Origin of the sequence: Yokenella regensburgei ATCC 49455 (assembly GCF_000735455.1) — a bacterium.
Taxonomy (GTDB): Bacteria; Pseudomonadota; Gammaproteobacteria; order Enterobacterales; family Enterobacteriaceae; genus Yokenella; species Yokenella regensburgei.
Window position 1 is genome coordinate 113,908 of sequence record NZ_JMPS01000044.1, and the last position, 57,671, is coordinate 171,578.

Annotated in this window: 54 protein-coding genes (2 of these 54 only partly in view); 19 read left to right on the forward strand and 35 right to left on the reverse strand. The window is 55.2% G+C overall.

The genetic code is table 11. The annotated features are described in order from the left end of the window. The 7 genes in view from lptA to npr are tightly spaced (at most 57 nt apart) and all read left to right on the forward strand, a layout consistent with a single transcriptional unit that may run on beyond the window. On the forward strand, nt 1–331 hold the 3' portion of the coding sequence (gene lptA / locus GYRE_RS13900; protein ID WP_006818102.1) for a lipopolysaccharide ABC transporter substrate-binding protein LptA. 227 nt of this gene lie to the left of the window's left edge; only the last 331 of its 558 coding nucleotides appear in the window; its start codon lies off the left edge, out of view; the stop codon is at nt 329–331. 6 nt (nt 332–337) lie between these two features. After that, complete coding sequence (gene lptB / locus GYRE_RS13905; protein WP_006818101.1) at nt 338–1,063, forward strand: LPS export ABC transporter ATP-binding protein; 726 nt, start codon at nt 338–340, stop codon at nt 1,061–1,063. Nucleotides 1,064–1,109: 46 nt separating this feature from the next. After that, a complete protein-coding gene (gene rpoN, locus GYRE_RS13910) occupies nt 1,110–2,543 on the forward strand; it encodes an RNA polymerase factor sigma-54 (RefSeq protein ID WP_038256025.1) in 1,434 nt (477 codons plus the stop codon). A 22-nt stretch (nt 2,544–2,565) separates the two neighbouring features. Further along, nucleotides 2,566–2,853, forward strand: coding sequence for a ribosome hibernation promoting factor (gene hpf / locus GYRE_RS13915; RefSeq protein ID WP_006818098.1), 288 nt, complete (start codon nt 2,566–2,568; stop codon nt 2,851–2,853). A 57-nt stretch (nt 2,854–2,910) separates the two neighbouring features. Then, nucleotides 2,911–3,399, forward strand: a complete 489-nt coding sequence (ptsN, locus tag GYRE_RS13920; protein ID WP_006818097.1) for a PTS IIA-like nitrogen regulatory protein PtsN — start codon at nt 2,911–2,913, stop codon at nt 3,397–3,399. Nucleotides 3,400–3,455: 56 nt separating this feature from the next. Then, nucleotides 3,456–4,310, forward strand: coding sequence for an RNase adapter RapZ (gene rapZ / locus GYRE_RS13925; protein WP_006818096.1), 855 nt, complete (start codon nt 3,456–3,458; stop codon nt 4,308–4,310). Then, nucleotides 4,307–4,579, forward strand: a complete 273-nt coding sequence (gene npr, locus GYRE_RS13930; RefSeq protein ID WP_006818095.1) for a PTS phosphocarrier protein NPr — start codon at nt 4,307–4,309, stop codon at nt 4,577–4,579. Before rapZ ends, npr begins: the two co-directional genes overlap by 4 nt. Nucleotides 4,580–4,639: 60 nt before the next feature. Here npr and mtgA read toward each other — a convergent pair whose 3' ends face one another. The 4 genes from mtgA to mnmL all read right to left on the reverse strand — a co-directional run bounded on the left by mtgA (nt 4,640) and on the right by mnmL (nt 9,582). Next, nucleotides 4,640–5,365, reverse strand: coding sequence for a monofunctional biosynthetic peptidoglycan transglycosylase (gene mtgA / locus GYRE_RS13935; RefSeq protein ID WP_006818094.1), 726 nt, complete (start codon nt 5,363–5,365; stop codon nt 4,640–4,642). Next, nucleotides 5,362–6,015, reverse strand: a complete 654-nt coding sequence (gene elbB / locus GYRE_RS13940; RefSeq protein ID WP_038256027.1) for an isoprenoid biosynthesis glyoxalase ElbB — start codon at nt 6,013–6,015, stop codon at nt 5,362–5,364. Before elbB ends, mtgA begins: the two co-directional genes overlap by 4 nt. Before the next feature lie 235 nt (nt 6,016–6,250). After that, a complete protein-coding gene (arcB, locus tag GYRE_RS13945; protein ID WP_006818092.1) occupies nt 6,251–8,584 on the reverse strand; it encodes an aerobic respiration two-component sensor histidine kinase ArcB in 2,334 nt (777 codons plus the stop codon). 77 nt (nt 8,585–8,661) lie between these two features. Next, nucleotides 8,662–9,582, reverse strand: coding sequence for a tRNA modification radical SAM protein MnmL/YtqA (gene mnmL / locus GYRE_RS13950; protein WP_038256029.1), 921 nt, complete (start codon nt 9,580–9,582; stop codon nt 8,662–8,664). Between the two features lie 683 nt (nt 9,583–10,265). Here mnmL and gltB point away from each other — a divergent pair. Together gltB and GYRE_RS13960 are read left to right on the forward strand one after the other, a co-directional pair. Then, a complete protein-coding gene (gene gltB, locus GYRE_RS13955) occupies nt 10,266–14,726 on the forward strand; it encodes a glutamate synthase large subunit (protein WP_038256031.1) in 4,461 nt (1,486 codons plus the stop codon). Nucleotides 14,727–14,735: 9 nt separating this feature from the next. After that, nucleotides 14,736–16,154, forward strand: coding sequence for a glutamate synthase small subunit (locus GYRE_RS13960; protein ID WP_006818089.1), 1,419 nt, complete (start codon nt 14,736–14,738; stop codon nt 16,152–16,154). Nucleotides 16,155–16,193: 39 nt separating this feature from the next. Here GYRE_RS13960 and GYRE_RS13965 read toward each other — a convergent pair whose 3' ends face one another. Both GYRE_RS13965 and GYRE_RS13970 read right to left on the reverse strand, forming a co-directional pair. After that, nucleotides 16,194–16,820, reverse strand: coding sequence for a DsbA family protein (locus GYRE_RS13965; RefSeq protein ID WP_038256033.1), 627 nt, complete (start codon nt 16,818–16,820; stop codon nt 16,194–16,196). Between the two features lie 109 nt (nt 16,821–16,929). Next, nucleotides 16,930–17,301: a helix-turn-helix domain-containing protein gene (locus GYRE_RS13970; RefSeq protein ID WP_006818087.1), complete on the reverse strand. Its 372-nt coding sequence runs from the start codon at nt 17,299–17,301 to the stop codon at nt 16,930–16,932. Nucleotides 17,302–17,502: 201 nt separating this feature from the next. On the opposite strand from GYRE_RS13970, the gene GYRE_RS13975 reads away from it, so the two are divergent. Beyond that, on the forward strand, nt 17,503–18,387 hold the full coding sequence (locus tag GYRE_RS13975) for a LysR substrate-binding domain-containing protein (protein ID WP_038256035.1): 885 nt from the start codon (nt 17,503–17,505) through the stop codon (nt 18,385–18,387). Between the two features lie 156 nt (nt 18,388–18,543). Here GYRE_RS13975 and nanQ read toward each other — a convergent pair whose 3' ends face one another. The 10 genes from nanQ to zapE all read right to left on the reverse strand — a co-directional run bounded on the left by nanQ (nt 18,544) and on the right by zapE (nt 27,044). Continuing rightward, a complete protein-coding gene (nanQ, locus tag GYRE_RS13980; RefSeq protein ID WP_038256037.1) occupies nt 18,544–19,008 on the reverse strand; it encodes an N-acetylneuraminate anomerase in 465 nt (154 codons plus the stop codon). Beyond that, nucleotides 19,005–19,880: an N-acetylmannosamine kinase gene (gene nanK, locus GYRE_RS13985; RefSeq protein ID WP_038256039.1), complete on the reverse strand. Its 876-nt coding sequence runs from the start codon at nt 19,878–19,880 to the stop codon at nt 19,005–19,007. Before nanK ends, nanQ begins: the two co-directional genes overlap by 4 nt. Next, entirely contained in the window at nt 19,877–21,361 is a 1,485-nt protein-coding gene (locus GYRE_RS13990) for an MFS transporter (protein ID WP_038256040.1), read from the reverse strand. Before GYRE_RS13990 ends, nanK begins: the two co-directional genes overlap by 4 nt. A gap of 63 nt (nt 21,362–21,424) precedes the next feature. Beyond that, on the reverse strand, nt 21,425–22,318 hold the full coding sequence (nanA, locus tag GYRE_RS13995; protein ID WP_038256042.1) for an N-acetylneuraminate lyase: 894 nt from the start codon (nt 22,316–22,318) through the stop codon (nt 21,425–21,427). 132 nt (nt 22,319–22,450) lie between these two features. Continuing rightward, entirely contained in the window at nt 22,451–23,233 is a 783-nt protein-coding gene (gene nanR, locus GYRE_RS14000; RefSeq protein ID WP_038256044.1) for a transcriptional regulator NanR, read from the reverse strand. A 109-nt stretch (nt 23,234–23,342) separates the two neighbouring features. Then, complete coding sequence (sspB, locus tag GYRE_RS14005) at nt 23,343–23,834, reverse strand: ClpXP protease specificity-enhancing factor (RefSeq protein WP_006818080.1); 492 nt, start codon at nt 23,832–23,834, stop codon at nt 23,343–23,345. Nucleotides 23,835–23,838: 4 nt separating this feature from the next. Then, nucleotides 23,839–24,477: a stringent starvation protein SspA gene (sspA, locus tag GYRE_RS14010; RefSeq protein ID WP_006818079.1), complete on the reverse strand. Its 639-nt coding sequence runs from the start codon at nt 24,475–24,477 to the stop codon at nt 23,839–23,841. Between the two features lie 314 nt (nt 24,478–24,791). Next, entirely contained in the window at nt 24,792–25,184 is a 393-nt protein-coding gene (gene rpsI / locus GYRE_RS14015) for a 30S ribosomal protein S9 (RefSeq protein ID WP_000829815.1), read from the reverse strand. 15 nt (nt 25,185–25,199) lie between these two features. Continuing rightward, a complete protein-coding gene (gene rplM / locus GYRE_RS14020) occupies nt 25,200–25,628 on the reverse strand; it encodes a 50S ribosomal protein L13 (protein WP_006818076.1) in 429 nt (142 codons plus the stop codon). A 288-nt stretch (nt 25,629–25,916) separates the two neighbouring features. Next, a complete protein-coding gene (gene zapE, locus GYRE_RS14025) occupies nt 25,917–27,044 on the reverse strand; it encodes a cell division protein ZapE (RefSeq protein WP_038256048.1) in 1,128 nt (375 codons plus the stop codon). Between the two features lie 195 nt (nt 27,045–27,239). On the opposite strand from zapE, the gene zapG reads away from it, so the two are divergent. From zapG to degS, 3 genes are all read left to right on the forward strand, one after another. Then, complete coding sequence (gene zapG / locus GYRE_RS14030; RefSeq protein WP_038256051.1) at nt 27,240–27,638, forward strand: Z-ring associated protein ZapG; 399 nt, start codon at nt 27,240–27,242, stop codon at nt 27,636–27,638. A 171-nt stretch (nt 27,639–27,809) separates the two neighbouring features. Next, a complete protein-coding gene (degQ, locus tag GYRE_RS14035) occupies nt 27,810–29,177 on the forward strand; it encodes a serine endoprotease DegQ (protein ID WP_038256053.1) in 1,368 nt (455 codons plus the stop codon). Between the two features lie 87 nt (nt 29,178–29,264). Then, the gene (gene degS, locus GYRE_RS14040) at nt 29,265–30,335 is read left to right on the forward strand and encodes an outer membrane-stress sensor serine endopeptidase DegS (protein ID WP_006818072.1); all 1,071 of its coding nucleotides are present in this window, start codon (nt 29,265–29,267) and stop codon (nt 30,333–30,335) included. 52 nt (nt 30,336–30,387) lie between these two features. On the opposite strand, the gene mdh is transcribed toward degS, so the two are convergent. Then, on the reverse strand, nt 30,388–31,326 hold the full coding sequence (gene mdh, locus GYRE_RS14045) for a malate dehydrogenase (RefSeq protein WP_006818071.1): 939 nt from the start codon (nt 31,324–31,326) through the stop codon (nt 30,388–30,390). Nucleotides 31,327–31,722: 396 nt separating this feature from the next. Between mdh and argR the strand changes: the two genes are divergently transcribed. The 3 genes from argR (at nt 31,723) to yhcN-B (ending at nt 33,179) form a co-directional block, all read left to right on the forward strand. Beyond that, nucleotides 31,723–32,193 (forward strand): transcriptional regulator ArgR, encoded by a 471-nt coding sequence (gene argR / locus GYRE_RS14050; RefSeq protein WP_006818069.1) that lies wholly within the window; start codon nt 31,723–31,725, stop codon nt 32,191–32,193. A gap of 350 nt (nt 32,194–32,543) precedes the next feature. Then, nucleotides 32,544–32,807, forward strand: coding sequence for a peroxide/acid stress response protein YhcN (gene yhcN / locus GYRE_RS14055; RefSeq protein WP_038256055.1), 264 nt, complete (start codon nt 32,544–32,546; stop codon nt 32,805–32,807). A 105-nt stretch (nt 32,808–32,912) separates the two neighbouring features. Beyond that, complete coding sequence (gene yhcN-B / locus GYRE_RS14060) at nt 32,913–33,179, forward strand: DUF1471 family stress response protein YhcN-B (protein WP_006818067.1); 267 nt, start codon at nt 32,913–32,915, stop codon at nt 33,177–33,179. A gap of 52 nt (nt 33,180–33,231) precedes the next feature. Here yhcN-B and GYRE_RS14065 read toward each other — a convergent pair whose 3' ends face one another. The 5 genes from GYRE_RS14065 to aaeX form a co-directional block, all read right to left on the reverse strand. Then, on the reverse strand, nt 33,232–33,504 hold the full coding sequence (locus GYRE_RS14065) for a barstar family protein (RefSeq protein ID WP_006818066.1): 273 nt from the start codon (nt 33,502–33,504) through the stop codon (nt 33,232–33,234). A gap of 20 nt (nt 33,505–33,524) precedes the next feature. Then, nucleotides 33,525–34,979, reverse strand: a complete 1,455-nt coding sequence (locus GYRE_RS14070; RefSeq protein ID WP_006818065.1) for an NAD-dependent succinate-semialdehyde dehydrogenase — start codon at nt 34,977–34,979, stop codon at nt 33,525–33,527. 85 nt (nt 34,980–35,064) lie between these two features. After that, nucleotides 35,065–37,032 carry a p-hydroxybenzoic acid efflux pump subunit AaeB gene (aaeB, locus tag GYRE_RS14075; protein WP_038256057.1) on the reverse strand — a complete coding sequence of 656 codons (1,968 nt, stop codon included), beginning with the start codon at nt 37,030–37,032 and terminating at the stop codon, nt 35,065–35,067. Between the two features lie 5 nt (nt 37,033–37,037). Continuing rightward, the gene (aaeA, locus tag GYRE_RS14080) at nt 37,038–37,970 is read right to left on the reverse strand and encodes a p-hydroxybenzoic acid efflux pump subunit AaeA (RefSeq protein ID WP_006818063.1); all 933 of its coding nucleotides are present in this window, start codon (nt 37,968–37,970) and stop codon (nt 37,038–37,040) included. A 7-nt stretch (nt 37,971–37,977) separates the two neighbouring features. Further along, complete coding sequence (gene aaeX, locus GYRE_RS14085; protein WP_006818062.1) at nt 37,978–38,181, reverse strand: p-hydroxybenzoic acid efflux pump operon protein AaeX; 204 nt, start codon at nt 38,179–38,181, stop codon at nt 37,978–37,980. 134 nt (nt 38,182–38,315) lie between these two features. Between aaeX and aaeR the strand changes: the two genes are divergently transcribed. Continuing rightward, nucleotides 38,316–39,245: an HTH-type transcriptional activator AaeR gene (gene aaeR, locus GYRE_RS14090; RefSeq protein ID WP_006818061.1), complete on the forward strand. Its 930-nt coding sequence runs from the start codon at nt 38,316–38,318 to the stop codon at nt 39,243–39,245. Nucleotides 39,246–39,252: 7 nt separating this feature from the next. Here aaeR and fucR read toward each other — a convergent pair whose 3' ends face one another. From fucR to fucP, 5 genes are read right to left on the reverse strand one after another with little or no spacing between them, the layout of a single operon-like run. Next, nucleotides 39,253–39,972 carry an L-fucose operon activator gene (gene fucR / locus GYRE_RS14095; protein ID WP_006818060.1) on the reverse strand — a complete coding sequence of 240 codons (720 nt, stop codon included), beginning with the start codon at nt 39,970–39,972 and terminating at the stop codon, nt 39,253–39,255. A gap of 51 nt (nt 39,973–40,023) precedes the next feature. Further along, nucleotides 40,024–40,446, reverse strand: coding sequence for an L-fucose mutarotase (fucU, locus tag GYRE_RS14100; RefSeq protein WP_038256059.1), 423 nt, complete (start codon nt 40,444–40,446; stop codon nt 40,024–40,026). 17 nt (nt 40,447–40,463) lie between these two features. Further along, on the reverse strand, nt 40,464–41,894 hold the full coding sequence (gene fucK / locus GYRE_RS14105; RefSeq protein ID WP_038256060.1) for an L-fuculokinase: 1,431 nt from the start codon (nt 41,892–41,894) through the stop codon (nt 40,464–40,466). A gap of 54 nt (nt 41,895–41,948) precedes the next feature. Continuing rightward, complete coding sequence (gene fucI / locus GYRE_RS14110) at nt 41,949–43,724, reverse strand: L-fucose isomerase (RefSeq protein ID WP_038256061.1); 1,776 nt, start codon at nt 43,722–43,724, stop codon at nt 41,949–41,951. A 10-nt stretch (nt 43,725–43,734) separates the two neighbouring features. Then, a complete protein-coding gene (gene fucP, locus GYRE_RS14115) occupies nt 43,735–45,057 on the reverse strand; it encodes an L-fucose:H+ symporter permease (RefSeq protein WP_006818056.1) in 1,323 nt (440 codons plus the stop codon). A gap of 472 nt (nt 45,058–45,529) precedes the next feature. On the opposite strand from fucP, the gene fucA reads away from it, so the two are divergent. Continuing rightward, on the forward strand, nt 45,530–46,177 hold the full coding sequence (fucA, locus tag GYRE_RS14120) for an L-fuculose-phosphate aldolase (protein ID WP_038256063.1): 648 nt from the start codon (nt 45,530–45,532) through the stop codon (nt 46,175–46,177). A gap of 37 nt (nt 46,178–46,214) precedes the next feature. On the opposite strand, the gene tldD is transcribed toward fucA, so the two are convergent. The 7 genes from tldD to mreB all read right to left on the reverse strand — a co-directional run bounded on the left by tldD (nt 46,215) and on the right by mreB (nt 56,238). Then, complete coding sequence (gene tldD, locus GYRE_RS14125) at nt 46,215–47,660, reverse strand: metalloprotease TldD (RefSeq protein ID WP_006818053.1); 1,446 nt, start codon at nt 47,658–47,660, stop codon at nt 46,215–46,217. A 63-nt stretch (nt 47,661–47,723) separates the two neighbouring features. Then, complete coding sequence (gene yhdP / locus GYRE_RS14130) at nt 47,724–51,521, reverse strand: AsmA2 domain-containing protein YhdP (RefSeq protein WP_038256064.1); 3,798 nt, start codon at nt 51,519–51,521, stop codon at nt 47,724–47,726. Nucleotides 51,522–51,549: 28 nt separating this feature from the next. After that, complete coding sequence (gene rng, locus GYRE_RS14135) at nt 51,550–53,019, reverse strand: ribonuclease G (protein WP_006818051.1); 1,470 nt, start codon at nt 53,017–53,019, stop codon at nt 51,550–51,552. Next, the gene (locus tag GYRE_RS14140; protein WP_038256066.1) at nt 53,009–53,602 is read right to left on the reverse strand and encodes a Maf family protein; all 594 of its coding nucleotides are present in this window, start codon (nt 53,600–53,602) and stop codon (nt 53,009–53,011) included. Before GYRE_RS14140 ends, rng begins: the two co-directional genes overlap by 11 nt. 7 nt (nt 53,603–53,609) lie before the next feature. Then, a complete protein-coding gene (mreD, locus tag GYRE_RS14145) occupies nt 53,610–54,098 on the reverse strand; it encodes a rod shape-determining protein MreD (protein ID WP_006818049.1) in 489 nt (162 codons plus the stop codon). Next, nucleotides 54,098–55,126 carry a rod shape-determining protein MreC gene (gene mreC / locus GYRE_RS14150; protein ID WP_038256068.1) on the reverse strand — a complete coding sequence of 343 codons (1,029 nt, stop codon included), beginning with the start codon at nt 55,124–55,126 and terminating at the stop codon, nt 54,098–54,100. Before mreC ends, mreD begins: the two co-directional genes overlap by 1 nt. A 68-nt stretch (nt 55,127–55,194) precedes the next feature. Next, nucleotides 55,195–56,238, reverse strand: a complete 1,044-nt coding sequence (gene mreB, locus GYRE_RS14155) for a rod shape-determining protein MreB (protein ID WP_006818047.1) — start codon at nt 56,236–56,238, stop codon at nt 55,195–55,197. Here mreB and GYRE_RS24540 point away from each other — a divergent pair. Then, complete coding sequence (locus GYRE_RS24540) at nt 56,207–56,548, forward strand: hypothetical protein (protein ID WP_146748710.1); 342 nt, start codon at nt 56,207–56,209, stop codon at nt 56,546–56,548. The genes mreB and GYRE_RS24540 overlap by 32 nt on opposite strands. On the opposite strand, the gene csrD is transcribed toward GYRE_RS24540, so the two are convergent. Continuing rightward, nucleotides 56,545–57,671, reverse strand: the 3' portion of a protein-coding gene (gene csrD, locus GYRE_RS14160) for an RNase E specificity factor CsrD (RefSeq protein ID WP_006818045.1). 814 nt of this gene lie beyond the right edge of the window; only the last 1,127 of its 1,941 coding nucleotides appear in the window; its start codon lies beyond the right edge, outside the window — the gene reads right to left on this strand; its stop codon occupies nt 56,545–56,547. The genes GYRE_RS24540 and csrD overlap by 4 nt on opposite strands.

Consider the following 57,671-nt stretch of genomic DNA (forward strand, 5'->3'; position numbering starts at 1 on the left):
TCCGGAAGGCGAAAAAGGCAAAGAAGTGATCGACGGTTTTGGTAACCCGGCGACCTTCTACCAAATGCAGGACAGCGGCAAACCGGTGAAAGGTCACGCCTCTAAAATGCATTATGAACTGCAGAACGATTTCGTGGTGCTGACCGGCAATGCGTATCTTGAGCAGCTCGACAGCAACATTACAGGCGACAAGATAACCTACCTGGTCAAAGAGCAGAAAATGCAGGCCTTTAGCGATAAAGGCAAACGCGTGACCACCGTTCTGGTACCGTCACAGCTGCAGAACAAAAACGGCAACAGCCCGGCTCCGGCGCAAAAGAAGAGTAACTAATTCGTTATGGCAACATTAACTGCAAAGAATCTCGCCAAGGCTTATAAAGGCCGCCGCGTGGTGGAAGATGTCAGTCTGACCGTCAACTCCGGCGAGATTGTGGGTCTGCTTGGCCCTAACGGTGCGGGTAAAACCACCACCTTTTATATGGTGGTCGGCATCGTTCCACGCGACGCGGGTAATATTATCATCGATGATGAAGATATCAGCCTGCTGCCGCTGCATGCCCGCGCCCGTCGTGGCATTGGCTACCTGCCGCAGGAAGCGTCCATTTTCCGCCGTCTGAGCGTGTACGATAACCTGATGGCTGTACTGCAGATCCGTGACGATCTCAGCAACGAACAGCGCGTCGATCGCGCCAACGAGCTGATGGAAGAGTTCCACATTGAGCACCTGCGCGACAACCTCGGTCAGGCGCTTTCCGGTGGTGAACGCCGCCGTGTGGAAATCGCCCGCGCCCTGGCTGCCAACCCGAAATTCATCCTGCTTGATGAACCTTTCGCCGGTGTAGACCCGATCTCCGTTATCGACATCAAACGCATTATCGAGCACCTGCGTGACAGCGGTCTCGGTGTCCTGATAACCGACCATAACGTCCGCGAGACGCTGGCCGTCTGTGAGCGAGCTTATATTGTGAGCCAGGGACACCTCATAGCTCACGGAACGCCAAAAGAAATCCTCGAAGATGAGCATGTTAAGCGCGTCTACCTTGGGGAAGACTTCAGACTCTGATAGGGTAGTGTCATTGTTGTAACTCCTGGAGATTAATGACCTGAACATGAAGCAAGGTTTGCAGTTAAGACTCAGCCAACAGCTCGCCATGACGCCGCAGCTGCAACAGGCCATTCGCCTGCTACAACTCTCGACGCTGGAGCTTCAACAAGAGCTTCAGCAAGCGCTGGAGAGCAATCCGTTGCTTGAGCAAACCGATCTTCACGATGAGGTCGACACCACGGAGACACCGGACAAGGAAACCCTTGATACCGTTGACGCCCTCGAACAAAAAGAGATGCCGGAAGAGCTACCGCTCGACGCCAGCTGGGATGAAATCTACACCGCCGGAACGCCGTCTGGCACCGGCGCGGACTACATCGACGACGAACTGCCGGTCTACCAGGGAGAGACCACTCAGTCACTGCAGGATTACCTGATGTGGCAGGTGGAGCTGACCCCGTTCTCGGATACCGACCGCGCCATTGCCACCTCGATTGTCGATGCGGTCGATGACACCGGATACCTCACTATTTCCGTTGAGGATATTCTGGAAAGTATCGGCGACGACGATGTCGGTATCGAAGAGATTGAAGCCGTGCTCAAACGCATTCAGCGCTTCGATCCGGTCGGCGTGGCGGCGAAGGATCTTCGCGACTGCCTGCTTATCCAGCTCTCCCAGTTCAGCAAAGAGACACCGCGTCTGGAAGAGGCGCGGCTCATCATTAGCGATCATCTCGATCTGCTCGCCAATCACGACTTTCGCTCCCTGATGCGTGTTACACGTCTGAAAGAAGAGGTGCTGAAAGAGGCGGTGAACCTGATCCAGTCGCTGGATCCACGCCCCGGGCAGTCAATTCAGACCGGAGAGCCGGAATATGTCATCCCCGACGTGCTGGTACGCAAGATGGGTACCCGCTGGGTCGTAGAGCTCAACTCCGACAGTATCCCGCGCCTGCAGATAAACCAGCAGTACGCTGCCATGGGTAACAACGTGCGCAACGAAACTGACGGTCAGTTTATCCGTAGCAACCTGCAGGAAGCGAAGTGGCTCATCAAGAGCCTGGAAAGTCGTAACGACACGCTCCTGCGCGTCAGCCGCTGCATCGTCGAGCAGCAGCAGGCTTTCTTTGAACAGGGCGAAGAGATGATGAAACCGATGGTACTGGCCGATATCGCCCAGGCCGTCGAGATGCATGAATCGACGATTTCACGCGTGACAACGCAGAAGTATCTGCACAGTCCGCGCGGTATTTTTGAGCTTAAATATTTCTTCTCAAGTCACGTGAATACCGAGGGCGGCGGCGAAGCCTCTTCTACGGCAATTCGCGCACTGGTGAAGAAGTTAATTGCCGCGGAAAATCCCGCGAAACCACTGAGCGACAGCAAGCTAACCTCTATGTTGTCTGAACAGGGCATTATGGTGGCCCGCCGTACCGTCGCGAAGTACCGAGAGTCTCTGTCCATTCCGCCATCAAACCAGCGTAAACAACTGGTCTGATAAAACTGATAAGGAAGACACTATGCAGCTCAACATTACAGGACACAACGTCGAAATCACCGAGGCATTGCGCGAATTTCTTAATTCGAAATTCAGCAAACTCGAACAATATTTCGACAGGATCAATCAGGTCTATATTGTGTTAAAAGTGGAGAAAGTGACCCATGTGTCAGACGCCACCCTGCATGTCAACGGTGGTGAGATTCATGCCAGTGCGGAAGGTCAGGATATGTATGCTGCGATTGACGGTTTGATAGACAAACTGGCGAGACAGCTGAACAAGCATAAAGATAAACTAAAACAACACTAATTGTCCGAGCACTCGCCTGATACAGACCTCTGCATCAGGCGATGCTCAGGTGAAATTATGATGAACAACGATTCGGCTCTTCAACTGAGCAATGTCCTTAACCAGGAATGTACCCGTAGTGGCGTCCACTGCCAGAGTAAAAAGCGCGCGCTGGAAATTATCAGCGAGCTGGCCGCCAAACAGCTAAGTCTGCCCCCGCAGGTGGTGTTCGAAGCCATTCTCACCCGCGAAAAAATGGGCAGTACCGGTATCGGTAATGGCATTGCCATTCCGCACGGTAAACTGGAAGAGGATACGCTGCGCGCCGTTGGCGTCTTTGTGCAGCTGGAAACCCCGATTGCGTTCGATGCCATCGACAACCAGCCGGTGGATCTGCTTTTCGCCCTGCTGGTCCCTGCCGATCAGACGAAAACGCATCTGCATACGCTATCGCTGGTGGCCAAACGTCTGGCGGATAAGACTATTTGCCGGCGCCTGCGGGCTGCACAAAGTGATGAAGAGCTCTACCAAATCATTACGGAAGCCGAAGGCAGTGATGATGCGTAAGAGGCAGATTACAGGATGATGTGTTTACCCTTTTTCGTACTGAGGAGAAACGGTACATGGTACTGATGATCGTCAGCGGTCGTTCAGGCTCGGGGAAATCCGTCGCCCTGCGCGCGCTGGAAGATATGGGTTTCTACTGCGTGGACAACCTGCCGGTAGTGCTGTTACCCGAGCTTGCCAAAACGCTGGCTGACCGCGAGATCTCGGCTGCCGTCAGCATCGACGTGCGCAACATGCCCGAATCCCCGGAGATTTTCGAGCAGGCGATGAACAACCTGCCGGACGCGTTCTCTCCACAGCTGCTTTTCCTCGACGCCGATCGCAATACGCTAATTCGCCGTTATAGTGATACTCGCCGTCTGCACCCGCTCTCCAGTAAAAATCTGTCTCTGGAAAGCGCTATTGATGAAGAAAGCGCCCTGCTGGAGCCGCTGCGCTCACGCGCGGATCTTATTGTCGATACATCAGAGATGTCGGTGCATGAGTTGGCAGAAATGCTGCGTACTCGACTGCTTGGCAAACGCGAGCGTGAGCTGACAATGGTGTTTGAATCCTTCGGCTTCAAGCACGGTATTCCGATTGATGCCGATTACGTGTTCGACGTTCGTTTCCTGCCGAACCCGCACTGGGACCCTAAGCTGCGTCCAATGACCGGCCTGGACAAACCGGTAGCGGCCTTCCTCGACAGGCACACAGAAGTTCACAATTTTATCTACCAGACCCGCAGCTATCTCGAGTTATGGTTACCGATGCTGGAAACCAATAACCGAAGCTACCTGACGGTTGCCATCGGTTGTACCGGCGGTAAGCACCGTTCGGTGTATATCGCCGAGCAGTTGGCCGACTATTTCCGCTCCCGCGGGAAGAACGTTCAGTCACGTCACCGGACGCTGGAAAAACGTAAAACATGACCGTAAAACAGACCGTTGAGATAACCAACAAGCTGGGCATGCACGCTCGCCCAGCCATGAAGTTGTTCGAACTGGTTCAGGAGTATGACGCTGAGGTGCTGCTGCGCAACGATGAAGGCACCGAAGCGGAAGCCAGCAGCGTTATCGCGCTGTTGATGCTGGATTCCGCAAAAGGTCGCCAGATTGAAATAGAAGCCAGCGGCCCGCAGGAAGTCGAAGCGCTGGCGGCGGTCATCGCACTGTTTAACGCCGGTTTTGACGAAGACTAATCGGTGAAAACCAGGTCGGATAAGACGGTTACGTCGCTATCCGGCCTCCCCACCAATTCATTAGTGCAGCTTATTATCCTGCATAAATCCTTCCCCTCCGAGCTGTCGCATCTGACGCAGGATCCACGCCTGGCGGCTGCGGACATACCCTGATGGCGCACTGGCTTTATAGCGCAACGGGGCGGGCAAAACCGCGGCCAGTAGCGCAGCTTCTGACATTGTTAAACGACTGGCGGGCTTATGGAAATAGCGCTGTGAGGCTTCTTCAACCCCGAAGACCCCTTCACCAAATTCGGCGACGTTAAGGTACACCGTCAGGATCCGCTTTTTGCTCCAGACGGTTTCAATCCCCACCGTCAGCCCCGCTTCAAGGCCTTTGCGCAGCCAACTACGACCGTCCCACAAAAAAACGTTCTTCGCTGTCTGCTGCGAAATGGTGGAGGCACCGCGAACGCGCGAGGTGTTACGCTCGTTGTGCGCCAGCGCTTTTTCGATAGCGGCGACGTCAAACCCCCAGTGGTCCGGGAATTTCTGATCCTCAGCGGCAATCACCGCAAGCCCCATCCACGGTGATATCTCATCCATGCCCACCCAGTCTGAGTGGGCAACATAGCCAAAATCACCGCGCATCCAGGCCCCCAGTTGACGCTCAATCATCACTGCGGAGAAGGGCACCGGCAGCACGCTGAACAGTACAATACCGCCGCCCCAGAATACCGCCAGCACCAGCAGAACACGGATAATCAGGCGTTTTGCCCATGCCAGCGGGGAGCGACCTCGACTCATTCAGCCAGAACCAGCACACGGGCGACCAGCTTATCAATACCGGTCGCCGCTTCCGCAATGTTCTGTGCCAGCATGTATGCCGGCGTGGTCACGACTTTATGGTCTTCATCCACAACAATATCATCAACCGGGCACGGTACATGTTCCGCTCCCATCGCTTCGAGTACTTCCGCAGTGTCGATATCGGTACCAATAGTGATACGCAGCGGGAAATCGAAAATCTTCGGCAGCATCGCCGGGGCGATACACATAAAACCAAGCGGTTTACCCGCCGCATGCATTGCCTGTGAAAGCGCCAGAAGGTCAGCATCAACCACACATTCGGCACCCTGTGAGGCAAAATTGCTCAGGTTTTTAGCCGCACCAAAGCCACCGGGAACCACCAGCGCATCCAGCTCGCTGGCACTGGCGCTCGCCAGGGGGCGGATCGCGCCACGAGAAATACGTGCGGCTTCAATAAGCACATTACGCGTTTCCGCCATTGGCGCACCGGCGAGGTGATTGACCACGTCAGACTGGCTTTTATCCGGCGCAAAACAGACCGCTTCAGCGCCAGCACGGGAAATTGCCAATAGCGTCAGGACTGCTTCATGAATTTCTGAGCCGTCATAAACGCCACAACCACTCAGCACGACACCTACTTTTTTCATCTCTCGATCCTTAATCAAAACTGGATAAAGCTAATTAAATATTCTGATTTAGTCGCCATGCTTCACACATTTTACTGATTCACGTAACAAAATATTTAAGATTTGCTATCTTAATGGGCGTGCAATCCGAATCCTCAGGTTGCGTCCGAGTATTATCATTCCAACAATCAATCCCGGCGCAGCCACGATTTCCCTGGTGTTGGCGCAGTATTCGCGCACCCCGGCCTGGCCGGGGTCATTTTTTTCCAGCCTGAGCAACCCACGCCTTCAGCGTTTCAACGTCCTGTTGCCATTCGCTTTTCATCTCTTCAACCCATTCACCAACGTTATCCCACCAGGCGGGCAGATCGGGAGACTGGATCTGTTGACCCAGCTGCTGGATGTGACGAAGGCCTACGGAGCCCGCAGCACCTTTGATTTTGTGTCCTTCTTCCACAATGCCTTTCTGGTCCCGGGCGGTGAGATTAGACTCCAGAACCGCGAGATACCCCGGCATCATCTTCTCGAACACGGCAAGGCCGTCGGTAATCAGTTTTGGTCCCACCAGCTCGATATACTGCTGGAGCATATCGGTATCCAGTACGGTCTGCGTTTTGCTGCTGTCGGTCGCTGTCACTACGTCCTCCTCTTCACAGGTATCCCAGAACTTCTTAATAATAGAGGTCAGCGCCGGGACGGACAGCGGCTTACTCAGCACGTCGTCCATTCCGGCATCAAGATATTCTTTTTTGTCTTTCAGTACGTTAGCCGTCAGCGCCACCAGCGGCGGCAGCTCATCGGACTGATAGCGCTGCTTCAGCTCGCGGGAAATATCCAGCCCGGTCATGTCCGGCAACTGAATATCCAGCAGCACCAGGTCATATTCACCCGGGGCAAACATCTCCAGCGCGGCTTTCCCGGTCATCGCCACATCCACGCTGTTGCCAAGTTTCTCAAGCACAGAGCGGGCTACGATGACGTTCAACTCAATATCTTCAACCAGCAGAACATGCAGAGCCGGCAGCGGCATATCGTCATCTTCAAGAGTGCCATCAACTTCTTCCGCCACCGCAGGCGCATGCACGGTTAAGGTAAAGACGGAGCCATGGCCCGGTCGGCTACTGACGGTGATATCCCCCCCCATGTTTTTCGCCAGTCGACGCGAAACGGCAAGACCAATACCGGTCCCTGTCGCCGGTTTGCCACCGTGACTGTCTTTCACCTGATAGTACATGGCGAAGATTTTATCCTGCTCGTTCTGCGGAATACCGATCCCCGAGTCTTCCACCTCGAAGTGCAGCATATCGCCTTCATCGTAGCGCACGCGCACTGCAACGTTCCCTTGCTGAGTAAATTTGACGGCGTTGCTAATTAAATTCCACAGGATCTGGCGCAGGCGCGTACCGTCGGTAATGACCTTATGCGGCAGCGGCTGAGCGGGCTCCATCACAAAGCGCAGACCTTTCTGCTGCGCCTGCAGGCCAGAAAGGTTTTCGAGGTCTGCGAGGAAGCTGGTGAAGTCGACCGGCTGGTTATCGAGCTGAACCTTGCGGCGCTCCATCTTGTCCATGTCGATGATGTCATTAAAGATGTTGCCTAACGTCACCGCCGATACGTGAATGGTTTTCAGGTATTTTTCCTGCTCACTGGTGAGATCGGTATCCAGCAGAATACGGCTTAAGCCGACGATGCCGTTCAGCGGTGTGCGCAGTTCATGGCTGATGGTCGAAATGAAGGTCGTCTTGTCACGGCTGGCGCGCTCAAGCGCATCCTGATAGCGCTTACGCTCGGTAATATCGCGGCCAAATCCCATCAGACCATGGCGTTTCCCCACCCGGTCGTAATACGGCACTTTACGAATTTCGAAGCAGGCTTTGCGTCCATCCGGATAGTCCAGCCACTGCTCATAGGTCAGCGACACGTTATGGCGAAACACCTTCTCGTCGGTTTCCATCACCTTCGCCGCTGCCTCTTCGCTGTATACGTCCTGCGGCTTCAGGTTAACCAGCTGTTTTTCACTCTTCCCGGTTAACAGCTCCATCGCCCGGTTACAGCCGGAGAACTCTTTATCTTCATTACGGTAGAAAACCAGGTCGGGAGACGCATCGAGGAAAGAACGCAGGAAAGAGGATTGCTGTTCGAGCTGAATCTGCGCTTCTTCACGCTCTTTCATTTCAATTTTCAGACGTTCAAGGGTCGCCTGACGCTCAGCTTCCGCTTTCTCACGATCGCTGATTTCCTGGTTCAACTGCGCAATGTTGTCTTTTAGCTGAACGTTGAGCTTCAGGTCGCGCTCGCGCATCTCTTCAAGTTTTTCAACAAGCCGGGACAGGCGCTGACGCGACTCTTCAAGCTGCTCTACCACCACCGAGAGGAAATACACCGCCCAGGGCGTGATTAACAACCCAAAGAAGATTGAACGGATAACGTCAATGCTCTCAACCTGGCCGTGCAGCACCATGGTCACGGCCATCTGCACCACAATCGCCAGCACCACCAGCGCGAGTGCAAGCAGCATGGAAAAACGCACCAACCCGAGCTTCATCATCAGGTCGACGTAATACTGCGCAAGTAAACGGATTTGCTTCATAGGGGATCCCTTCGCCACATCTTCGCTCAATAATACCCAATTCTGAGCGAGGCGTTGAAGGAAGTGTAAAAAATGCGTTATGGGATCCAGCAAGAACCGACGGCAGATCCCTGAACACCATGAGCATTGAGGTATTTGTCGAGCTCTACCATCCCGGTCCAGCGGTTTTCACACCACAGTGGAGCGAGCAGCGTTGGCCGCCGCGCGCTGGCGGAAATACGATGATAGACCACCTCTGCCGGGGTGTGACGAATCATCTCTCCGGCGGTCACCGTGTATTCATCAAGCGCAATGCCGTCAAGCCTGCCCGCTGCCCACGCCTTCGCCATGATACTGCCGGTGACGATGTGTAACGGGTGCAGCTTAATACCGTCAACCCCGGTATCAACAACCCGTTCAAGAGTTTGCAGACACTCGGTTTGTCCTTCACCCGGCAGACCAACAATCAGATGTGAGCACACCTTCAGCCCCCGTGCCCGCGCCAGTCGGGTGGTATTCTGATAACAGGCAAAATCATGGCCGCGGTTAATGCGATGCAGAGTTTTATCATGTGCCGACTGCAGGCCCAGCTCCAGCCAGACTTCATAGCCCTGCTCGTGGTAATCGCTCAGCAAATCAAGCACGGCTTCAGGAACGCAGTCCGGACGCGTACCAACGCAGAGGCCAACGATACTCGCCTGGGCCACGGCCTGTTGATACATCGAGCGCAGCACCTGCACTTCCGCAAAGGTGCTGGTGTAGGCCTGGAAATAGGCCAGATAACATTTAGCCCGGTTCACCCTCAGAGCCTGATGCGCCAGCTGTTCGGCAATAGAGCTGTGCTGCTGCGCTTCATCAGCAAAGGAGGCGACATTACAGAAGGTACAGCCGCCACGGCCGATGGTGCCATCGCGATTCGGGCAACTGAACCCACCGTGCAGCGTGAGTTTATGAACCTTTTCGCCATAACGGCGCGTAAGATCCCCACCAAACATATTGACTAATTTCTGTAACTGCATAATCTGGTAAACCGGCCTCAACAAAGGGGCCAAGCCTGCCATTTTTACGCTCTGTTGGCGATGACCTGGATCAATCGCCACGGTCGCCTTTTATTTATTGCATATTCAAGCACAATTACTGCAACTTCATTCAGCCTAAAGGCGATGACTTTTACTTATGTCAGAACGCTTTTTTTCACTATTCTTCGGCATGGTAAAAAACAGAGGCATGAAGCGACTTTAGCAGCATTACCAGGATAAAAATCTGTCGGAAATGTCGACTTTAGCACACTAAAGGGCTAATACCGCTTTCATACAGTGAGACAGATCACACTCAATCGCCACTTCCCTGACAGAATCTTTACGATAAAATTACTGATATATCATTACTTATCATTAACATAACTACCTACTAGCACATTTTTCTATCAATAAGTTTGCCATTTGACCTGTGTGCAGATTCCCGATAAGTTGGAAATCCGCTGGAAGCTTTCTGGATGAGCGCTCTGCTCATCATATTTATGCAGTAATTGAGATTCCCTCTGAAGCAAGTCCTCAATACTTGTGCACCGATGCGAAAAGGATACTAGAGGGCGAATGCGAGGCAGGTGTATGAAACACCGAACCCCGTCGCCATGCCCTTGCTGCGCCTGCGCGCAATCGGTTCGGAGGTCGTCCCGTAGAGCCTGGGGAGGTTCACTGATATGTTGTACGATAAATCCCTTGAGAAGGATAACTGTGGTTTCGGCCTGATCGCCCACATAGAAGGCGAACCTAGCCACAAGGTAGTGCGTACCGCTATTCACGCACTGGCCCGTATGCAGCACCGTGGAGCGATCCTCGCCGATGGTAAAACCGGCGACGGTTGCGGCCTGCTGTTACAAAAACCGGACCGTTTCTTCCGCCTGGTGGCTGAAGAACGCGGCTGGCGTTTAGCCAAAAACTACGCCGTCGGGATGATTTTCCTGAACAAAGACGCTGAACTGGCAAGCGCTTCCCGCCGTGTGGTGGAAGAAGAACTGCAGCGTGAAACGCTGTCGATTGTCGGCTGGCGTGACGTGCCGACCAACGAAGGCGTGCTCGGCGAAATCGCCCTCTCCTCCATGCCGCGCATCGAGCAAATCTTTGTTAACGCCCCGGCAGGCTGGCGCCCGCGCGATATGGAGCGTCGTCTGTTCATCGCTCGTCGCCGTATCGAAAAACGTCTGCAGGAAGACAAAGACTTCTACGTCTGTAGCCTGTCTAACCTCGTGAACATCTATAAAGGTCTGTGTATGCCGGCGGATCTGCCGCGCTTCTACCTGGATCTTGCGGATCTGCGTCTGGAGTCGGCCATCTGCCTGTTCCACCAGCGCTTTTCCACAAACACCGTGCCGCGCTGGCCGCTGGCACAGCCGTTCCGCTATCTGGCACACAACGGCGAGATCAATACCATCACCGGTAACCGCCAGTGGGCCCGCGCCCGTACCTATAAATTCCAGACTCCGCTGATCCCGGATCTGCAGGACGCTGCGCCGTTCGTCAACGAAACCGGCTCCGACTCAAGCTCCCTCGACAACATGCTCGAGCTGCTGCTGGCAGGCGGGATGGATATCGTGCGCGCCATGCGTTTACTGGTGCCGCCAGCCTGGCAGAACAACCCGGATATGGACCCGGAGCTGCGCGCCTTCTTCGACTTTAACTCCATGCACATGGAGCCGTGGGACGGCCCGGCGGGTATCGTCATGTCCGACGGTCGCTTTGCTGCCTGTAACCTCGACCGTAACGGCCTGCGCCCGGCGCGCTACGTCATCACCAAAGACAAGCTCATCACCTGTGCCTCAGAAGTCGGCATCTGGGACTACCAACCGGATGAAGTGGTTGAGAAAGGCCGCGTGGGCCCGGGCGAGCTGATGGTTATCGACACCCGCGGGGGCCGGATTCTGCACTCGGCGGAAACCGATAACGATCTGAAGAGCCGTCACCCGTACAAAGAGTGGATGGAGAAAAACGTCCGCCGCCTGGTGCCGTTCGAAGATCTGCCGGATGAAGACGTCGGCCACCGCGAGCTGGACGACGATATGCTCGCGAGCTTCCAGAAACAGTTTAACTACAGCGCGGAAGAGCTGGACTCGGTTATCCGCGTGCTCGGTGAAAACGGTCAGGAGGCTGTAGGCTCGATGGGTGATGATACCCCGTTCGCCGTGCTTTCCAGCCAGCCGCGCATCATTTACGACTACTTCCGTCAGCAGTTTGCGCAGGTGACTAACCCGCCAATCGATCCGCTGCGCGAAGCACACGTGATGTCCCTTGCCACCAGCATTGGCCGCGAGATGAACGTGTTCTGCGAAGCAGAAGGCCAGGCGCACCGTCTGAGCTTTAAATCGCCGATCCTGCTGTTCTCCGACTTCACCCAGCTCACGACCATGAAGGAAGAGCACTACCGCGCCGACCGCCTGGATATCACCTTTGATGTCACCGGGGCGACGCTGGAAGAGACGGTGAAAGCGCTGTGCGACAAAGCCGAACAAATGGTCCGCAACGGCACCGTTCTGCTGGTGCTCTCGGACCGGAATATTGCAAAAAACCGTCTGCCGGTACCGGCGCCGATGGCGGTGGGTGCTATCCAGACCCGTCTGGTAGATAAGAGCCTGCGCTGCGACGCCAACATCATTGTCGAAACCGCAAGCGCCCGTGACCCGCACCACTTCGCGGTGCTGCTGGGCTTTGGTGCGACGGCTATCTACCCGTATCTGGCCTACGAAACGCTGGCAAAACTGGTCGACAGCAAAGCTATCGACAAAGACTACCGCACGGTGATGCTGAACTACCGTAACGGCATCAACAAAGGCCTGTACAAAATCATGTCCAAAATGGGCATCTCGACCATTGCCTCCTACCGTTGCTCGAAGCTATTTGAAGCGGTTGGCCTGCATGCCGACGTTTCTGGTCTTTGCTTCCAGGGCGCGGTGAGCCGTATCGGCGGTGCTGGCTTCGACGATTTCCAGCAGGATCTGCTGAACCTTTCCAAACGCGCGTGGCTTGCCCGCAAGCCGCTGGCTCAGGGCGGGCTGCTGAAGTACGTTCACGGCGGTGAATACCACGCCTACAACCCGGACGTGGTGCGCACCCTGCAGCAGGCGGTGCAGAGCGGTGAATACAGCGATTATCAGGAATATGCGACGCTGGTGAACAACCGCCCCGCCGCCACCCTGCGCGATCTGCTGGCGCTGAACCCGGACGGTACCGCCGTCAGCCTCAATGATGTCGAACCGGCGAGCGAACTGTACAAGCGCTTTGATACCGCCGCGATGTCCATCGGCGCGTTGAGCCCGGAGGCTCACGAGTCGCTGGCGGAAGCAATGAACAGCATCGGCGGTAACTCCAACTCCGGCGAGGGCGGTGAAGATCCGGCTCGCTACGGCACGAATAAAGTGTCACGCATTAAGCAGGTGGCCTCGGGCCGCTTCGGCGTGACTCCGGCGTATCTGGTCAGCGCTGACGTGATTCAGATTAAAGTGGCTCAGGGCGCGAAGCCGGGAGAAGGCGGTCAGTTGCCGGGTGATAAAGTCACCCCATACATCGCAAAACTGCGCTACTCCGTCCCGGGCGTCACGCTGATTTCACCACCGCCGCATCACGATATCTACTCGATTGAAGATCTGGCGCAGCTGATTTTTGACCTCAAACAGGTCAATCCAAAAGCGATGATCTCAGTGAAACTGGTGTCTGAACCGGGCGTGGGCACTATTGCCACCGGTGTGGCAAAAGCCTATGCGGACCTCATCACCATCGCTGGTTACGACGGCGGCACCGGTGCAAGCCCGCTTTCCTCCGTGAAATACGCGGGTTGTCCGTGGGAGCTGGGGCTGGTGGAAACGCAGCAGGCGCTGGTTGCCAACGGTCTGCGCCACAAGATTCGTCTGCAAGTGGACGGCGGTCTGAAAACCGGTCTCGACATCATCAAAGCGGCAATCCTTGGTGCGGAAAGCTTCGGCTTCGGTACCGGCCCGATGGTGGCGCTGGGCTGTAAATACCTGCGTATCTGCCACCTGAACAACTGCGCGACCGGTGTTGCTACCCAGGACGATAAGCTGCGTAAAAATCACTACCATGGTTTGCCGTTCAAAGTGACGAACTACTTCCAGTTCATCGCCCGTGAAGTGCGTGAGCTGATGGCCGAGCTTGGCGTAACGCGCCTGGTTGACCTGATTGGCCGTACCGACCTGCTGAAAGAGCTGGAAGGCTTCACCGCCAAACAGCAAAAACTGGATCTCGGCAAACTGCTGGAGACTGCTGAACCGCACCCGGGGAAAGCGGTGTACTGCACCGAGCACAACCCGCCGTTTGATAACGGGGTGCTTAACGCTCAACTGCTGCAGCAGGCGAAACCGTTCGTTGATGACAAGCAGAGCAAAACATTCTGGTTTGATATCCGTAATACTGACCGCTCCGTTGGCGCATCTCTCTCTGGTTATATCGCCCAGACTCACGGCGACCAGGGCCTGGCGGCAGATCCTATTACCGCTCACTTCAGCGGTACCGCCGGGCAAAGCTTCGGCGTGTGGAACGCCGGCGGCGTTGAGTTGTACCTGACTGGCGATGCCAACGACTACGTCGGCAAAGGCATGGCAGGTGGTCTGCTGGCGGTACGTCCGCCGGTGGGTTCTGCCTTCCGTAGCTGTGATGCAAGCATCATCGGTAACACCTGTCTGTACGGTGCCACCGGGGGTCGCCTGTATGCGGCGGGCCGCGCGGGCGAACGTTTTGGCGTGCGTAACTCTGGTGCCATCACCGTCGTCGAAGGCATTGGCGACAACGGCTGTGAATACATGACAGGCGGTATTGTCTGCGTGCTCGGTAAAACCGGCGTCAACTTTGGCGCGGGCATGACCGGTGGCTTCGCTTACGTACTGGATGAAGACGGTGACTTCCGCAAACGCGTGAACCCGGAGCTGGTGGAAGTGCTGGCGGTAGACACGCTCGCTATCCACGAAGAGCACCTGCGTGGGCTTATTACCGAGCACGTGCAGCATACCGGCTCTTCGCGTGGAGAGGAGATCCTCGCCAACTGGCCAGCGTTCTCAGCGAAGTTTGCCCTGGTTAAACCGAAGTCCAGCGATGTCAAAGCACTGTTGGGTCACCGTAGTCGTAGCGCAGCTGAGCTGCGCGTGCAGGCGCAGTAAGGAATTCAGATGAGCCAGAACGTATATCAATTTATCGACCTGCAGCGCGTTGACCCGCCGAAGAAAGCGCTCAAGATCCGCAAAATTGAGTTTGTGGAGATTTACGAGGTGTTTTCCGAAGGCCAGGCCAAGGCGCAGGCAGACCGCTGTCTTTCGTGCGGCAACCCGTACTGCGAGTGGAAGTGCCCGGTGCATAACTACATCCCGAACTGGCTGAAGCTCGCCAACGAGGGGCGTATTTTTGAAGCCGCCGAGCTGTCGCATCAGACTAACACTCTGCCGGAAGTCTGCGGCCGCGTGTGCCCACAGGACCGCCTGTGCGAAGGTTCCTGTACCCTGAACGATGAGTTTGGTGCCGTCACCATTGGCAACATCGAACGCTATATCAACGATAAAGCGTTCGAAATGGGCTGGCGTCCTGACATGACTGGCGTTCGCCAGACCGACAAGAAAGTGGCGATTATCGGCGCTGGCCCGGCGGGCCTCGCCTGCGCCGACGTGCTGACCCGTAACGGCGTTAAAGCGGTGGTATTCGACCGTCATCCGGAAATCGGCGGCCTGCTGACCTTCGGGATCCCGGCCTTTAAGCTGGAAAAAGAGGTGATGACCCGCCGTCGCGAAATCTTCACCGGAATGGGTATCGAGTTCAAACTCAACGTCGAAGTCGGTCGTGACGTGCAGTTAGACGACCTGCTGAAAGAGTACGACGCGGTATTCCTCGGCGTTGGCACCTATCAGTCTATGCGCGGTGGTCTGGAGAATGAAGACGCAGACGGTGTATTTGACGCCCTGCCGTTCCTCATCGCCAACACCAAGCAGATTATGGGTTACGGTGAAACCACCGACGAGCCGTATGTCAGCATGGAAGGTAAGCGCGTGGTCGTTCTTGGCGGGGGTGATACCGCGATGGACTGCGTACGTACCTCCGTTCGCCAGGGCGCGACTCACGTTACCTGTGCCTATCGTCGTGACGAAGAGAACATGCCGGGTTCAAAACGCGAAGTGAAAAACGCGCGCGAAGAAGGTGTCGAGTTCCAGTTCAACGTGCAGCCTTTAGGCGTTGAGGTGAATGCTAACGGTAAGGTAAGCGGTGTGAAAATGGCGCGTACCGCAATGGGCGAACCGGATGCCAAAGGCCGTCGTCGCGCGGAAATCGTTGCGGGCTCAGAGCACGTCGTCCCTGCTGACGCGGTGGTAATGGCGTTTGGTTTCCGCCCGCACAGCATGAGCTGGCTGGAGAAACATAGCGTTGAGCTGGATCCACAGGGCCGCATCGTGGCACCGGAAGGCAGCGAGAATGCCTTCCAGACCAGCAACCCGAAAATCTTCGCCGGTGGTGACATCGTGCGCGGTTCGGATCTGGTGGTTACCGCGATCGCCGAAGGCCGTAAAGCGGCGGACGGCATCCTGAACTACCTGGAAGTTTAAGCCACAGCGAGTGGGGGGTGACTGCCCCCACTCGTTCACTCATTTTTTCTCAACCAGCGCGCTCACGACTTCCGCAAACGCCGGGGCATAACCCTCTGGTGTATTCACACCAATACCGTTATTGCGCACCTGATACTTACCTTTGACATAAAACGATGGTGTCCCCGTCACGCCGAACTGCTCGGCGGCTCGCTCCTGTTTTTCTGTCAGCGCCTTCACGGCAAAGCTGTTTTTAGCGGCATCATATTCATCAGCTGAAACCCCCGCATGCAGAAAGACCTGGCGAATATCCGCATCGCTGTGAATGGTTTTACTTTGCTGCACCGCCGCGAAGAGCGTCTGCTCCACCCGCGATTCCACCCCCAGCGCTTTAGCCACTGACCAGGCTTCCGTAAGCGATTTACCCATCGCCCCCATCGAGCTGACATGGTATTTCTCGGTTTTGGCACCGTCCGGTAACCGTTTATCAATGGCTTCACCGACTTTATAAGTACCGGAAAACGCCGCACAGGGTGGGCAATAAAAGGAGAAAAACTCAACCACCTCCGGGGCACCCGCCACCGGTTTGGCAAGCGTGGTATATTGCGTGCCTTCACTTAACGGTGCCGCCATGGCGAAAGAGGCACTCAGCGTCAGTACCGCCCCAAGCGCGATATTTTTTAACATACCTTATTTCCCTATAACTTAATAAAAAACCAAAGAATTATGCGCCGGTATTATTCTCCTGTTTGTCTCAGGAAACGCGAAGATATGTAAACCAATGCAAGGAATGCGCTTATACATCCAACTCAATACAGTTTTCACAGGCCATATTTTTACGACAGTTCCCAGGAGTACATCCGGTCACACGCTTAAACTGGCAAGAAAACACCTGCTGCGATGAAAAGCCATATTGCGGGTAAAGCTCAGCGAAGGGAATCGATGAATATTTAATATCATCGATGATATGTCTTATTCTGACCTTACGGAAAAAGTTCGCCACGGTGTCATGGCTGGTTTCCATGAAAATTCGCTGCAGGTAGCCTTTGGAATAACCAGATATTGTAGAGATCTCATCCAGCGTGTGTTGATGGAATAGGTTACTTGAAAGCCTCTCGATCAAATCGATAATGACTGAGCGATGCAATATTTCAGTACTCGTTTTCATGGTCCTCCCGGTGGCACTTTATAAAAAGAGTGCCCAGATGACGCAAGCAATAAAAAGAAGAAGAGCCGATAGCGGAATATAGTATGCAAACTTGTCCTGGTTCATAGCCACCTCAATGTTTGTTCTGAGGCAGAGTTTAGTGCTATCGTTTCGTTTATAAAATCTAATTATTTTAAACGAACCGTTTAGGAGTGCTAATCAGTGAATCTCACCCTGAAGCAACTCATTGTTTTTATGTCGGTGATCCGTCATACCAATCTTAGCGCCGCAGCGGAGGCGCTGCACATGACGAAAGGTGCGCTTTCGCAAAATCTGGCCGCCCTGGAGCAACAGCTGGGCACCCGGCTTTTTGACCGGCGACATGCCCGGCTCTATGTCAACCAGGCCGGGATGAATCTCATCCCCCTCGCCGATGAGCTACTCACCAGAGCAAAATATCTCGAAGAGAAGTTCAGCCACAGCGCAGCGCCACCGGCCATTAAGGTGGGTTGTACTAAATCTATCGGCTCGTTTCTGCTGCCAGCGATGCTGAGCGATTTTAAGCGTGAAGCCGGGTGGTTGCCGGAAGTGATTACGGAGAATATTCACGCGATCCATGGCTTGCTCAACCGCTTTGACATTGATATTGCCTTGCTGGAAGGCCCGGTGGTAGATATCTCTCAGCAAAGCCAGCTCTGGATGCAGGATGAGATGGTTGTGGTTGCCTCACGCTCACATCCACTGGCAGGCGAGAGCGTCGTTTCTTACGCACGGCTGAGTCAGGAAAAGTGGATCCTGAGGGAAACAGAATCTGCCAGCCGCCATTACTTTGATAATCAACTAGCAATGAAGCTCGATAATCCACAAATAGCGATTTCACTCAATAGCTTCGATGCTATTTTGTCCAGCGTGCATCATCAGTTAGGTATCACCTTTATTTCGAGAGCCTGCCTGAATAACCCTTTCTACGGCCCGCACCTGGTTCAGCTAGCCGTCGAAGACTCTTTTTTCCGTAATCTCTATATTGTGTACCAAAAAGAGAAATACCTTTCCCCGCCGATTGTCGAGTGGGTGAACTTTCTTAAATCACAGGTCAGCAAAGATTAAAAAAATCCCGCCCTGCGGATTAAAGGGCGGGATAAAAGGTTCCACTCAATCAAGGTGAATATCAGTGGGAACCACTCGGGGTCATACTATCAAAATAGATTAACTATTAAAGAACTATCATCGAAAGTGGTAATAAAGGTGACTTTCTGTGAAATTTCACCCGGGTTCAGCGAACTCCAGTTTTATCACCACTTTCTTTATTTCCTGTGGTGCAGTCAGACTACACCCTGGCTTATGCGGTTCGCCGGGCATGAATATCACAAATTCCCCAGCAGTCAGCGTCAGGCACTGTTCTTCTGTCATAGTGTGACACAGCTGATAGTCATCGCTCTCATGCCAGTCCCCGCACTCGCGAGCACTGCCGTTTGCGCCGTAGTAGATCTGCTCCTCTCCCGCCAACAGGATCTGGATATCGATATAGCGTCGGTGCAGCTCGGCCTGTTTCTCCTCCGGCCGCTGGGTGACAAACTGCATCACATTCATGAAAAGCCTGTCTCCCTGCAGCTCATAGCGGCCGGGCTCCAGTTTAGCGGGTGCTAGCGACAGCGCCCTGTCGATAGCAGCAATAAGAGACGGTGATAATCCAGCCGCCTGCAAATGTTGAATATTTCCGGTGATCATCGTGTGACTCCTTGTGCCCACAGGGCGGCTCCCAGCAACCCTGCATCATGTCGATAATGCGCCGCACGCAGGGGGGTCTGGAAAGCAGCGGGCTGCTCGGCCAGAAAACCACGAACCTGTGCCAGATAGCCCTCTGCCAGACCAACACTTCCCCCGACAACAGCACATTCGCAGTCGGTCAGCGCCTTAATATCTGCAATCAGCGCCGCCAGCGTACGGGCGGAGTGAGCCACCAGTTCGCAGGCCTGACTATCTCCCCACGCTGCGCGAGAGAAAATCGTTTTGCAGTCGAGGCCCTGCAGGTTGCCGCTAGCGGCAGCGGCAATTCCCCGGCCCGAGGCAATCGCTTCGACGCAGCCGATACGGCCACAGCCACAGCGCGGACCATGCGGATCTGCCTGCGTATGACCAATATGCCCTGCCAGACCGCCCGGGCCGATCAGCAGCTTTCCACCGCTAACTATCCCGCCGCCGACGCCGGTAGAAACCGTGATAAACACCATCTCCTGCACCGGAATCCGCAGCGCATGGAATTCCGCCAGCGCCGCCGCCTGAGCATCGTTCAGTGCGACACAAGGCAACCCGCTTAGCGCGGAAAGCGTCTCGACCAGCGGAAAAGCCGCCAGCCCGCCGAGGTTAGCGGGGTTAATTGCCGTCAGTACGCCTTGATGGATAATCCCCGTCGAGGCAACGGCAATGCGCGCAGCGCCAGGCAGCAACGGTTGGATCAGGGCTTTCAATGCTCCGGCCAGCGCCTGTGGTGTGTGGCTCGCCGGTGTCGGAAGCTCGCGTCGGCTGACTATCTGCAAATTATCATCAACCTGCGCTGCCGCCAGTTTGGTACCACCAATATCGATGGCAAGTGTGGTCATGGGTGCGTCCTCACATTGCTTTTCACTGCGCGAGTCACCGCACCGCTGAATGGTTTTCCGTCGATGGCATCGTGCGTGCGCAACGCTTCTGGCCGCAGCCAACGCTGCACGCGAGAAGGCATATCAAGGCCAATCAACAGAATGACCACGAAGGTCAGCCCGAATGAGAGCGATCCCAACGCAGTTCCCAGATCCAGACGCTGAGCGATAAGTGCGCCGATCACCGGCGCCAGTGCGCCACCCAGAGCACCTACGTTATAGGTAAAACCAAGACCTGCCGCCCGCTGATCGGTATCGAAGTAGCCACCGATAAGCTTCGGCAGGATCCCGGAGATCCCCTGACCAAGCATCTGCTGGAAGAAGAGCAGAAAGCCGAGGATCCAGATGCTGGATCCGCCTATCGCGAACACCGGAATAATCAGGACCTGAGAAGCCAGCAGACTGCAGACATAGGCTTTGCGAGTACCGAGCCAGTCACCGAGGAAACCGCCGACGATGCAGCCCACCGCCGCACCAAAACCACTGAAAAACAGAACCCGTGCCACCGTGGAAGGGTCGTAGCCCAGTTCGGTTTTCAGATAGGTCGGCAACAGTGCCTGAATGGGCCATGAGTAGAGGAAAGCGAACAGCACCACGACCATCAGCATGACGCCTGTAGGCCAGCGTTTACCGCTGCTTTGCACCATAAAGCTGATAAAGATCCCGGCACACAGTAGCCCCAGCAGCGCGACAATCGCCGCGTTACGCATGTCTCCGGCAAAGCACAACCACAGGGATGCACCGGCCACCAGCGTCATGGCTACGTTCAACACCCGGTACTTACCGCGATAGAGCATATCCACCATGGTGCGTACCGGCGCTTTTCCAGCATGACGTTGCTTCCAGTCTTCTGCCTCAGGAATGTTTTTACGTAACCACAGGGCAAAAATGATGGGCAGAATGCCGATGAAAAACAGCGCCCGCCAGCCCCACACCGGGACCACCAGGCTATAAACCTGAGCGGCTACCACCGCTCCCACCGAAAAACCAGAGATAAGAAAACCACTGGCCTTGTTGCGTAAATGCTTTGGCCAACTTTCAATGACGTAGGTTGCGCTCGATCCGTATTCTCCCGCCATTCCCATGCCAATAACCAGGCGGGCAATGAACATAGTCGTGAAACCTGGGGCAAAGCCGCAGGCAAGCGTACCGACAGAAAACAGGACAATGCTGGACACCATAGCCAGGCGGCGGCCGTAGCGATCGCCAAGCGCCCCCAGCATCAATCCACCAAACCAGCGAGAGATAAAGGCCGCCGAGATAAGGCTTGCCGCCTGTACCGTCGTCAGACCAAACTCACCCTGTATTTCAGTCAGAACCAGAGCAATCAGGACAAAATCAAAACCATCGAGCAAATACCCAAGCCAGGCGGCGGAGAACGCCCGCCATTGTGCCTTGTTGAGATGGCGATACCACGGGATGTTTGGGGCAGAAGTACTCATTTTACTCTCCCGACAATTCTATTGTGGTGGAGCCGGACAGCAGCAGTGCCATCCGGCAATAGATTAGCGTTTTTCCGCCATTAGTTGCTCAGCCAGAGCCTTAAGTTCAGGCAGGTATTGCTCATCCACCGGTGAAAACGGTTTACGACATAGCGGAACCGCCACCACATCCATAAAGTGCAGTACCGTTTTCAGGCCACGGAATACGCCGGTTTTGATAAGCAGATCGATGACGCTGTTACACTCGGTTTGCAGCCGCTGCGCCGTCGCGATATCACCTTCCTTCAGCGCTTTTACGATGTTCAGATAGCGCCAGCCCATAATGTTGTATGTGCTGCCGATCCCGCCGTCGGCTCCCGCCAGCAGTCCGGAGGCAAAGATTTCGTCGTAACCGTTGTAAAGCACCAGATCCGGATGCGCGCGACGGATCTGCTCCATTTGATAGAGATCGCCGGAAGTCTGCTTTAGAGCACCAACGCCCGGCAGCGTGACCAGCGTGCTTATCTGCTCAAGGCTCAGCTTCACGCCACTCAACGCCGGAATGTTGTAGACCACCATCGGCAGACCATCCGCCGAGTCGATGATCGCCCGGTAGTGCTCGCAGTGCTCTTCAAAGCTGAAGGGGTAGTAGAACGGCGTGACAGCAGACACCGCATCAAAACCGTACCGACTGGCGGCGTGCGCCAGCTGTTGGCTTTCTGCGGTGCTGACACAGCCCACGTGGGCGATAAGCGCCACCTTCCCTTTCGCCTCTTCCGCCACAATTTCAAGTACCGCTTCGCGCTCAGACAGGCTCTGAACAAAAGCCTCACCGGTGGAACCGCCTACGTACAAACCATCAATGCCCTGCTCAATGTTGAAGCGCACCAGGCGGCGCAGGCTCTCTTTATCGAGACGCTGCTGCTCGTCGAACGGAGTCAGGAGTGCGGGCATAACCCCACGTAAGTTCACAGCCATAGAAACCTCTCTGTCATATTTGAATTATCGGCATACCTTTATACCTGTTATACCAGATCAAATAAGCAGCAGCTCAATAGCAAAATTCTATTGTGCGATCGGCTTCACTAAATACCGATCGTCAGGATCGTGTTACTTGCGGGGTGTTTTTCCCTGACCGAAAGCGTGCCAGGTGGCAGAAACGCTGTTGAGATGGGTTTGCAAAGCGCGATCCGCCTCGTCCGGATCGTGACGACGGATGGCATCGACGATGGCGATATGCTGTTGATAGCTGACGGTATTATGCTGCAACAGCTCTTTCTCTGGCACCTTCGGTCGGGCGGCGATCAGCCAGTCCAGAAGCGCAACGTGGATAGCCATAAAGATCGGGTTGCCGGGAATTTCCGCCAGCACGCGGTGGAAATCAACGTCTGAGCGAATGAACAGGGTGTTGTCATCCAGCGTCTGGCTATTCAGCTCCAGCGCTTTCGTGAGTAGCGCAATCTGTTCATCACTGGCGTTTTCCGCCGCGTAACGCACCAGGCTCGATTCAAAAAACAGGCGTAGCTGTTCAAAATGCGCAATGCCGCCGGGGTGGGCAAGAAAATCTTTCGCCATCCCGGAGAGTTCACCAATGATGGTATCGGCTGATGGCCGGGAGACGCGAGCACGTTCACCGTTGTTAATCTGCACCAGACCTTTGCGTTTCAGGGCAGCCAGCGCTTCTCTGACCGAGGGGCGACCTACGTTGAAGAAAGTCATCAGCTCACGCTCGGAAGGCAGCTGCTCTCCTTCAGCAAACTCGCGCCGACGGATCATTTGCTCCAGCTCTTCTTCCACCATCTCAGACAGTTTTTTGCGCGCCAACGGGCGACGGCGCAGGCTGCGGCCAATGGTGTCGGAAGCGTTGTCGGCTGAAGGATCAAATGCGTTCATAGGCCCATAGCGTTGATAAGTGACGGCTTTCTTTATCTTATCACAGGAATTTTTAACTGGGTAAACGGGAAGCCGATAACAAAACAGGCCCCGCGGGGCCTGTCAGCAATTACTTCACGACCCGCAGCGACGGGCGACCACCGCGCGGTGGCGGCGGAGTGTCGTCAGGATCGTGATCGTGATCCGGCTTATCACCGTCAATCACCGACATTACGGTCTCGTTCTCTTCAGAGACATCGCCGTCGTCGTTAAGGCTGGGTACTTCTTCGTCGTAGGCTGCTTCTGGCTCAAACATAGTGCCAGCGCCGTTCTCACGTGCGTAAATGGCCAGCACTGCCGCCAGCGGAACAGAAACCTGACGCGGAACGCCGCCGAAGCGCGCATTAAAGCGAACGTCGTCATTAGTCAGTTCCAGGTTCCCCACCGCACGCGGCGCGATGTTCAGGACAATCTGACCGTCACGAGCGTACTCCATCGGCACATGAACCCCTGGCAGCGTGACATCCACCACCAGATGCGGCGTCAGCTGGTTATCCAGCAGCCACTCATAAAAGGCTCGCAGCAGATAAGGACGGCGTGGAGACAGTTGTGAGACATCCATTCAGTTAGCCTCGACCAAGACGCATTTCACGCTCGGCTTCAGTTAAGGAAGCGAGGAAAGAGTCACGCTCGAAGACACGAGTCATGTAGGCTTTCAGCTCTTTCGCACCCGCGCCCACGATTTCGATGCCAAGTACCGGCAAACGCCACAGCAGCGGCGCCAGGTAGCAATCCACCAGGCTGAACTCGTCGCTCAGGAAGTAAGGTTTCTGAGTGAAGACCGGCGCAATTGCCTGAAGTTCTTCACGCAGCTGCTTACGTGCAGCATCCGCCTGAGCAGCAGAACCGGTCGTGATGACGTTCATCAGCGTGTACCAGTCTTTCTCGATACGATGCATATAAAGACGGCTTTCACCACGCGCAACCGGATATACCGGCATCAGCGGCGGATGAGGGAAACGCTCGTCCAGATATTCCATAATGATGCGGGATTCCCACAGGGTGAGCTCACGATCCACCAGCGTCGGTACGCTTTGATTCGGGTTGAGGTCAATCAGATCCTGAGGTGGGTTGTCCTTCTCCACGTGTTCTATCTCAAAACTAACACCCTTCTCAGCCAGCACAATGCGGACCTGATGGCTATAGATGTCAGTAGGACCAGAAAACAGCGTCATTACCGAACGTTTGTTGGCAGCGACAGCCATGAAAACCTCCAGGTATATTCAGAATTTTTACTGCTACCGGCCACACGGTGACCAGCCAGATAAAAGGCCCCATTCGCAAGGAATACACTTTTTGTTCCATAAGAAACCAAAAAATGAACAATCCCCGGCATTTGGGCAGAAAATTGGATGATAGTTTACCAGATTTTAACGACGATGTGGTGAGGGGATTCTGGAAATGCTGAAAAAGACCAGGAATTCAGCGCAGCATGGTGAGAAACACGCGTTATGTCCATAAAAAAACCCGCCGAAGCGGGTTTTTTCGCCAATTGTTCTCCTGCAGATGCAGGAAGCAATTAACGCTTGGAGAACTGCGGACGACGACGTGCTTTACGCAGGCCGACTTTCTTACGTTCAACCTGACGAGCATCACGAGTAACGAAGCCAGCTTTACGCAGTTCGCCACGCAGGGACTCGTCGTACTCCATCAGAGCGCGGGTGATACCGTGACGGATCGCACCAGCCTGACCAGAGATACCACCACCTTTAACGGTGATGTACAGATCCAGTTTCTCAACCATGTCGACCAGTTCCAGCGGCTGACGAACTACCATGCGGGCAGTTTCGCGACCGAAGTACTGTTCCAGAGAACGCTGGTTAATAACGATTTTACCGTTGCCCGGTTTGATGAACACACGAGCTGCGGAACTTTTGCGGCGACCAGTGCCGTAGTATTGATTTTCAGCCATTGCCTATAATCCCGATTAGATGTCAAGAACTTGCGGTTGCTGTGCCGCGTGGTTGTGCTCGTTGCCCGCGTAAACTTTCAGTTTACGGTACATAGCACGACCCAGCGGGCCTTTTGGCAGCATGCCTTTAACCGCGATTTCAATCACACGCTCAGGACGGCGGGCAATCATCTCTTCAAAGGTCGCTTCTTTGATACCACCGATGTGGCCAGTGTGGTGGTAGTACATTTTGTCTTCGCGCTTGTTGCCGGTTACAGCAACTTTTTCTGCGTTCAGAACGATGATGTAGTCACCAGTATCAACGTGCGGAGTGAATTCCGCTTTGTGCTTACCGCGCAGGCGACGAGCCAGTTCGGTAGCCAGACGGCCCAGAGTTTTACCGGTCGCGTCAACAACATACCAGTCGCGTTGTACGGTTTCTGGTTTAGCTGTAAAAGTTTTCATTAAAAGCTTACCCAAGTAATAAGTTACACGTTGGTGAACACCCAAACGTTTTAGTCAGTTGAGGCTCACACGACAAAGTCCGGCAAACCTACCCCTTCGAATAGCAAATGCCAGCACATAGAAAGTTTTGGGAAAAAACCTTCTCGTAACGTGGGGTCGCAAGATTATAGAGAAGTCGAGGTCAAAGATCGACCCCTTTATATGCTTTGCCGCGGGTTTTTCGGGGTTTGGGGGTGTGCGGCCTGACGCCTTCCCCCCCAACCCTTCTCCCACGGGGAGAAGAGGCATTTATGGCATATGCGATTTCTTAAGATACTCTTCGCTCTGCATCTCCTGCAGACGCGACAAGCAGCGCTGAAATTCAAACTTCAGACGCTCGCCCTGATAAATCTCATATAAAGGCACGGCAGCGCTTACCACCAGCTTGACGTGGCGCTCGTAGAACTCATCCACCAGCGCGATAAAGCGGCGGGCTTCGCTCTCCATCAGGCGGGTCAGCACCGGTACATCAAACATCAACACGGTGTGGAACAGGCGCGAGAGCGCAATGTAGTCGTGCTGGCTGCGGGCATCCACGCACAGCGTGGTAAATGACACCGCCAGCGTCTGGTTCTCTACGCCCATGGTCTGCAGCGCACGATGGTTTATTTCAAGCTCCGGCGCGTGCTCACGCGGCGCACCGGCCAGCGCCAGCCACAGCGCATCCATCTGCTGCATGGTTTCCGTGTTAAGCGGCGACAGCCACAGATGAGCCTGGGTCAGCGTGCGCAGTCGGTAATCCACCCCGGCATCAACGTTCATGATGTCACAGTGCTCTTTAATCGCCTCAATTGCCGGTAAGAAGCGCGCACGCTGCAGGCCATTACGATACAGACCGTCAGGCGCAATATTTGACGTTGCCACAAGCGTAATGCCGCGGGCAAACAGCGCCTTCATCAACCCGCCGAGCAGCATGGCGTCGGTAATGTCGGAAACAAAAAACTCGTCAAAGCACAGAACGTCAGTTTCGGCCTTGAAACGGTCGGCGATGATCTCCAGCGGGTCGCTGTGTCCTTGCAGCTGCGTCAGCTCTTCATGCACGCGCAGCATGAAGCGGTGGAAATGCAGACGCTGCTTACGCGCTCCTGGCAGGCTCTGATAGAAAAGATCCATAAGCCAGGTCTTGCCACGCCCCACACCGCCCCACATGTAAAGACCTCGTACCGGCGTCCGGGCCGTTGCCGTCTCTTTCTTACCCCACAGCTTCCCGAATTTTGCTTTCAGCCCACCGCCTGTGGGGGGAGCCTCTTTGCTGATGGTCAGCTCCTGCCAGATAACGTCGAGCCGGCTCACGGCCTCGCGCTGGACATCGTCCGCCTGGTGGGTGCCCTCGTTGAGTGCCTGGATATATCGCGATGTTGGGGTAAGGCTTTGCATAAGTTATTGTTATTCCCTGAAAAGCAACTTGCAGTCGTTCACAGTTGTCGAAAAAAAAGCCGTTCTACACTACGTGATGATACGCCAGGATTCCACTTCTAAGGAAATAGCGGTTATAGTGGCACTATCGGGCGCGGGCAAGGAGTCGCCTCTCGGCCAACACCCTACGGAACAACAAAACAACGGGAGAAGTTCATGACCTGGGAATATGGGCTAATTGGGTTAGTCGTCGGCCTCATTATCGGCGCCGTCGCCATGCGTTTTGGCAACCGCAAATTACGTCAACAACAGGCCCTGCAGTACGAACTGGAAAAAAACAAAGCAGAGCTCGAAGATTATCGTGAAGAGTTAGTCAGCCATTTTGCCCGCAGCGCGGAGCTGCTTGATAACATGGCGCACGATTATCGTCAGCTGTACCAGCACATGGCGAAAAGCTCCAGCAGCCTGCTGCCGGAAATGACCGCGGAAACCAATCCGTTCCGCAATCGTCTGGCCGAGTCCGAAGCGGGCAACGACCAGGCCCCGGTGCAGATGCCGCGCGACTACTCCGATGGCGCGTCTGGCCTGCTGCGCGGTGGTGCAAAACGCGATTAATCGCACATCCGCTAAAATTTATTTACGGGCGCGCCTTCTGCGCCCGTCTCTTCTTCCTCACCCCAGCTATTATTTAATCGTTACCCGCATTGTTACCCGGTTAAAATTTCAATAACATCATACTGTTTTTGGGAATTTTACTTACCCATCAGGTTACGAGAGCCAGCATCAATGAAGAAATCTACTTTGCTGTTGAGTGCGTTAGCGTTAAGCGTTGGTTTATCTCTCTCTGCGTCTATGCCTGCGGTAGCCTCGCTGCCAACACAGGTGCCAGGCCAGGGGGCGCTGCCGAGCCTTGCGCCGATGCTGGAAAAAGTCCTGCCTGCCGTGGTGAGCGTTCAGGTAGAAGGTACGGCGGTGCAGAGCCAGCAGGTTCCTGACGAGCTGAAAAAATTCTTTGGCGACCAGGGACCCGACGAGCAGGCACAGCCGTTTGAAGGCCTGGGCTCTGGCGTCATCATCGACGCCGCGAAAGGCTACGTGCTGACCAACAACCACGTGGTGAGCCAGGCGCAAAAAATCAGCGTCCAGCTCAACGACGGCCGCGAATTCGACGCCAAACTGATCGGCAGCGATGAACAAAGCGACATCGCGCTGCTGCAGTTGCAAAACGCCAGCCACCTCACGCAAATCGCCATTGCCGACTCCGACAAGCTCCGGGTCGGTGATTTCGTGGTGGCCGTAGGTAACCCCTTCGGCCTTGGCCAGACGGCCACCTCGGGCATCGTCTCCGCACTGGGGCGCAGTGGGCTGAACCTCGAAGGGCTGGAGAACTTTATTCAGACCGACGCCTCCATCAACCGCGGTAACTCCGGCGGCGCCCTGCTCAACCTGAACGGCGAACTGATTGGTATTAACACCGCCATTCTGGCACCTGCGGGCGGTAGCGTCGGCATCGGCTTTGCTATCCCCAGCAACATGGCCCGCACGCTTTCGCAACAGCTTATCCAGTTTGGCGAAATCAAACGTGGGCTGCTTGGGATTAAAGGCACCGAGATGAGCGCCGACATCGCCAAAGCCTTTAAGCTGGATGTGCAGCGCGGCGCGTTTGTCAGCGAAGTCTTGCCAAACTCCGGTTCGGCAAAAGCGGGGATTAAGTCGGGCGACGTGATTGTTAGCCTGAACGATAAACCACTCAGCAGCTTTGCCGAGCTGCGTTCGCGTATCGCAACGACAGCGCCGGGCACCAAAGTGAAGCTCGGTCTGCTACGCGACGGCAAACCGCTTACCGTTGAAGTGACGCTGGATAAAAGCACCTCTTCGACCGCCAGTGCAGAACTTATCGCCCCGGCACTTCAGGGCGCCGCTCTCAGCGATGGGCAAATGAAGGATGGCACTAAAGGTGTCTCTATCGACAGCGTCGAGAAGGGCAGCGCCGCCGCGCAGATTGGTTTGCATAAAGATGACATCATCATCGGCATTAACCGTGAACGCATCCATTCTATCGCTGAATTACGCAAAGTGATGGAAGCCAAGCCGTCCGTCATCGCCTTGAATGTGGTGCGCGGCAATGAAAGCATTTATCTGCTTTTGCGTTAAACGCCCCACTCCGGGCAGCGCCGACGTGTGCTGCCCGGATAACTCGTGCTATGCTTCGGCTGTTTACTCACCAGTGATATCGGCATTATGCTCGCAAAGCTCATACGTTCGACTGCAATTGGATTGATTGTTGGCGGCATTTTGCTCGCCGCGCTTCCCTCGTTACGCCAGTTTGGCGCCACAACTTCGGCAACCTTCGACAGTGGCGACGAATCTCCTGTCAGCTATAACTCTGCGGTACGACGTGCGGCACCCGCCGTGGTTAACGTCTATACCCGCGGGCTGAACAGCACCGGCCAAAATAAGCTGGAGCTACGCACCCTCGGTTCCGGCGTGATTATGGACGAACGTGGCTACATTATTACCAACAAGCACGTGATAAGTGACGCAGACCAGATTATCGTCGCCCTGCAGGATGGCAGGGTGTTCGAAGCCCTGGTGGTCGGCTCCGATAGCCTGACGGATCTTGCGGTACTCAAAATTAACGCCAACGGCGGCCTGCCGGTGATCCCGATTAACCCGAAGCGCGTACCGCACATCGGTGATGTTGTGCTGGCCATCGGCAACCCCTTTAACCTGGGGCAAACGACGACACAGGGGATAATCAGCGCGACCGGTCGTATCGGCCTCAACCCAAGCGGTCGACAGAATTTCCTGCAAACAGATGCCTCTATCAACCACGGCAACTCGGGGGGCGCACTGGTGAACTCCCTGGGTGAGCTGATGGGTATTAACACGCTCTCCTTTGATAAGAGTAACGACGGCGAAACTCCGGAGGGCATTGGTTTTGCGCTTCCGGTTCAGCTGGCGACCAAAATCATGGATAAGCTTATCCGTGACGGCCGCGTCATTCGTGGTTATATCGGCATTGGTGGGCGCGAAATCGCACCGATGCACGCCCAGGCTGGCGGCGGTATCGACCAGATTCAGGGGATTGTCGTCAACGAAGTTTCCCCTGGTGGCCCGGCAGCGCTTGCCGGCATTCAGGTGAACGACGTTATCCTGACGGTGAATAACAAACCGGCTATCTCTGCCCTGGAGACCATGGACCAGGTGGCAGAGATCCGCCCCGGTTCGGTTATCCCGGTGGTAGTGATGCGTGAAGATAAGAAGATAACCATCGAAGTTACCGTTCAGGAATACCCCGTCACCAACTGACGGGCATAAAAAAACCGGAGCCAATGGCTCCGGTTTTGACATCTGACGCCGGTTACTTGTTAACGAACTCTTCGCCAAGCGTAATGTCTTTCTTCAGCGTATCCAGCATGCCTTCCATCGCCTGCTGTTCAAATGCGCTCAGCGCACCGATAGCCTTATGCTCTTCGATACCGTTTTTACCCAGCAGCAGTGGCTGAGAGAAGAAGCGCGCGTGCTGGCCGTTACCTTCAACATAAGCGCATTCCACCACGCCTTTCTCACCCTGCAGGGCACGAACCAGCGACAGGCCGAAACGCGCTGCAGCCTGACCCATAGACAGGGTTGCAGAACCGCCACCCGCCTTCGCTTCCACCACTTCGGTGCCCGCGTTCTGGATACGTTTGGTCAGGTCAGCCACTTCCTTCTCAGAGAAGCTCACGCCCGGGATCTGCGACAGCAGCGGCAGAATGGTCACGCCAGAGTGACCACCGATAACCGGGACTTCAATCTCGGTCGGCTGCTTGCCTTTCAGCTCTGCAACAAAGGTGTTAGAGCGGATGATGTCCAGCGTGGTCACGCCAAACAGTTTGTTTTTGTCATAAACGCCGGCTTTTTTCAGCACTTCTGCGGCAATCGCCACCGTCGTATTTACCGGGTTAGTGATGATACCGATGCAAGCTTTCGGGCAGGTTTTAGCAATCTGCTGCACCAGGTTTTTGACAATCCCAGCGTTAACGTTAAACAGGTCAGAGCGATCCATACCTGGCTTACGTGCAACACCTGCGGAGATCAGCACGACGTCAGCACCAACCAGTGCCGGAGTCGCGTCTTCACCGCAGAAACCTTTAATTTTCACATCAGTTGGGATATGGCTAAGATCGACTGCCACGCCTGGGGTAACCGGCGCAATATCATACAGGGAGAGTTCTGAGCCTGAAGGCAGTTGGGTCTTAAGTAGTAGGGCAAGCGCCTGGCCAATACCGCCAGCTGCGCCGAGGACTGCGACTTTCATCCTTAAACTCCTTATTATGGTTAATGTAATCTACCGTCCATTGCGGTGACCTTAATTTAGCATGCAAATGATGGCAATAAGATCGCGTCAGGAATGCGGGGTTTGTAGAGTTTCAATAATCTTTTAACACTCGAATCTCCCGAAAACCGCCTGGAGGTTGACTGCTGGTTACAATACACCCTGCCAGACCCGCAAAACAACATCATTTTCATAACATTTGATTTACTTTTGCCCTTATTTTCGTCCCGTGACACAGGCATGTTTCTTAATAACGAAATTTGATAAAATCATCCCCTTTCATAACATTATTTCAGCCTTTTTCATGGCAGATAGTTTGCATAAAAATTCATTCATATGCATAATAATGTTGTTTTTCCACCATAATATGGGTGACTTATGCGAAGCTCGGCCAAGCAAGAAGAGTTAATTAAAGCGTTTAAATCGCTGCTCAAAGAAGAAAAGTTTAGTTCTCAGGGGGAGATTGTTCAGGCTCTGCAGGAAGAAGGCTTCGAAAATATCAATCAGTCCAAAGTCTCTCGCATGTTGACGAAGTTTGGCGCCGTGCGCACGCGCAATGCCAAAATGGAGATGGTGTACTGCCTTCCGGCTGAACTGGGCGTTCCGACTACCTCCAGCCCGCTGAAGAACCTGGTACTGGATATCGATTACAACGACGCCGTTGTTGTTATCCATACCAGCCCTGGCGCTGCGCAGCTCATCGCACGCCTGCTGGACTCACTGGGTAAAGCAGAGGGCATTCTCGGTAGCATTGCCGGTGATGACACTATCTTCACCACCCCAGCCCGTGATTTCTCAGTGAAAGATCTCTACGAAGCCATTCTGGTGCTGTTCGAACAAGAGCTCTGATTCCCCTACCCTCTGGCTGCCGGTCAGAGGGTAAATCTGCCTTACCGCAACCAAAACGCAACATTCTCCTGCCGTTACTTTAACAAATAGTGCGTTTCTCCACCCCGAATCATTCACATGGCGAATACTTTCGCACGAAATGCTAACTCATCATATCCATTTGTTTTATTTGAATATTTCAATAAAACACACACTCTCACAAGGCCTTTTCGCCTATTTTTTAAACAAGTTATTGCCAGTGCAACAATTAGCAGGGTATTAATTTTTTCCGTTACGAGTGTATACTTAATTTTGTGATGAGGGTCACGAAAAACATTGACCCCAGTAAAAGATTCGACGAGGTATTGAAAATGAATATGAAGAATAAAGTTGCCATGATCGGCATCCTGTCATCCCTCTCTTTCGCCACTTTCGCTGCGGACTCTATCAACAGCGAACAGGCTCAGAACCGTCAGTCCATCGGCACCATTTCTGTAGGTGCAGTTAACTCTTCTCCGATGGATATGCGTGAAATGCTGAACCAGAAAGCCCAGGAGCAAGGTGCGACCGCATATCGCGTGATTGAAGCACGCAGCGGCGACCACTGGCATGCCACGGCAGAGCTGTACAAATAAGTTTTAACGACACCAGACCCTGTAAATGACTACGGCACCAGGCATAAAAAAAGCAGTAGAAACCTTCTCGCCGTGGAAATGAGACCCTATTGAGGAGTAAAGATTATGAAACGCACACTGATTATCGCATCTCTTGGTTTAGCTTCTGTTCTGTCATTCGGCGCCAACGCGGCAGCTCATCAGATCAGCGCTGAACAGGCACAAAATCTGCAATCCATGGGCACTATCTCCGTTTCCCAGGTAGGTAGCGCACCGATGGATATGCGTCAGGAACTGGCAGCGAAAGCGGAAAAAGAGGGTGCCACATCCTACCGCATTATTGAAGCCCGCTCCGGTGACACCTGGCACGCAACGGCTGAGCTGTACAAATAAACCCTCGTCGTCTTTTACCCGACGACTTGCCCCCGCCCCGGCGGGGGCTTTTTTATAGCTGTACGTTAAAGCGAAGCTGTCCTCCCAGCTCCTCTTCCGCCTCATCAAACAGCAGAATCAGTGCGCCAAAACGTCGACGCTGAGTCTCGCTAATATGGATGAATTCAATATCCATCGGCAGCGGTAACGCATTGAGGGTCACCACATCCCAGAGCGAATCCAGATCGCTGACCTGCTCACGATCGAGTGAGAACGTCTGGCAAAACTGCCGGTAGAAATCATCCATGCTTTCGATTTCATCAAAATCAAAGGTATAGACTTTCATTCTGCTGCCCCATTCCTGCCCTATAAACCGCCCAGATGCAGAGTTTTCACTTCAAGGAACTCTTCCAGCCCCAGAACAGAGCCTTCACGCCCAAGCCCGGATTCTTTCACTCCCCCAAATGGCCCAAGCTCCGTTGAGACCGCACACTCGTTGATGCCGATCATGCCACTTTCGAGGGCTTCCGAGACGCGAAACACGCGCTGTAAGTTCTGAGTATAGAAGTAAGCCGCCAGACCATAGGGTGTATCATTAGCACGCTGAATGACTTCTTCCTCACTACTGAAGCGGAAACAGGCCGCCAGTGGGCCAAACGTCTCCTCCTGCGCCAGCAACATGTCATCATGGCATTCACCCAGCACCGTTGGCTGCCAGAAGCAACCGCCCAGCGCGTGCGCTTTACCGCCTGCCAGCACCTTAGCGCCTTTAGCAACCGCATCATTAATATGTTCCTGAACTTTCTTCACCGCCGAAGGTTCAATCAACGGGCCGACGATAACCCCTTCTTCAGCGCCATTACCCACCTTGAGTGCACTGACCGCCTCTGCAAGCTTGCGGGTGAACGCATCGTACACGCGATCGTGAATGAAGAAGCGGTTAACGCTGACGCACACCTGGCCTGCGTTGCGGAATTTATTGGCAACGGCGCCTTTTACCGCGGCGTCGATATCCGCATCGTCAAAGACGATGTAAGGTGCGTTGCCACCAAGCTCCATCGAGACCTTTTTCATGGTCTCCGCTGCATTACGCATCAACGTCTTACCCACCGATGTAGAGCCGGTAAAGGAGATTTTCCGCACCTCGTGGCTTGCCATAATGGCATCGCTTATCTCCTGGGTATTCCCCGCGACCGCGTTAAGTACCCCGTCCGGCACCCCGGCTTTTTTGGCCAGCACCAGCAGCGCAAAGGCGCAGAGCGGCGTGTTATTTGCAGGTTTGATGATCCCGGTACAGCCCGCCGCCAGCGCCGGACCTAGCTTGCGGGTCAGCATCGCCATCGGGAAGTTCCACGGCGTAATCGCCGCGACGACGCCAATCGGTTCACGGGTGGCGAGAATGCGTGAGCCTGGTTTCACAGGGGGAATAATTTCACCGTTAGCACGTTTGCCCTGCTCGGCAAACCACTGAATAAAACTTGCGGCATACTCCACCTCACCTTCAGCTTCTTTTAGCGGTTTTCCCTGTTCGGTGGTCATTAACCGGGCGAGCCAGGCTTTGTTTTCAACGATCAGTTGATACCATTTATTGAGAATTTCTGAGCGCACTTTCGCCGGGGTTGCACGCCAGCCGGGAAAGGCTTTGTGGGCGGCAGCAATGGCGGCTTCGGCTTCTTTCTTACCCGCCTTCGCCACTTTGGCGATAACGTCACCAGTCGCCGGGTTTACTACATCGAACGTGGTCTCAAGGGGTTTCCAGATGCCGTTAACCAGATACCCGGTCTGAAACAGTTCGTTATCCTGCAGTGCCTGAATGGTCATTTGTCCTCCTGATGGGTGGTGTCCTGCACAACCGGTAAGTATAGCCATAAAAAAACCGACGCTTTTGGCGTCGGTTCTCAGGTTTTTAGCTATCCGTGAGCGCGTTCTGGTACTTATTCAGCATCCCCACGAGCCGTTTCACCGGTTCGGTTACCTGCGGCGGGGCATCCCAGGTTCGTAGTTTTTCCTGATAGACATCCAGCTCTTCCAGTAATTGCGTAAAGTAAAGACGGCGCTTCACATCACTGCTGGCGGCAATCACCTGATCCGCCGTCCGGCGCAGTTGACGATGGAACAGCGACAGGTCGTCATTCACCGGTACGGGCGCATCGCGCAGGCGCTGGTGAGCAATGATAAGCGTCAGCGCCAGACGGAATTTCGCGAGATCGCCAGGAAACTTGTTCAGCAGCAGAAACAGCTGCTGGTACAGCGCGGGCAGGTGATTCTCTTTGCGCCGTACTGTGTTAGTGGTCATTGCCGATACCGCCGCTGACACAAACTGGTTCAGCAACACGCGCCCGGTACGCGTCTGCGAGTTATCACGCACCAGCGAGATGACCATCAGCGCCAGGAAGCACCCCACCAGCTGACCCAGCGCACTATCGAGGAACTGGCTGAAATGAAAGGTCATCGGGTTATCCAGCACCAGAATGTTGATGGTACTGGCGAGCGCCCCCAGCGAGCCAAGGCGTCTTTTCTGTACCTCAATGCCAATAAAGAACGCCAGCACCGCGAGGCTCAGGCACAGTAGCAGCATACTTTGTTGGGTTGAGGGAATGATGATAAGGAAGAACAGCGCCCCAAGCGGCAGCGCCGCCAGCGTGCCGTACAGAAAATCAATCGCCACCATGCGCGGGTTCGGCAGACGCATGGCAAGCGATGTCACCACCGCAATCATCACCATCGCCCCGCTGCCGGAAGTCCAGCCGGTCCACAACCAGAACAGCGTACCCAGCACGCAGGAGAGAGTGGTACGCCAGAAGTTAACCATGGCGTGATGGCGCTCTGCGGATTCGGCGCGCACAACAACTTCGCCCTGCAGGATCTCCTCTTCCCGGGCGCTGATTTTGGTGTTGCTCACCACCCCACGTTTGAGCAGCTGATATCGCGTTGCGGCACCAACCCAGCTATAAATCGTAACCGGCGTATCGTGCTGCCCGGTCCAGGCGAGGATCCGCCGCATCCGTTTCAGCTGGCGGTTAGCCTCCTGCGGCGTATCGACCGGCTCTTCAAACATTTCACGCCAGCTATCGGTAATCAGCTCCGGGCGGGTATTCTGGATCAAATAGGTTTCGCAGGCCTGGGTAATCAAGGTCAGTGAAAGCGTGTTCAGCGCTTTAAGGCGACGATTGGCTTTCGCCCAACGCGACGATTCGATATGCAGGTTGCTGCGCATCCCTTCCAGCGCCTGGGTGCGACGAACCAGCGCGCTCCAGGCTTTATCAACCTCTTCGCCATCACCGTGACGAATACACAGCTGCATCAGCTGATACTGTGCTACCAGCAGCGCATCGAGCTCCCGGTCAATCTCCTGTTTGATGGATCGCGGCGAAAACAGCAGATCGGCGGCGATCGCACAGACGATACCAATCACAATCTCGCTGCAGCGCTCTACGGCGAACTGCGGCGTCAGCAGGGGGTTGGGTTGAATAGTGATAATGATGATGAGTGCGGTATACCCGGCAAGCCCCCAGGCGTAGGAGTTTTCCACGCGGACCAGCGAAGAGATCCAGGTACAAAAGCCTGCCCACACGCAGCACACCAGTACCATCAGCAACGGCGCACGGATCATCAGAATAATAATGGTCAGCGCCGCAATACAGCCGATAAAGGTCCCGATAATTCGCAACATTCCGCGATAGCGAATGGCCCCGGAGTAGGGTTCACCACCGGCGGCAAACGCCGGTCCTGCCGCGACGATTGCGGCGGTCAGCACCGCCCAGCGCGGGGTTTCCAGCTCAAAATGAAAACCCACAAACAGCGCCAGCACGACGGCGCAGGCAAGCTTCAGCGCAAAGCGAATATGCTGGTTGGCAATGCTGAAAATACCCATCGCGATTAACCAAACTCACGCAGGCGCAGCGCCATCTTCTGGAAGAAGGTCATCTCACGCGCGTCGCGGTCTTTCGGCCCGGTAATAACCACCGTTGCGGTGGTACCGGCAGGCCATAGATTCCCACGCTGCTCATCAAGGTGAATACGCACCGGTACGCGTTGAGCAAGACGCACCCACTCAAGGTTAGAATCAACGGTTGCCATCCCTTTCACATCGTTACTGCTACTGGCGTTAGTGACACCTGCAGCCACGCTGTCGACGCTACCGCGGATCACCACTGAACTGCCGAGCGGGGTGATTTCGGCCCGGTAGCCCGGTCGCACACCCTCAAGTTTGGTCTCTTCCATGTAAGCCATCACGTAGAATGAGCCCTCTTTTACCAACGCCACCGCCGCAGAGCCACGGGTGATAAATTCGCCGGTATAGACGTTGAGGTTGGTTATCCAGCCGTCGGATGGCGCACGAATGGTGGTACGCTCGAGATCCAGACGCGCCAGGTCACGCGAAGCCTGGGCTTTCGCCAGCTGATGCTGAACGGTTTGCAGAACGTTATTCGCCTGGTCAATCTCTTCACGCGACATGGCCTGAACACCGAGCTGATTACGACGACCCGCTTCGCGACGCTTCTCGTTTGCCAGCACCTGGTAATAGGCCACGTCGGCTTCGGCTTCTTCAAGCGCTTTCTGGTAACGGGGTTGGTCGATAACAAACAGCACCTGGTTTTTCTTAACCAGTTGGTTATCCTTGACGTTAACCTCGGTAATGAGACCGGCGACATCCGGGGCAATAGCGACAACGTCAGCGCTGAAGCGCGCATCGCGCGTCCACGGCGATTCCGTGTAGTAAACCCAGGCGCGAAAAATGGCGATGAATGCCAGGATAACCAGTATCAGGGTGATGGCTGTACGGGAGATTTTTCTTGTTAGTGTTTTCACAGCGACCTCAAACGAACAAGCGCGATATCAGATAAAAAAGACAGCAGTACAGCGCAGTATTAAACAGCGCAGGGTGCCAGACAAAATCATAGATCCCGGTCGGGATCAGCACCCGTCGCACCAGCCAGAAGATGGCCAGCGACAACAGCAACTCAAAGAAGATCGGCGGAAACGACAAGCCGAAAATCACGATGACGGGAAACAGACTCATGTTGACCTTGATTAGCGAGAATGCGGGAGCAGGTTAGCGGGTGTTTTTCTTATCCAGCTAACAGTATATTAACGTAACAGTGATCCCCTTATCTATAATATGTGATCTAAATCACTTTTAAGCCAGAGTGAATAATGGAACGACTAAAACGCATGACGGTGTTCGCCAAAGTGGTCGAGTTTGGCTCCTTCACCGCGGCGGCACGACAACTCCAGATGAGCGTTTCTTCTATCAGCCAGACCGTGTCAAAACTGGAAGATGAGCTGCAGGTCAAGCTGCTCAACCGTAGCACCCGCAGCATTGGCCTCACCGAAGCCGGAAAAATTTACTATCAGGGCTGCCGCCGCATGCTGCATGAAGTGCAGGATGTGCACGAACAGCTCTACTCATTTAATAACACCCCGATCGGCACGCTGCGCATTGGTTGTTCTTCCACCATGGCGCAAAATGTCCTCGCCAATATCACCGCCGAGATGCTGAAAGAGTATCCAGGGCTCACGGTGAATCTGGTCACCGGGATCCCGGCACCGGATCTTATCGCCGATGGTCTGGATCTGGTTATCCGCGTGGGCGCACTGCAGGATTCCAGCCTGTTCTCCCGCCGGCTGGGCTCGATGCCGATGGTGCTATGTGCGGCAAAAAGTTATCTGCAGCAGGCCGGAATACCGGAGAAACCCGCCGATCTCGCCAATCACTCCTGGCTTGAGTATAGCGTGCGCCCGCACAACGACTTTGAGTTGATAGCGCCGGAAGGAATAACCACCCGCCTGAGCCCTCACGGGCGTTTCGTCACAAACGATCCGATGACCATTAGCCGCTGGCTGGTGGCGGGGGTCGGGATCGCCCTCGTGCCGCTGATGTGGGTGATCAATGAAATCAATCAGGGGATCCTCGAGATCCTGCTGCCGCGCTACCAGTCGGATCCGCGGCCGGTCTACGCGCTGTATACCGAAAAAGACAAACTGCCGCTGAAGGTACAGGTCTGCATCAACGCCATGACCGAATATTTTGTTGAGGTGGGTGAGCGCTACAAAGGAATGTCGGGGCGCGGAGAGTTACAGTAGTGCGCCATCAGGGGGCGTAATCGCCTTGTGCGTCGGAGATAAGCTGAGTAACGTCGCCGATGTTACCGATCATCACCTCTCCGGCGCGGTTGAATTTGCTTTTATCGATGAGCAGCAGCGACTGCTGTGCTCTTCGCAGCAGCAGTGACTTAAAATCAGCGTTGTAAACGTTGGATTCCCACAGCACGCCCTGGGCGTCGACCCCCTCGCAGGAAAAAACAAACAGATCGATCTCCAGCGACTTCACCTGTGAAAGCAGCGCCGGGTTAACATAGCAGCCGTACTTTCGCTCAAGCTTGCCACCGGAGCTGATAAGCGTTATCCGCTCACGCTTACTTAACTCATGGCAAATCGGGTGGCTATTGGTAAACACGGTGAGATTAACGTCCGGCAATTGGCGCGCCAGATACCAGCAGGTGGAGCTGGCATCCAGCGCAATCACCATACCTTCGTCTATCCACGACAGCGCTTCACGAGCGATATCAGCTTTATGCGCATAGTGGCTTTTCAGGCGGATGTGAAACGGATCGCCGCTGTCCTGGCTGTCGCGGCGAATAGTTTTGGCCCGCCCGTAGCTGCGCAGGATCTTACCCCGCTCCTGCAGCTCGCTCAGATCCCGGCGAATCGTTTCCTTACTGACGTCCAACCGCGCGGCGAGATCCTCCGTCGTCAGGCTCTCATGCTGGACTAATAACTCGATAATAGCCTGCTGGCGCGCCAGTTTCATTCCGTCTCTCCCGTCTCACGTTATCGCCTGCCCGTCGTGGCTTCGCAGAGATTACGGCGTAACTCCTTTCTTTAACAGGATATTGCCGTACTTCGCGCACTCACCTGTGATTACGATCGCAAAGGCACGCTGCGCGCGCTCATAGAACGCAAAGCGGTCGATGCGCAGGATCTCCGGGCAGGGCTGCTCCCCTGCCAGCGCATCCCGATAGCGGGCTTCAACGGTGGGATCGAGCGTGTCGCCCTCGACCGCCGCCATCATGACCAGCGGCGGCGCATAGGCATCGAGTTCGAAAAGCGGGATCACTGCCGCCAGCAGGCTGCTCACCGCCAGCCCATCGGCACGAATCACCTGCGGCCCCAGGCTATGGGCCGGGAAATGCGCATCGGCGAAGATAATCTCATCACCGTGCCCCATCTCCGCCAGCACCTTTAACAGCGTGGGCGAAATCAGCGGCGATATGGTTTTTAACATGTCACTCTCCTTGCACATTAGTTCCGGTATACCAGTTCAGGTAGGGCCACTGGCGATGTTTCCGGGTAGTAATAACGATACTGGTAACACACCTGATCACGCGCCTGTTCCGGCGAGCGGAATTCCCCAACGCCGAACCAGGCAAACATTGCCGCCCCCGAGACCGTTGTTTCGGCATCATCCAGCACCTTAACGGGGATCCCGAGCACATCGGCTTTCATCTGGTTCCACAGCGTATTGCGTGAACCGCCGCCCACCAGCAACAGCTCTCTGGCACGAAAACCGCCTACCGTTTCCAGGGTTTGTAAGTCACGGTGCAGACGCTCGGTCAGCCCTTCCAGCGCGGCGCGGTACATCTCGCCTCGGGTGGTGTTGAGCGTAACGCCCTGCCAGCCAGCGCCGGCATCTGAGAGCAGATCGCACTGCATGCGCAGCCCGCTATTGCTCGTGGTGGCGCGTCTGGCTTCATCAATTACCGTCTGCCACGGCGTTTCTCGTCCCCACAGTAAATCGCGCACCCACTCCAGTACGCCGGACGCCAGCCACTGCATCCCTGGGTTGAATATTCCCTTCTGGCTGTCCAGCTCGCAGGTTGACCCCGGGATACGGCTCAACAATGCCGTGTCAGTCTGGCTGCTGCGTGCCATTAAAATTTCCCAGGTCCCCGAAGAGAGCACGGGTTCATCCTGGCCAGCACCTGCGCCAAACAGGGCAAACTGGGTATCGTGCCCGGCAGAAATCACTGGGATCCCCTGCGGCAACCCCAGGCGCAGCGCCATTGCTGACTGCAATTCACCGATAACCTCTCCGGCTTCCACCAGGCGTGGAAAAAGACGGCGTGGAATACCGGTCGCAGAGAGAATATGTTCACTGAAATCTCGCCGGTGGATATCCAGCATCTGGCTGGTCCCCGCCATGGTCATATCGGTGGTCATCTCGCCGGTCAGGCGATGGTTGATGAGCGAGGAAATAAAAAGCCAGCTGTGCGCCCGCTCCAGCAACTGCGGGTGATTTTCGCAAAGCCATACCAGTTTATATAAGGTATTGAAACTGAACGCTCCCACGCCGGAAATCTGTTGCAGCATCTGTGGTGACAGATAGCGGGCAATGCTCTCCATCACCGCCGCCGTGCGTGGGCACTTCCAGCTGATAACCGGATAAAGCAGTTCACCGTGCGCATCCACCAGCGCCCCATCAACGCCAAAAGTGGTCACCGTCATGGCACGAATATGGCAATCCGCGAGCTCGCTCGACAGCGAATGGCAGCACTCGCTAAAGCGCTGAAGGATGTCCGTCAGCGACCACTGATGCCAGTGCGCGTGCTCCGCCGCGGGTTCGCTGGCGTTGGCGGTCGTCGCCCGCGCCACGATCCGCCCCTGGCGATCGACCGCAATCGCACGAACGTTGGTCGCACCGCAGTCCAGCACCAGAATAACGTCTTGTTTCATCGTCACTCCTTGAAAGACAACGCCCCCCACCCGCAATGGTGAGGGGCACGGCGATTAACGTTTGTAGAGCGGACCGTAGTTCTGGCAGGCGCGATAATCTTGCCCTTCGCTGTCCATACCGTGTGCCGCCCAGGAAGAAGGCCGGTAAATAGCCGACTCCTCAACGTTATGCATACAGACCGGAATACGCAGCATAGATGCCAGGGTGATAAAGTCGGCACCAACGTGACCGACGGTCAGCACGCCGTGGTTTGCCCCCCAGTTCGCCATCACCGAATAAACATCGCTGAACGGCCCTTTGCCGGTCAGTCGCGGTGCAAACCATGTAGTTGGCCAACTGGAGTCGGTACGCTTATTGAGGATATCGTGCACGTCGTCCGGCAGTTCCACGCTCCAGCCTTCGGCGATCTGCAGCACCGGTCCGATTCCCTTGATGATATTCACCCGGGTCATGGTAAACGGCACACCGCCTTCGGTCAGGAACTGTGAAGAGAAACCGCCGCCGCGGAAATACTCATGAATGGCCGGACACCACTCGGTTGCCGCGAGGCAGGCATCGGCCTCCTGCTGGCTGATATCCCAGTGCGGTTTCATGGTTGGCTGGCTTTCAGTATCACGCTGCTTGCAGGTGCCATCGAGCGCCGCCGAGCCCGAGTTGATCAGGTGAATAATGCCGTGGGCTGCATGACCGGTAAGGGCTTTACCAGTGACGCGCTGCACCGCTTCCGGCGACCAGTAAGTTCGCACGTCAGCAAACACCTGCGCCGTGCCGGTGAGCTGATGGCCAAACAGCATCGCTACACCGTTCAGGCTGTCGTTTTCCGTCGCAACCACCAGCGGTTCACGAATACCGTTCCAGTCGAACGAGCTGTTGAGCAGCGCTTCGGCGGTATCACCGTTAGGGTATTGATCGGTCCAGTGACGCTGGCCCTGGAAACCGGCGGCTATGGCGTTGTAGCCAAGCGACTCCTCAACGCGCCCGATATCGGCAAGCTTCGCATTACCCTGCATCATGTCGCGAATGCACATCGCCATCAGCAGGCTTTCACGCAGCACCTCCCGGCTCTGCGCCTCATTGCGCTGATACTGTTTGGCGTTTTTATCTTTGCCATAACGGAAGTGTTGGTCCGCCCACGCCAGCGCCAGTTCAAGCTCGGCTTCATCGTAAATGTTGTGATCGATACGGCGGCGCAGTTCGGTCATATCGACGGCCTGTACCTTCATTCCAAGCCATGACTCAAAGAAGTTATGATCGACAATCGAGCCCGCAATCCCCATCGACACACCGCCAACGGAGAGGTAGCTTTTGCCCTTCATGGTGGCAACCGCCAGCCCGGCGCGAGCGAAGCGCAGCAGCTTTTCTTCCACATCGGCCGGAACCGAGGTGTCGCCCGCATCCTGCACGTCGTGCCCATAGATGGAGAATGCCGGGATCCCTTTCTGACTGTGCGCCGCCAGCGCCGCAGCGAGATACACAGCACCCGGGCGTTCGGTACCGTTAAAACCCCAGATAGCCTTCGGACGCAGCGGATCCATGTCGATAGTCTCGCTGCCGTAGCACCAGCACGGGGTCACGGTGATGGTGAGCCCTACCTGGTGGCGGCTAAACCTCTCCTCACAGGCAGCAGCTTCCGCCATACCGGCAATACACCCATCGGCAATGACGCATTCAACCGGTGCGCCACACGGGTGGCGAAGCTTTTCACTGAGCAGCGCGGCGGTGGTCTTCGCCATGTTCATGGTCTGCTCTTCCAGCGATTCACGAACGCCCATCCGGCGGCCATCAATCACTGGGCGGATACCTATCTTCGGTAAACTTTGCTTTTTCATTCTGGAACCCTCAAATATGCGTTGTCTGGATTGCCGGTTGCGAACGGAAACGGGCAAAAATGAAGATGATGGCGAAGCACAGGGCAGGAACCAGCTCCGCCATCGGGATGTTGCCAGCAGCATCGCTGACGAAGCCCATGACCGGGGTCACGATGCCGCCGCCGATAATGGTCATGACGATAAAAGACGAGCCATACTTCGTATCCTGGCCAAGGTTTTTAATCCCCAGCGAGAAGATGGTCGGGTACTGAATGGACATGAATGCACTGCACAACGTCAGCGCCAGCAGGCCCGCATGGCCGCCGCTGAACGCAGAGAACAGGCACAGCAGCATGGCGATAAACGCGTAGATAGCCAGCACCTTGTGCGGGGCGAAGCGGCGAATCAGCCAGGTACCGCTGAAACGCCCGATAAAGAAGCACACCATCGTGCCGGTCAGATAGTTGGCGGCAAAGCCCGGCGTCATGCCCGGGATCTCTTCGATGGCATAGCGGATCAGGTAGCTCCAGCAGGCGGTTTGCGCCCCGACGTAACAGAACTGCGCCAGCACCGCCCAACGCCAGTGACGCAGATGCATCAGACGACGAAGTGAGATCAGAAACGACCCCTGCTGCGAGCCATCGTGACTGTCGCTGCTGATGCTCGGGAAGCGGGTGAAAAGGATAAATAGCGCCACTATCAGCACCACCGCCACGATAATCATGTAGGGCGTTTGCACTGCCAGCACCAGGCTGTGCTTATAGGCGCTGAGCGCTTCCGGTGCCATGCTGTCCAGCACCTCTTGCGACTGGTGTGGGACGTTCGAAAGGATCAGGCTTTGACCAAATACCACTGCGATAATGGCGCCAAAAGAGTTGAAGGTTTGCGCCAGATTCAGACGGAAGTGCCCACCCTCTTCCGGGCCTAATACCGTCACAAACGGGTTAGCCGCCGTTTCAAGGCACCCCAGTCCGGCGGCAATAATAAATAAGCCAATCAGAAACAGGGTATAATTCATCACTTCGGCGGCAGGCCAGAATAACGCTGCCCCAATGGCGTATAAACCTAACCCTGTCAATATCCCGGCTTTATAACTGAGTTTTTTCATTAATATTCCGGCTGGAATTGGCACCACGAAATAGCCGAAATAAAAAGCTGACTGAATCAAGCCAGCCTGAAAATTAGTTAACGTAAATGCCTGCTGAAATTGCGGAAGAAGAATATCATTTAGATTATTAGCAACCGCCCACAGAAAAAAGAGTGAACAGAGTAAAGCAAAAGGTACGACATAACTCCTGTTTTTCTCACCGGCGGCTACCCGGTAGTTTTGCGATTGTACTGATATGTTGCCCATAGCATCCTCGTCAGGTCAGAAGCGTTCAACGGCCTACAGTGGAAGGGTGAGATCAGACGCAGCAGCATGCCTGCTAAGTGAACTCTGGGCTTCATTCTCAAATAAAAAGATGCCGTTAATATGAGCCCAGTCACACTTAACGTTTTCTCTGTGATATTCTGTGATTACAATCACTTTAATTTATAAAAAGGCATGACCGTTTTAGAAGAAATTGATTAAAACCCACCATAAGGATGCCCGATTCATTTATTAATTCATCAAACGGTCAATCTCATTAGTTTTAATTAAAAATGACCGTTTATAAAAAAGCACTCGACAACGGACATTTTTATTTTCGAACCGCGCACGAATAACCATCCTCATCCCCAAAGAATATTGACTGCCATCACAGAATAACGCGCCGGGATTTCCCATCAGTAACTTCACGTTGAAGATGAACGTAATTATCTGCGTTTCGAAAGAGAGGATTAGTATGGAAAGATCACAACTGGCGCGGCAGGTGATCGATACCTGTCTGGAAATGACCCGTCTGGGACTGAACCAGGGAACAGCGGGCAACGTCAGCGTTCGTTATGGCAATGGTCTGCTGATAACCCCTACCGGGATCCCGTATGAAAAGCTGACGGAATCACACATCGTCTATATTGATGCCGACGGCAAGCATGAAGAGGGGAAACTCCCTTCAAGCGAGTGGCGCTTCCATATGGCGGCTTATCAGGCGCGCCCTGATGCCAATGCGGTAGTCCATAATCATGCGGTACACTGTACGGCAGTATCGATCCTCAATCGTCCAATCCCGGCGATCCACTACATGATCGCCGCCGCCGGTGGTAATTCCATTCCCTGTGCACCTTACGCCACTTTCGGTACGCGAGAGCTCTCGGAACATGTCGCTGTCGCGCTACAAAATCGTAAAGCCACCCTGCTGCAGCATCACGGGCTGATTGCCTGTGAAGTGAATCTGGAGAAAGCGCTATGGCTGGCGCATGAAGTGGAGGTGCTGGCGCAGCTGTACCTGAGCACGCTGGCGATCGTCGATCCGGTGCCGGTGCTGAGCGATGAGGCCATCGCGATTGTGCTGGAGAAATTTAAAACCTATGGGCTGCGGATTGAAGAGTAGAAAAAAGGCGGCTGATGCCGCCTCTTTTTATTTCAGGTTACGCCGTACCGCCGACGGTGAGGTTATCAACCTTGAGCGTAGGTTGACCGACACCTACCGGCAGGCTTTGCCCCTCTTTACCGCAGACGCCGACGCCTTTGTCGAGCATCAGATCGTTGCCGACCATCGAGATCTGCTGCATCGCTTCGATCCCGGAACCAATCAGCGTCGCCCCTTTCACCGGACGAGTCACTTTACCTTTTTCGATCAGGTACGCTTCCGAGGTGGAGAAAACAAACTTGCCGGAAGTAATGTCTACCTGGCCGCCGCCAAAGTTCGGTGCGAAGATCCCGTAATCTACTGATTCGATAATTTCCTGCGGCGTCGATTTACCTGCCAGCATATAGGTGTTGGTCATACGCGGCATCGGCAGATGCGCATAGGACTCGCGACGGCCGTTACCGGTAGGTGCAACCCCCATCAGACGCGCGTTAAGTTTGTCCTGCATATAGCCTTTGAGGATCCCGTTTTCGATCAGCACATTGTACTGACCCGGAGTGCCTTCATCGTCGATAGAGACCGAACCACGGCGATCGCTCATAGTGCCATCATCAACTACGGTGCAAAGCTCAGAAGCAACCAGTTGCCCCATCTGACCGCTGAAGACCGAAGTTCCACGACGGTTGAAGTCGCCTTCCAGACCATGACCAACCGCCTCATGCAGCAGTACGCCCGGCCAGCCAGCGCCCAGTACCACCGGGAAGGTCCCCGCCGGTGCCGCTTCGGCACTGAGGTTGACCAGCGCCATGCGCACGGCTTCACGCGCCCAGGCGTCTGCACGCACTTCGCCATCTTCGTCGGCGAGGAAATAGTCATAGCCAAAACGTCCGCCGCCGCCGCTGGCACCGCGCTCGCGTTTGCCTTCGTCTTCTACCAGCACGCTCACAGAAAGACGTACCAGCGGGCGAACATCCGCCGCCAGGGTACCATCAGTTGCCGCGACAAGAATGAGTTCATAAACGCCGCTCAGGCTGGCAGAGACTTCCTGCACTCGCTTATCGGTGGCACGGGCCACTTTGTCGACCCGACGTAAAATATCGAGCTTCTCTTCACGGCTCATGCTCTGCAGCGGATCGATAGAGGTATACAGCGCCTGGTGCTCAACCGCTCCCAGGGTTTTCACTTTGCCATCGCCGTTATCACGAACGATAGTGCGTGCCGCCCGGGCACTGTTTTCCAGCGCCGTCAGGCTAATCTGGTCGGCGTAAGCAAAACCGGTTTTCTCACCGCTCACTGCGCGCACGCCAACGCCCTGATCGATATTGTAAGAACCATCTTTAATGATGCTGTCTTCTAAAACCCAGGACTCGTGATAGCTCGACTGAAAGTAGAGATCGCCATAGTCGAGACGGCGCTCGGTCAGTTGACCAAGAATGGCAAAAAGATCCTGATGGCTCAGGCCATTTGCCGACAATAAATGTTCACTTACCAGGTTCAGACTCATCGTTTTGCTACTCTTTAATCGGTGTATCTTATGAGAGTGAGGCAATTCAGCGCCTCCGTCAAATCATTGCGCTTTATCGCTGCGCGCCTGGCGCAGCACCTCATTAATCTGCGGCTGGTCAATCGGTCCTTTGATGCGATAGCGCAGGATAGAGACCTTATTCCACAGCGGGCCAAGCACCTTGCTGGCGGCAAAGACCGCCGCACCGACAATCGGGTTCACCACGAACGCCGCCGCGACGCCGACGGTCGCAGAGATTTCTGGCGCCACCACGGCTTGCATATCCAGCTCACGGCGTACCAGATCTACTGAGCCTTTCATCGCAATATCCGCTTCCAGGCCATCGACCAGCGTGTCATCGGTATGCAGCACCCCGTCTTTAATCCACGCGGTACTACGGATGGAGTCGTAGTAGAAGCCTTCACTGAAGGTATCGCTGAAGTCAAAACGCAGCTTACGCAGCAGTGCATCGACGCTCAGCAGACGCAGCAGCTGCCCGGCATGACCGGTGCTGAGATCGGTAAACTCCCCTTTGCCCAGCCGGGTTTTCAGGATCCCATTGAGGGAAGCCACATCTGGTTTCCACGGCTCTGCCCGCCAGTGTAAATCGTAATCCGAGGTCAATGACGAGCCGCGTACCGGTGTGGCAACGCCGAAGAAGCTGGTGGCAACGTCGAGTTTTTCGGCACGGACTTTACCTTTCAGCGACGTCCGCTGACCGGTCGGGCTATTGACCCAGACGCCCTCTGCGGTCACCCGACCAACGCCGGTATCAAGCAGCCCGCCGGTCAGGCTCAGCGTATCTCCGGTAATAGCGAAGTCACCGTCGATACGGCCATATTTTTGCCCCCACAGCCAGCATTCGGCACAGCGGAGCTGCAGATCTGGCCAGCCGCGGAAACTAATACGTTCATTACCGGAAAGAATGCCGTCATTGCTCTTCGGAGAAGACTTGTCCGCGCTCGGGTTGTAGTAAAGATAGCGAATCGCTGCCTGCCACGGTGCCTTGTTACGCATCGTCAGACTTGCGTTGATTTCACGCCCCTGAGCCTCAACTCTTGAACCGTCCGCCGTCGGCTGGGACACCACGCTCAGGTTATTCCACTGTTGTCCGGCAAAGGTCAGCGACGGCGTGCGAAGCGTGACACGCTCCGGGAAGCTGGCGGCGCTGCTGACGTTATCTGCCGCCCCTTGCTGGAACAGTGCCAGCCACTGCGCGCCGTCCATCGGCGGCAGGTTAAGCTCAACGCCTGGCTGCTCTGGCAGAGGGGGGACACTGCGGCTGTCGGAGGTCCAGATAGCGCGGTCAAGGGTGAGCTTTTTCCCGAGCAGCCAGCGGCTGTTGACGTGATTAGCTGCACCAAATTTACCGTTCAGATTAAAGCTATCCATCCCGCCTTCGACGTTAATTTTCACCGGCAGGGGCATCCCGGCGGGCTTATCCACCGGAGAAGGTAAGTGACTGCTTACATTCTTCAGGTCACCGGTAATGTCTACCGTGTAGGTAGTACTGCCTTTATACGGAATGGCGATACCGACCTTACCTTCCCACCGGACGCTGCCGCTCAGCGCATCGTTCACCGCTTTCGGCAGAACTCCGGTCTTCGTCGGCTGCCAGTTGGCGTCCATTCCGACATTCACCTGATAAGCCTTTGGCCCTTCCTCAGTGGAGAAATTCAGTTTCAGCGGCTGATTAAACCAGTTGGCGGTCAGGGTATCACTCTGCAGATTCCCGTTCACAAAGCTGAACTTACCGCTGAGATTTTTTAACGTGCTATCCAGCGGCTTGATATACAGGCTGTTATCTTTGAGCTGCACGTCCCCTTTGGCCGTCACCAGCTTGCCGTCCAGCGGGATATTGAGGTTCAGGTGCGCATTAACCGCACCGTCAATCTGCAGTTCATCAAGCGTCGCGCCAAGAGAAGTATCCAGCGGCGTATCCTGGAAGTACGGGCCCACTTCCTTACCCGGCCCCTGAATATCCGCATCGATCAGCAGTTTTTCTTTCGCGTAATCCGGGATATCTGCGGTAAGGTTTTTCGCCGTCACGCCGCCAAGCTGCACGCTGTCGGCTTTCATGAACAACCCGTCGTTAACGAAGTTGAGGTTGATGTCGAGGTTGGTCAGCGCCGGCCAGTCCGGCTGGAAGGCGAAGGTTGCATTGCGCAGCGGCACCCATACCTGGAACTGCCCTTCGTTATGCTTATACGGGAAGAGATGCGGGTTGCCGCCGTATACCAGCGTTGCATTGTCCGACTCCCCGCCCTGAATGGCACCGCTGAGATAATCCACCAGCGCTTTACCCATCAGGTTTTCCGGGAAGTAACGCCATGCCTGGCCACCGTCGTGAGTGCTGATCCCGGCCAGGATCCCAAGCCAGGGTTCATCTCCTTCCGGCTGCAGATAGCGGAAACCGCCGCGGGCGCGAACGCCCGTCGCGGTGACATCAATATCGCGCCCGTCCAGCATGAATCCCTTTTCATTCTTCACCCAATTCAGGCGGGCGACGCCTTTTTGGATCTCCAGCGGAGCGCGAAAGACCGTTTCATACGGCATTTTCGCATCTTCCATCGCCACGGATAATGCGCCGTTTTCAACGCTACCCTCGATGTGTCCGGAGAAATGCTCCGCCCCCGGCAACAGCTTCCACTGTTTCCAGGCAAGATTGCTCCAGCTCGCTTTAAAACGCGTTTGTTCGGTTTGTTGTAACGGGATATCCACCGCCAGCGCATCGATGTTGCCGGTTGGCTGCGCGGTATGCCAGATTTCGCCAAGCGACGGCGACAGCTTCTCAGCAATGGGTAATAAGCCGGTCAGGCCGCTGAGGGAAAGATGAGTGGCGCGCAGGCGCAGCTCATCGCTGCGAACATGATTTGCACCGCCGACTTCTTCAGCCGGAACCCAGGCCAGCGCCAGAGCGCCTTTCGGCCAGCGCTTACCATCGACAGAAATGCGGGTATCCGGAACCTTCAGTTCCCAGCCCTGGGCTACCCGGTTGAGGTGGGCGGTCAGGTTATCCACATCGAGCTGATGCATCTGCTGGGTGCCTTTCCAGCTGGCCCCGCCTTTCTTCAACCACAAATCGCCGCTGTCGACTTCGCCTTTATCGAGCGTCATCCAGCCTTCCAGGCTGAACTGCGCCGTCTGCAGCGCGATGTTGTCTTCCATCCAGCGACCAAGCCACGGCTTCACGTCGATATCGTCCGCCTGCAGCCAGACGCGGCCTTTATTCAGAATGCCATTTTCATCGCGCAGATCCATGCGCACCTTCATCACCCCGTGCTGGCCGGTAAGGCTTGAGAGGCTCAGTTCCCCTTCCGCCCGGTGACGGTTTTTACCGTTAAGCCAGGTAAGCTGCGGAACGGCAAGCTCGGCCCGCTGACCGGAGAGCGTCAGGAAACTCAGGTGGCTGTCGCGAAGGGTGAAGTGGTCGAACTGGCGCAAAAACAGATCGCTGATGCGGTCAGTTTCAATGCCTTCGCCGCTGTCGTTGCTCTGCAGCGGAGTGTTGGTATGAATGTTGAGCTGCCAGAAGGTGAGATCGCGGAACTGCCAGCGCATGTGCAGCAGGCTTTGCCACACGTCCAGCGCCAGAGTGACACGCTTAACGGAGAGTTCGCCCCCATCTTTCAGTCCGGCAGTAATATCGCGGACGTCGAGCGTGGGGCCATAGTTTTGCCAGCTGGCGCTCATCTGCGACGCCGAGACTGGAATGCCGGTGGAGGCGGTGATTTTTTGCAGGATCTGCGGGCGCCACGAATCGAGCTGCGGCAAGGCGAGGCGCAGGCCACTCACCAACAGCGCAACGATGACAATCAATGTTGCCACGGTGAGCAGCAAAATCCCCGGCAGTCGCCTCACACCTCTCTCCTTGCGTTACGCGTCATCCCTACATCATGACCACATCAAACTGCTCCTGATTATAGAGCGGTTCGATTTGCACTTTGACCTGCTTGCCGACGAAGATTTCTACTTCCGCAAGCGCGTGGGACTCTTCCCCTTTCAGGGCTTCAGCAACCGCCGGTGATGCGTACACCAGGAAGCGGTCGGAATCATAGGCATGATGAACACGTACAATTTCACGCATGATTTCGTAGCAGACCGTTTCCACGGTTTTTACCGTGCCACGACCATGGCAGGTTGGACACTCGTTACACAGCACATGTTCCACGCTTTCACGCGTTCTTTTACGCGTCATTTCCACCAGCCCCAGCTGGGAGAAACCGTTAATGCTGGTTTTCACGCGGTCTTTGCTGAGCGCCTGCTCCAGGGAGTGAAGCACCCGGCGACGGTGATCCTCGTTACTCATATCGATAAAGTCGATGATGATAATGCCGCCGAGATTGCGCAGGCGCAGCTGACGAGCAATGGCCTGGGTCGCTTCGATGTTAGTGTTAAAAATCGTATCATCGAGGTTGCGATGACCGACAAACGCCCCGGTGTTGATGTCCACGGTGGTCATCGCTTCGGTTTGGTCGATAATCAGGTAACCACCTGATTTCAGTTCAACTTTACGTTCGAGTGCGCGCTGGATCTCGTTCTCCACATCAAAGAGATCGAAGATCGGCTGACGGCCGCTGTAGTGTTCCAGTTTGCTGGTCATTTCCGGAATATACTCAGCGGTAAACTCCAGCAGGGCGTCAAACGTCAGGCGGGAGTCAACGCGAATACGGTCGAGCTGTGCATCGGCAAAGTCGCGTAATACGCGCTGCGCCAGCGCCAGTTCGCCATACAGCTGATAGCGGCTCTGGTTGCGTTTTTTACGCTCCATCACTTTCGTCCAGACACGCTTCAGATAGGCGGCATCCGAGGCCAGATCGACCTCCGGCACCCCTTCTGCGGCAGTACGGATGATGAATCCACCCTGTTCGTCGCAGTAGTCGGTGACGATCTTTTTCAGCCGCTCGCGCTCCGCTTCGCTTTCGATGCGCTGTGAAACCCCAACGTGTGCCGCTCCCGGCATGAACACCAGATAGCGCGAAGGCAGAGTGATGTCGGTGGTCAGACGGGCGCCTTTGGTACCCAGCGGATCTTTCACCACCTGTACCATCAGATCCTGCCCCTGGCGCACCAGCTCAGAGATGTCGCGGACGGTGAACTGTTTTTGTTCTTCCCCGGCCACGCACTCGGTGTGCGGCATGATGTCAGAGGCGTGTAAGAACGCCGCCTTATCGAGACCAATATCTACAAAAGCCGCCTGCATACCAGGCAGGACACGACTGACACGACCTTTGTAGATATTGCCTACTATTCCGCGCCGCGCTTCACGCTCAATATGGATTTCCTGAAGAATACCGCCGTCGATGTACGCCACCCGCGTTTCCGATGGCGTCACGTTTACTAATAATTCAGCCGTCATGTTTGTCCCTTCTTTCACGCAACGAGTTAAAGTTACTCAGCAACTCATACGTCTCCACTAGTGGTAAGCCGACCACAGCGTGGTAGCTGCCGTTTATCTTCCTGACAAAACAGCCACCCAGCCCTTGAATACCGTATGCACCTGCTTTATCTAATGGCTCACCGCTGGCCACATAGGCGGCGATGTCCTGTTCTGAGAGCACTCTGAAGGTTACGTCTGTCGTGACCAGGCAATCCAGGGTGTGCTGGCTGTCAGCCAGCGCCACGGCGGTCATCACCTGATGTGTTTTGCCGGACAGCATCCGCAGCATAGCGGCCGCATGTTCGGCATCACGAGGCTTTTCAAGCACTTCACCATTGCGGATAACAATAGTATCGGCACCGAGCACCGGCAAATCCTGGGTCGTCAGCGCGACACCCGCCTGGGCTTTTTCCCGCGCCAGGCGCGACACATACTGTGACGCAGCCTCCTGAGGGCGACGCTTCTCTTCAATTCCCGGGACGACTTTCTCAAACGAGAGGCCGAGTTGGGTGAGTAATTCCTGACGGCGCGGAGAGCCGGAAGCCAGATACAGAGCTTTCATAACAACCTTATTGCACGGCAAATTGCTGGCGCACTTTGCGCATCAGCAGGAAAAGCCACGGCCAGAGCACTCCGTTAACTACACTACTCCAGAACACTTCCGGTCGGAAAGAGACGTTGATCACTAAAAACTCAGCCCAGAAAACGATGATATCCACTGCCAGAGACAGCAGCATCACCACCAGCGCCTGTTGCCAGAGCGCCAGGTTCCGAAACAGCTGATATTTCAGTGCAACCAGGTAAGCCACAATACTCAGGGATAAGGCGCGAACACCCAGCGTCGAACCACTGATGAGATCCAGTATGGCACCCATCACGAAACCTGTGCCAACGTTCACGCGGTGGGGCAGCGCCAGGATCCAGTAAAGCAGGATCAGGAACACCCAGTTTGGCCGGAATACTTTAAGTTCATCCGGCCAGGGCATAACCTGCAGCAACAGCGCGATAAAAAACGAGAGCCAGATGACCCAACGGCCCTGGCTACGGTAATTAGCCACTACAGCCCTCCACGAGAGAGAGGCTGCGGCTGAATGGCCGTCGGCGCCGGTGCCGGAGCGGGTGTCGCGATACCGGTTGCCGGGGCCGGCATCGGTGCCGGTGGTCCAACCGTATCCGGTGGCGGCAGCACCTGCGGCATCATCTGCATCAGACGTTCATTAGCAACGCGATGGACATCTTCCGGCGACATAGGATTCGCACCGTTACGATCGGCACCCCACAACAGCAGCAGGTAACGCAGACGCTGCAAACCAGCGGTCGGACGCGCCTGAATCACGGTATATGCACGTTGGGTATCGAGTTTCACCGAAGAGACAACCGCTACCGGATAGCCTTCCGGGAAGCGACCCCCGAGGCCGGACGTCACCAGTACGTCGCCAACGCGAATGTCGGTATTTGCTGGCAGATGTTCGAGCTGCAGGTCGTCGGTACAGCCGTTACCGGCAGCAATAACGCGGATATCGTTACGCAGAACCTGAATCGGCAGCGCGTGGGTTGCATCGCAAATAAGCAGCACGCGGCTGGTCAGCTTGGCGACGGCCACTACCTGGCCCACAACGCCCTTGTCGCTGATAACCGGTTGACCTTCATAAACGCCGTTGACGCTGCCTTTGTCGATAACCACCTGATCGCTGTAGGGATCGTTGACGGTGGAGATGACCTGAGTCACCATTTTTTGCTCATCCTGGCGCAGCGGGGATCCCAGCAGTTCGCGCAGACGCGCGTTTTCCTGCTTGTATTGCCCCAGCATCAGCAGATCGCTGTTTTTCAGCAGCAGTTCCTGACGTAACGCCCGGTTTTCGAGTTCAAGTTGATCGCGTGAAGCCAACGTCTGGGAAACGCTATCCAGCATTTCACGGGGTCCGTTGGAAATAAAATAGAATGGACTGACGGCGGTATCCATGTACGTTCGAATCTGACTGAACGTACCGAGGCGGCTGTCGGCAATAATGACACCCAGCGCCACCAGCACCGCCAGGATCAGGCGAAACTGCAGCGACGGGCCACGGCTAAAAATTGGCTTCATAGGCTATGCGTATTCTCGTGTCAGTGAAGTCAGGGGAAACGGTCTCGCTTCCCCTGGCCTCAGGCCGACTACTCTTCGCTGAACAAGTCGCCGCCGTGCATGTCGATCATCTCCAGCGCCTTGCCGCCGCCACGGGCTACGCAAGTCAGTGGATCTTCTGCAACTACGACAGGAATACCTGTCTCTTCCATTAACAGGCGGTCGAGGTTACGCAGCAGCGCACCACCACCGGTCAACACCATGCCACGTTCGGAGATGTCGGAAGCCAGTTCCGGCGGGCACTGCTCCAGAGCAACCATCACCGCGCTCACGATGCCGGTCAGCGGCTCCTGCAGCGCTTCGAGGATTTCGTTGGAGTTCAGGGTAAAGCCGCGCGGAACCCCTTCAGCCAGGTTACGGCCACGAACTTCGATCTCACGCACTTCGTCGCCCGGGTAAGCAGAGCCGATTTCGTGCTTGATGCGTTCAGCGGTCGCTTCACCGATCAGGGAGCCGTAGTTACGACGGACATAATTAATGATCGCTTCGTCGAAACGGTCACCGCCGATACGCACGGAAGAGGAGTAAACCACCCCGTTCAGGGAGATGACGGCAACTTCAGTGGTACCACCACCGATATCCACCACCATAGAACCGGTCGCTTCAGAGACTGGCAGACCAGCGCCGATCGCCGCAGCCATCGGTTCTTCAATCAGGAACACTTCACGGGCACCTGCGCCCTGTGCGGATTCACGGATCGCACGACGTTCAACCTGAGTTGCGCCAACCGGTACACACACCAGTACACGCGGGCTCGGACGCATGAAGCTATTGCTGTGCACTTGCTTGATGAAGTGCTGCAGCATTTTCTCAGTCACGAAGAAGTCGGCGATAACGCCGTCTTTCATCGGGCGAATTGCTGCGATGTTGCCAGGCGTACGGCCAAGCATCTGTTTAGCTTCATGACCGACGGCAGCCACGCTTTTGGGTGAACCGGCACGATCCTGACGAATAGCCACAACGGAAGGCTCATTCAGTACGATGCCTTGTCCTTTCACGTAAATCAGGGTATTCGCGGTACCCAGGTCAATGGACAGGTCATTGGAAAACATGCCACGAAATTTTTTCAACATACTAAGGGATAATCCTGAAAGCTGGGGCGGAAAACAAAATCCGCTTACTTTACCAACCACACGCAGCAGCGACAAGGCGCAAAAATCATCTGCTACGGTGAAAATTAGTGCAGTTCGTTTCCTTTGTTACAAATTTGTGCCCGACTCCTTCAGCGCCGATACTCCCGGCGGCGATCCTCGCCTGCATTTGCAACCTGTCAAAGGTCAGTCACTTGCATGTTATGCTGCAATAGTCTGTCAGGTAGTCAAGCACACCCCACAAGCACAGCGCGCGTTATTCTACGTGAAAACACGCCAAACGGCAGGTTAAACAGAGTATCTTTGCGAATATTTTTTCACACTGGTGTCAAGTGGCTGTGAGCCCGCAAAAAAATCGCCCTGACCGCCAGTCACACCGCACTCCGTCAGTACCAGCCACTCGCTTCGGCTGCGTAATCCTGTGGCATAAACCTGCGTTTCGGTCCCCTTACAGGCCTCCACCAGGCTTTGAACCAACAGCTGGTTTTCACTGCGCTTTTCGATATTGCGCACAAGCCCTGGGTGTAGCTTGATAATCTCAACGTTCAGTACCTTGATCCAGTCGGTACTGACCAGCGTCAAACCCGCCTGAATCACAGCGGCGCGTACCCCCAGCGCGTTAATTAAACGCATGACCGGTTGTAAACGGCTGATATGTTGACAAACATCCGCCTCTGCAAGTTCAAAAATAATGCGCTTGCGTTGCGATTTTTCACATTGCATCAACGTATCCCGCAGCCAGCGCTGGAATCGCGGGCGGATCAGCGATTCGACCGTCACCTGTAAAGCCAGATTTTCTTCCGGCCAGAAAGATAAGAACGGCAGCAAACGCGTAATCTGTAGTCTGTCGTACTCTTCTGACAGGCCAAACTGCAAAACCATCGGCATATATTCGGCGGCAATCACCTCTTCATTACCATCGTACAGGCGGCACATCAGCTCGCGATGATGCACATGACCGTTACGCGTCACCGCAGGTTTTTGATAGAAGCGTGGACCTCCGCGGCTTAGCATTTGCTCGATCATCGTACGCCAGCGCACGTTGCCACGCCCCTTCTCCGGCAGCGTGTCGTCGTACACGGCCCAGCTGTTGCTTCCCTGCAGAACGGCATTACGGGTTGCGGCCTCTGCATGCTCCATCACCTGATCTTTGGTCTGCCCGCTGCGCCAGGCGCAAATGCCGATATGCATCATATCTTCGCGATCGCGGATCCGGGTTGGTGGTAGCGCATCAACCGCTTTCAATAACTGGCTCGCAATGCTGTCAGCTTCTTTCAGCGTACGGTGTGGAAGCAGTACGGCGAAGTCGCTGCGGTGATAGCGCGCCAGCAACGCACCGGGGTAACGCAGCATAAAAGTCGAGAGGAGATTAATAATTGTGAAGAGGTACTCTTCGGCGGCAGTTTGCCCCCAGT

Bases quoted from the DNA above. Each gene is read 5' to 3' on its own strand.
- GYRE_RS14070 (WP_006818065.1), bottom strand. From the start codon at position 34,979: ATGACCATTCAGGCACTGCAGGATAACGAACTGTTTCAGACCGGGTAT.
- aaeX (WP_006818062.1), bottom strand. From the start codon at position 38,181: ATGAGTCTGTTTCCCGTCATCGTGATTTTCGGCTTGTCGTTTCCGCCG.
- arcB (WP_006818092.1), bottom strand. From the start codon at position 8,584: ATGAAGCAAATCCGTTTACTTGCGCAGTATTACGTCGACCTGATGATG.
- nanK (WP_038256039.1), bottom strand. From the start codon at position 19,880: ATGACCACACTTGCCATCGATATTGGTGGTACCAAACTGGCGGCAGCG.
- GYRE_RS13965 (WP_038256033.1), bottom strand. From the start codon at position 16,820: ATGTTAAAAAATATCGCGCTTGGGGCGGTACTGACGCTGAGTGCCTCT.
- mdh (WP_006818071.1), bottom strand. From the start codon at position 31,326: ATGAAAGTCGCAGTCCTCGGCGCAGCTGGCGGTATTGGCCAGGCGCTT.
- lptB (WP_006818101.1), top strand. From the start codon at position 338: ATGGCAACATTAACTGCAAAGAATCTCGCCAAGGCTTATAAAGGCCGC.
- tldD (WP_006818053.1), bottom strand. From the start codon at position 47,660: ATGAGTCTGAACCTGGTAAGTGAACATTTATTGTCGGCAAATGGCCTG.
- degS (WP_006818072.1), top strand. From the start codon at position 29,265: ATGCTCGCAAAGCTCATACGTTCGACTGCAATTGGATTGATTGTTGGC.
- npr (WP_006818095.1), top strand. From the start codon at position 4,307: ATGACCGTAAAACAGACCGTTGAGATAACCAACAAGCTGGGCATGCAC.
- rpoN (WP_038256025.1), top strand. From the start codon at position 1,110: ATGAAGCAAGGTTTGCAGTTAAGACTCAGCCAACAGCTCGCCATGACG.
- ptsN (WP_006818097.1), top strand. From the start codon at position 2,911: ATGATGAACAACGATTCGGCTCTTCAACTGAGCAATGTCCTTAACCAG.
- GYRE_RS14140 (WP_038256066.1), bottom strand. From the start codon at position 53,602: ATGAAAGCTCTGTATCTGGCTTCCGGCTCTCCGCGCCGTCAGGAATTA.
- nanQ (WP_038256037.1), bottom strand. From the start codon at position 19,008: ATGATCACCGGAAATATTCAACATTTGCAGGCGGCTGGATTATCACCG.
- degQ (WP_038256053.1), top strand. From the start codon at position 27,810: ATGAAGAAATCTACTTTGCTGTTGAGTGCGTTAGCGTTAAGCGTTGGT.
- elbB (WP_038256027.1), bottom strand. From the start codon at position 6,015: ATGAAAAAAGTAGGTGTCGTGCTGAGTGGTTGTGGCGTTTATGACGGC.
- rplM (WP_006818076.1), bottom strand. From the start codon at position 25,628: ATGAAAACTTTTACAGCTAAACCAGAAACCGTACAACGCGACTGGTAT.
- GYRE_RS13970 (WP_006818087.1), bottom strand. From the start codon at position 17,301: ATGAAAACGAGTACTGAAATATTGCATCGCTCAGTCATTATCGATTTG.
- fucK (WP_038256060.1), bottom strand. From the start codon at position 41,894: ATGAAACAAGACGTTATTCTGGTGCTGGACTGCGGTGCGACCAACGTT.
- rapZ (WP_006818096.1), top strand. From the start codon at position 3,456: ATGGTACTGATGATCGTCAGCGGTCGTTCAGGCTCGGGGAAATCCGTC.
- yhcN-B (WP_006818067.1), top strand. From the start codon at position 32,913: ATGAAACGCACACTGATTATCGCATCTCTTGGTTTAGCTTCTGTTCTG.
- yhcN (WP_038256055.1), top strand. From the start codon at position 32,544: ATGAATATGAAGAATAAAGTTGCCATGATCGGCATCCTGTCATCCCTC.
- sspA (WP_006818079.1), bottom strand. From the start codon at position 24,477: ATGGCTGTCGCTGCCAACAAACGTTCGGTAATGACGCTGTTTTCTGGT.
- aaeR (WP_006818061.1), top strand. From the start codon at position 38,316: ATGGAACGACTAAAACGCATGACGGTGTTCGCCAAAGTGGTCGAGTTT.
- mreB (WP_006818047.1), bottom strand. From the start codon at position 56,238: ATGTTGAAAAAATTTCGTGGCATGTTTTCCAATGACCTGTCCATTGAC.
- mreC (WP_038256068.1), bottom strand. From the start codon at position 55,126: ATGAAGCCAATTTTTAGCCGTGGCCCGTCGCTGCAGTTTCGCCTGATC.
- nanR (WP_038256044.1), bottom strand. From the start codon at position 23,233: ATGAACGCATTTGATCCTTCAGCCGACAACGCTTCCGACACCATTGGC.
- mnmL (WP_038256029.1), bottom strand. From the start codon at position 9,582: ATGCAGTTACAGAAATTAGTCAATATGTTTGGTGGGGATCTTACGCGC.
- GYRE_RS13990 (WP_038256040.1), bottom strand. From the start codon at position 21,361: ATGAGTACTTCTGCCCCAAACATCCCGTGGTATCGCCATCTCAACAAG.
- GYRE_RS13960 (WP_006818089.1), top strand. From the start codon at position 14,736: ATGAGCCAGAACGTATATCAATTTATCGACCTGCAGCGCGTTGACCCG.
- fucA (WP_038256063.1), top strand. From the start codon at position 45,530: ATGGAAAGATCACAACTGGCGCGGCAGGTGATCGATACCTGTCTGGAA.
- hpf (WP_006818098.1), top strand. From the start codon at position 2,566: ATGCAGCTCAACATTACAGGACACAACGTCGAAATCACCGAGGCATTG.
- argR (WP_006818069.1), top strand. From the start codon at position 31,723: ATGCGAAGCTCGGCCAAGCAAGAAGAGTTAATTAAAGCGTTTAAATCG.
- fucI (WP_038256061.1), bottom strand. From the start codon at position 43,724: ATGAAAAAGCAAAGTTTACCGAAGATAGGTATCCGCCCAGTGATTGAT.
- mtgA (WP_006818094.1), bottom strand. From the start codon at position 5,365: ATGAGTCGAGGTCGCTCCCCGCTGGCATGGGCAAAACGCCTGATTATC.
- zapG (WP_038256051.1), top strand. From the start codon at position 27,240: ATGACCTGGGAATATGGGCTAATTGGGTTAGTCGTCGGCCTCATTATC.
- rpsI (WP_000829815.1), bottom strand. From the start codon at position 25,184: ATGGCTGAAAATCAATACTACGGCACTGGTCGCCGCAAAAGTTCCGCA.
- GYRE_RS14065 (WP_006818066.1), bottom strand. From the start codon at position 33,504: ATGAAAGTCTATACCTTTGATTTTGATGAAATCGAAAGCATGGATGAT.
- nanA (WP_038256042.1), bottom strand. From the start codon at position 22,318: ATGGCTGTGAACTTACGTGGGGTTATGCCCGCACTCCTGACTCCGTTC.
- zapE (WP_038256048.1), bottom strand. From the start codon at position 27,044: ATGCAAAGCCTTACCCCAACATCGCGATATATCCAGGCACTCAACGAG.
- aaeB (WP_038256057.1), bottom strand. From the start codon at position 37,032: ATGGGTATTTTCAGCATTGCCAACCAGCATATTCGCTTTGCGCTGAAG.
- sspB (WP_006818080.1), bottom strand. From the start codon at position 23,834: ATGGATGTCTCACAACTGTCTCCACGCCGTCCTTATCTGCTGCGAGCC.
- fucR (WP_006818060.1), bottom strand. From the start codon at position 39,972: ATGAAACTGGCGCGCCAGCAGGCTATTATCGAGTTATTAGTCCAGCAT.
- fucU (WP_038256059.1), bottom strand. From the start codon at position 40,446: ATGTTAAAAACCATATCGCCGCTGATTTCGCCCACGCTGTTAAAGGTG.
- fucP (WP_006818056.1), bottom strand. From the start codon at position 45,057: ATGGGCAACATATCAGTACAATCGCAAAACTACCGGGTAGCCGCCGGT.
- gltB (WP_038256031.1), top strand. From the start codon at position 10,266: ATGTTGTACGATAAATCCCTTGAGAAGGATAACTGTGGTTTCGGCCTG.
- rng (WP_006818051.1), bottom strand. From the start codon at position 53,019: ATGACGGCTGAATTATTAGTAAACGTGACGCCATCGGAAACGCGGGTG.